Raw genomic sequence first — 57,671 nt, forward strand, 5'->3', positions numbered from 1 at the left:
TCACGAATCTGGACCTCCATCGCATCCAGCTTCAGCATCGCCTCTCCCTCACTTGCAGCCTTTGTGGAGACACGTACTGTAACTTCTCCCTCACTCGCATAAGGAGCAATCGTAGGGTCTGTCTGCGCGTCAATGAGATCCAGAAGTCGATCTTCCAGAGCAGATTCACCAATACCTGCGAATTTAAGCATTCGGGAATAGATCGGCATTTCTTCTGTAAGTACATGCTGGAACAACCAAGGCTTGACTTCCTGTTCAAACATTGGAATCAACTCTTTAGGTGGTCCAGGCATCACAATATAATATTTATCATTGTCAGAAATCGCATTTCCTGCGGCTAGACCGGTTTCATTGGCGAGAGGTGTCCCACCATCAATAACGATCGCTTGACGTCGGTTATTCTCTGTCATGTCCACATTACGATCTCTGAAAAAGCTCTCAATCTTGTCCATGGCCATTCGATCTATATGCAGTTTCCGGTTAAGAACGGCTGCCAGCGCATCCTTGGTCAGATCATCTTGGGTAGGCCCTATACCGCCGGAAAATAAAATAACATCTGCGCGGCCCTGCGCAATGCGAATGGCTTCACTGAGTCGATTCAGGTTATCACCAACTACCGTTTGGAAATATACATCGATCCCGATCGCAGCCAATTCACGAGATAGGTATCTGGCATTGGTATTGACGATTTGTCCGAGCAGCAGCTCTGTGCCAACTGCAATGATTTCTGCCTTCATTAAGTATCCTCCTGTGCACGTGTTGAGTGATCAAAGGGCAATAGGATATTTTCCTATTGCCCCTGACCCAAAGCTTCCTTCATGATTACCCAGTTTAACGCCAACTGTTATGCTTTCGTTAAATGAAGCAAATTTTTGTTTTTGATAAAGTAATCGATACCCGACCAGATGGTAATAAGCGCTGCTGCCCATACTGCGATAATATCGACGTGAATACCCGTGTATGAAAACGGGAAGTTGTTCAACAGCAACAACACAATCGCCACAATCTGCACTACAGTCTTCAGCTTGCCCCAATTACTGGCGGCGACAACTGAACCATCCAGCAACGCAATTTGACGCAAGCCGGTAACTGCAAATTCACGACTAATAATAACGACTGCAATCCAGGAATCCAGCTTGCCCATCTCTACAAGCGAAATCAAAACTGCAGTAACCAACAGCTTGTCTGCAAGTGGATCGAGCAGTTTTCCCAGATTGGTAACCATATTATTTTTCCGTGCAAGGTATCCGTCAATTCCATCTGTGCTTGCAGCGATGATAAAAATAACAGCAGCAATCAGTTGATTATATGGAAGCGAAAGGCTTCCAAGTTGCAACGGCTCTGGATAAAATGGGAAATCCACGAGCAGGAACACCATCAAAAAAGGGATTAAGCAAATTCGTGCAAGCGTAATCCGGTTGGGTAAATTCACAAGACGCCCTCCCTCATATCCTCATTACTCCAAACATTCATCTTAATCCCGTTATCATCATCCGGAACATGAAATGTACAATTTCAATGTCAATCCATATTAACATGATCCCACTATGTAGAAACGCAAAAAATAAAGTCAACCGCTCAAAAGCAAAACCGCTTTAAACGTTCCGGTGACTTCCAGAAGATGTACTGCTTTTCACAAAGTCAGCAAACGATGAGGACTGGACTTGATGCATGACTGCCAGCAATGCACACTTAGTATAATATACGCCCCAATACAGTGTCAAAAAACACTGCTACAAAAAGGCCCTATTACTTGAAATTTGTATATTGCAAATCCAGAGGCAAGTTAGCACCGTTTAGCAGCTGCATTACCGCTTGCAAATCATTTTTACTCTTACCTGTTACCCGGAGCTGGTCTCCCTGAATCTGACTCTTCACCTTGATCTTGGAGTCACGAATCAGGATATTGATTTTTTTGGCGATATCCTGGTCAATGCCCTGTTTGAAGTTCAAACGCTGGCGGACTGTTCCAGAAGAAGCCGGTTCTACTTTGGCGTAATCAATGTTCTTCAATGGTAGACCACGCTTTGCCATTTTGGATTGCAGCACATCAATGACAGCCTTGAGTTTGGTCTCATCATCAGATACGATCGTTAACGCATCCTTATCCAGTTTCAGACTGCTCTTGCTGCCCTTGAAGTCATAACGAGTGCCAATTTCCTTCTCGGTTTGTGTAACGGCATTTGTCAGTTCTTGCAAGTCCATTTTGGACACGATATCAAATGAATTTTCTGAACTCAAACCAGTCACCCTTTCAGTTAATCGTATGTTCTGTAACATTATAGAGGATACCTTAAGCAAAAGTCTAATTTCAAGAGGTTTTCTTCAAAGAAAAAAGCATTTTTGACCTCCACTTAAGTGGTTGCCAAAAATGCTTTATTCGTGCAGCTTCCAACTAGTAGCGGCTCCGGTTGGGCTGTCTGAACATATCGAGCACACCCAAAAGCACATGCGCAAGTCCAAAACCCAAAATTCCGTAACCCCAAGCACTTGGAGTCAAGTAATAACCCAGGAGGCTGACAATGATCCCTAAACCTGTTACGATCCAGCTGACTGTCACAGCCATCCACCCCACTTCACCAAAAGTTAACTGCAAGTTAAGACACTGTTATTGTCTCCTGCAGTAAACTCGGTTATTCGCTACCCGTGGTAATCCCTTAATTGGTACCTTCTGTACCATCCGTTGAACCATTTTCAACGTCTGTGGATGAAGCTGTACTACCACTGTCTTCGCCAAGTTTCAGACGGATCCGATTGGTGGCCTTGCCATCCGTTACAACTTGCCCACCAACCTCAATCGTGGTCGCTGCAGCGTAACCGGACTTAATATACATTCCCGCACTATCCAGCTCAAAGGTATAGCTGTCGCCATCGGCTGTATTGCCATACTCCAACTTCTCTCCACTGGAGTTCTCGCCCTTGTAAACTTCCAGCCAGCTATTGCCTGTTGCTTTAATCGTAACCGTTACAGGCTGGCCTGCACTTCCGTTAACTTTAAAGTTCGTAATATTTCCTGATTTTCCATCTTCTGCGACCGTTACAGTAGACGGTGAATTGTCGGCAGGTGGTTCTTCTTCAGTTCCATCTGTCTGTCCATCTGTCTGTCCATCCGTTTGACCGTCTGTCTGTCCTTCTGTGTCCGTACCGCCACCATTACCACCAGCGTCGCCTTCACCAGTACCTTCAGCGCCCGAGTCTGTCGCAGGCGGATTAGATGCCTGTCCGTTATCGGCAGGTTGATCCGGTTTATCCTCAGGCTGTTGTTGACTGTCTGTAATTTTAACCGAATCCAGCCCCTGATTATCCGCTTCATCACCATTGTTATACACCACGTATACATACAACAGAACTACGATTAAGACGGGGAATGTCCACATCAGTGCAACAGACATCCATCGATTACTACGTTCAACTGGGCGGCTGGAACGCTTCTGAATAACCGGTTCCATTGTTGCTTCCGCCTCTTCTGCCGGTACGTCTTTTTTGTGTCCCTCCAGCAGCTCATCAGGGTTCAGTCCCACGGTCTCCGCATAGGTTTTAATGAAAGCACGCACATAGAAGCTGCCCGGCAGCACTTTGTAGTCTCCTGCTTCTATGGCCTCCAGATACCTCTTGCGAATTTTTGTCATTTCCTGTACATCGTCAAGACTCATCCCTTTTTGCAGCCGGGCCTCTCTTAACTGCTGACCCAGTTCAGACATGCCATCTCCCCCTTATGTTTATCTCTTGAGTTGTTGCTAATCTATTCCATGATTCCGTACGGGTCCTTACAATTCGTCGGTGTAGCTCGCCGTAAACGTATCATAAATAATCTCTTCATTCGGATTGTTGCGAAGTTCAATAATAATATCAAAATTATTAAAATCATATTCGGATTCCTGTACAAAAATATCCGGATGTTCAATAACCTTGGTACTAGGCATGGTCATAATATCCTGCAATAAATTGTAATGCCGCTCACTGGAGCGAATGGTACTAACAATACCGTCGATAATGAACACATTGTTTGGGTTCAATTCGTCCTCGGAGAGTTGGCTCCTTATGGTCTGACGAAGAAGTGTGGAGGAAACAAATGTCCATCGCTTCATTGCACATACGCTACCCGCAATAATGGACTCCGTTTTGCCAACACGAGGCATTCCACGCAAACCGATGACCTGATTGCCTTCCCTCTTAAATACTTCACCCAAAAAGTCCACAAGTAACCCAAGTTCATCTCGTGTAAAACGAAATGTCTTGCGATCATCCGAGTCACGGTCAATATATCTGCCATGACGTACGGCCAGAATATCCACCAATTTAGGTTGACGCAAAGCCGATACGGTGATGCTGTTTACTTTGGCAAGCATTTCACCAAGCAAACGAATTTTCTCATCATCATCCGATTCAAGGAGCATGCCTCGGGTTTTGCCTTCCACACCGTTAATGGTCAATATATTCACTTCAAGCATCCCCAGCATAGAGGCAATATCGCCTAGCAAGCCGGGTCTGTTCTTATGTATTTTATATTCCATGTACCATTGTTTAGATTCCATTTCAACACCCCGTAATGCATTATTCCACATTATTCGACAGCAACAGAACGCGTCCACTGGACAACAATCTGAGACATCTTCTAAAAATGGGTCACGTTAATGATATATAAAATGAAAATGAATTACAAGAACAGCTCTGTAATCCGTTTGTAATCATTAGAGAAAAGCCCCCTTGCGGGAGCTCTTCATCTGTAATCTTATGCGTTTTGTTTGGCCAATTTGACCATCAGGGTCGCAATCGTACGACGCTCATCAGCATCGCCGACATCCCATAATTCTTTCAATGCCCGGTTGGAATGGTTCGCCGGATCGACTTTCTCATCGAGGAAATCGCCGATTTCATACGCAAGTTTGTTGATGGTATCTTCACTCATTCCCATCTTCTCTGCTTGCAGTACGCGGTCACCCAAGAACTTCTTCCATGTGTCAAAACTGGAGAGCACTGTTTTTTCTGTTGACATGATAAATCCTCCTTAGCTGTCGCATGAGATTTAAAATCAACCAGTTGTAATATGTGCTTTCGAGACATTTTATATACGAGCATTTTGAAAATAATCCAAAGACGGTTGCTTTTAGGCAATCTTCACCTGTTTCGTCCACAACCAGTCAAGTTTTCTTGCTGTTTTTACGTTAACCAACCGCCATTTGGACTAATAATCTGGCCATTGATATAACCCGATTCAGGGAGCGCCAGAAAATAAACCAGTGATGAGATTTCATCAGGTTGGGCAAGTCTACCTGCCGGAATTTCCTCTTCCAGCATTTTCAGTTCACTCTGATCCAGATGATTCAACATGGAGGTCTGAACTGCGCCGGGTGCCACAGCATTTACGGTTACTCCGGATGGCGCGAGTTCTTTCGCGAGCGCTTTGGTGAATGCATTCACCCCGCCCTTGGTTGTGGAATACAGCACCTCACAAGAGGCGCCTGACAATCCCCAAATCGACGACACATTAATAATTCGGCCATACCTTTGGGAGATCATGTGAGGCATCATTTCCTGTGTACACATAAATGTACCTTTCAAGTTAATGGCCATCACTTCGTCCCAGATCTCCTCTGTAACATCAGACAACATTCCATAGTGCGAGATCCCTGCGTTGTTCACAAGGATATCTGGCATGAGATTGTGTGACTCCAGCTTCTCACGCATACGCTCAATCTGTTCACGGCTGCGAAGATCCGCAGACACGGTCATGATCTTGCCACTGCCCTGTTCCATGCATCGTCTGGCCGCTTCATTCGCTGCTTCATGCGATTTCATATAGTGTATAACGACATTCATTCCCACTCTGGCGAAACGTTCTGCGATAGCTGCTCCAATGCCACCGCTTGCTCCAGTAACCAGTACAGTCATTTCCCCAATTGCCTTCAATTGTCCTGTTCCCCTCTCCATATCAAGGACTCACGACTAGCGATACAGCCAGTTGATCCCAGCGAATATGCTCTCTCAGTCTGAGATTCACATCTTCCAGTGTAATCAATTCATAGAGCGGGAGCATATTGAAGAAATCACCGCCACGGAATTGCTGACGTGTGAATTCATGTGCAATGTTCTCCGGAGAATTGAGCATGCGCAAATATCCACCTATTTTCTTTTTACGTGCACGCTCAAAGTCCGTGGATTCAAATCCTTTTTCCACAATAGCATCCACTTCTTCACGAATACGTGCGAGGAGTTGATCCGGGTCTTTCGTATCACCACCGATAGCCGAGAAGGCATATTGCGGCGAACTGTTATACTCATGTCCAAAGCTATCGGAGATCAGGTCCTCGTCATAAAGCTTCTGAAATAACCGTGTGCTTGAACCGAACAGAAGATCCATCATTAACTGTGTTGTCGTATCTCTTCGCAACAATTGTTCTCCGGTAAGTCCAACGTCCGTCTCTTTGAATCCAAACAGACATTTGGGCAGTGAAACAGCCAGTTTCGATTCCCGTCTGGCTTCTCCTACCTGCTCAGGCTCCTGTTCGAAGAAGCATTGAATACTTCCCTGTGGCTTATAATCCTTCTGTTTCTGGTTCGAACGAACCATATCAATGACTTCCTGTGGATCTACACCACCCACCACGAACAAGAGCATATTACTCGGGTGATAGAAGGAGTTATAGCACTCATATAACATCTCTTTCGTAATCGTACGGATGGACTCCACCGTTCCTGCAATATCGATATGCACCGGATGTTTCTGATACATGGCTTCGATTAATCCAAAATAAACACGCCAATCCGGATTATCAGCATACATGTCAATTTCCTGTCCGATGATGCCTTTTTCCTTTTCCACATTTTGATCCGTGAAGTAAGGATTTTGCACAAAATCGACTAATGTTTGTATATTTTCATTCACATGTTCAGTCGCTGAAAACAGATAAACCGTCTGATCAAAGCTCGTAAACGCGTTAGCTGAAGCACCATGAGATGCAAACGTGGCAAAAATATCGCCCGTTGGTTCTTCAAACATTTTATGCTCCAGGAAATGGGCAATCCCATCCGGGACCTTCACTTCTTCCTGCCCTTCAACCTGAAAATGATTATCCACTGACCCATACTTGGTTGCAAACGTAGCATACGTTTTCTGGAATCCCGGTTTAGGCAAAATATAGACATGCAGTCCGTTATCCATCACTTCGTAATATAGTGTTTCCTGCAGATGCTCATACCGAATGCTCTCCACCGATTATTCCTCCTTCTCGTCCCGCAAGAAATAAATCGTATCCAGACGGAATTGTTCTGCCGCCTCACGAACATCTTCCTTGCTGATATGTTCTACTTGAGCCAACAGTTCTTCAGCCGTTCTCTCTTTGCCAGACAACTGCCGATTGAAGTCATAAGCGATCATCTCAAAGGCAGAATCCTGCATTTCCTTAAGCAGGTTACGAATCATCGCTTTGGTTTGGGACATTTCGAGATCACTGATTGTTCCACTTTTCATTTCTTCCAGCTGTTGCTTGATGATGGTTACGGCCTTTTCATAGTTGGGGATTTCAATCCCGGATTGAATCGTCGCAATGCCTTTATGTCCGTCATAGCGCGAAGACGCGTAATACGCCAGGCTTTCTTTTTCACGAACATTCACAAATAGCTTGGAATGCGGATATCCGCCGAGAATCCCGTTGTACATTAATGCCGCTGCATATTGAGGATCTCCATAGGTAATCGATGTGCGTAGTCCCATATTGAGTTTTCCCTGACTCACGTTAAGTCGCTCAACAACGGTTTCCACTTCTTTATCTCCTCGTACTGCTGCCTGTGTCTTGTAATCGGAGGAGGATGTTCGATCTACGTTGAAATGACGCTGAACGAGGTTCTCAACCTCCTCCAATGTCGTGTCACCCACCACATACAGATCCATACTCGCCTGTTGCAGCCACTCCTGATAAGATGCAGTCAGTGTGTCAGGTTCAATCCCAGGCAGATCCTTTCGCTCACCCAGTGGATGAAGACGGTATGGTTCGTTCTTGCACATTTCCTCGATACTGCGTTCAGCGGCATAGCGCATTTTATCATTCACGATGGACTCCAGTTTTTTGCGAACCGTCTCTCGCTCTGCTTGTACATAAGACGTCCTGAAATGTCCATTTTCCTGTGCAGGTCGGGTAAGAACCTCTCCAAGGAAGGCAAATGAACGATCCAGTAGCTGCTCATCTCCACCAACAAAAGAATCATTAATGGTATCCATCCGGAACTGTACAATCTGGTAATCTCCGCGCTTATAGACGTCGAAACCAAAGCCCGCTCCATACAAATGCTCCAATTGCTCACGGAATTGCGTTGTTTCGGGATATGACTCCGTGCCACGCCGCAGAACAAAAGGTGTCAGTGCTACTTTGGTTACCGTATCTTCCCGCAAAGGAACTCCTGCATATAGCGATATCGCGAACGTTTTGAAACGTTTGGTCGGTAGCACATGTATACGAAACTCTCTCTTGCTGCCTCGTTCGAATCCTGATGTATTCAAATGTCAAAACCCCTTTACGGCGTCATTTATCGTGCACTGTGTTGAAGCTTAAACGTAACAACCATTTTAACCCAATCAAAAGGCAAGAAGCAACCGAAGTCACGCCTTCTGGTTGCTTCCAACATCATCACATACAAAAAATATGCTGCCCGATTGTTTTCACCTGTGGACGGGTCCAAATCCATTTCGATGTTGCTGTCTTCGGATTAAAATAATAGAGGCATCCACCGGATGGATCCCAACCATTCAATGCCTGTTCAACTGCCTTTTTGGCTTGTGCGTTCGGTTCCAGATAGATCTGTCCGTCTGCTACAGCCGTAAATGCACCTGGCTGAAAGATTACGCCAGAAGGCGTATTTGGAAAACTTGGTGAATTTACGCGATTCAGAATTACTGCTGCTACTGCGACTTGACCTTCAAACGGTTCCCCCCGAGCCTCACCATATACTGCGTTAGCCATAATTTTGAGTTCATTCTCCGAGAGACCGAGTGCATTGGCAGAACCCATATTATCTTGCTCTTTGTCTGCTGTGTTGTTGCTGCCGTCTCCCCCACCCCCACCTGCGGAATCCTTGTGCAATGGTGGTTCTGTTGGCGACCATTTGGTTGAAGCGTTATACAGCTTTAGCTTGGTTTCAGCACCAACCACACCGTCTGCTTTCATCCCAAACTCGGATTGAAACCATTTGACGGATTTCAACGTGCTGCTGCCAAAATTACTGTCGATTTTACCATTGTAAAATCCCAGGTACTTCAGACGACCCTGAAGCTCATATACATCCTGACCGTAACTACCATATTTCACTGTATTGCTGCTAAACGTAGGCAAGGCCTTTTCTTCTACCTGCGGTGTACGCTCGGCGGAACTTTCAGTTGCTGCATTCCCAGGAAGCAAATAACGAATTCCCAATGCGGATATCAGCAAAATAGCAGTGAAAAGCCAAAGATTCATTTTTCGCATCGATTGTGCTCTACCTTTCTCTTGTGGGATTAACAGAATCGCTAAGGTTATTATGACAAGCCTGCTTGCTTCCTATGCACCAAAACATCCGATCTTTGGAGTAGATGGCAAAACTTCAGTTCGGTGGGCAAGCAAAAAGCCCTCAACCAATAAGGTTGAGGGCTAAACGATCCATTGTATCTAGACCAAACTACGAGCTTATTTTATTTTGTTGATACTGTTCAAGTGACACCAGCACTTCCCGTGGTTTACTACCCTCGTAAGGACCAATTACACCCCGGGCTTCCATGGAGTCAATTAATCGCGCTGCCCGGGTATAACCCACCCGCATACGGCGTTGTAGCAGGGATACTGAAGCTTGTTTTGCCTCCAATATAATCTGTACAGCCTGCTCATATAACTCATCCTGTACTTCGTCTGCTGCCTGCACGGAGTCATCCACCTCAGGTACAATGGACTCATCATACTGCGCTTCACCTTGACCACGTACATAATTAACAATATTCTCGACTTCTTCATCGCTCATGAAGGCACCCTGTACACGCACCGGTTTTGATGCACCCATTGGCATGAACAGCATGTCTCCACGGCCCAACAGCTTCTCAGCCCCACCCATATCCAGAATCGTCCGGGAATCCACTTGAGAGGATACCCCGAAGGCAATTCGAGATGGAATGTTGGCCTTAATTACCCCGGTAATAACGTCAACAGATGGACGTTGTGTTGCAATAATCAGATGGATTCCGGCTGCACGAGCCATCTGGGCCAGTCGCGCAATGGCATCTTCCACATCTCCGGCTGCAACCATCATGAGATCTGCTAGCTCATCCACGATGACAACGATATAAGGAAGCACCGCTGCAGGATTATCTTTCATCAGATTATTATAACCTTCAACGTTCCGTGTGCCTGATTTGGAGAACAGTTCATATCTTTTCTCCATCTCGACTACGATCTTTTTGAGAGCAAGTGACGCTCGTTTAGGATCTGTTACTACCGGTGCCATCAGATGGGGAATTCCGTTATATACGTTTAACTCAACCATCTTGGGATCGACCATCAGAAACTTCACTTCATCTGGCTTCGCTTTGTACAATATGCTGGTAATAATTCCGTTAATACATACCGACTTACCGGAACCTGTAGCACCCGCAACCAGCAAATGGGGCATACGAGCCAAGTTACCAATGATCGTCTGTCCGGAGATATCACGGCCGAATGCAATGGTCACTTTAGATTCGGCATCCTGGAACGTTGCCGTCTCCATCACTTCACGCATTGTTACAACGGATACCTCGCCATTAGGCACTTCAATACCAATAGCGGACTTTCCGGGAATCGGTGCTTCCATCCGGATATCCTTTGCCGCAAGGGCCAACGCGATATCATCAGTCAGACTGACAATCCTGCTGACCTTGACACCAATATCGGGTTGAATTTCGTACCTGGTAACGGCAGGGCCCCGAACCACTTCAAGCACTTTGGCGCGAACACCAAAGCTCTCCAGTGTGGCTTCCAGCTTGCGTGCTGTCTGCATATAATCCTTCTGGTCACCCGCCTTGCCACCATTGTTCGGCTTAGCAAGGAGACGGAATGACGGCAGCTTGTACGGCTTCGGTGGTGGAGGCGGTGGTTTGATTGGTTGTGCGTCCTGTCCCTCAGGAACTGGACTATCTGTCCCAAGCGTTGCATCGCTTGGGACTACTTCTCCACTCTGAATGTTATCCACAGCATTCGGCACATTCGTGCCCGCATCGGATGCAGACCACTCCGTCTCAACCAGTTCATCCGTTATTTTAATAGCACGCTCGCCCTCTTGAGCTGAGTTGGAATCAGTGAGATCATCCGGAAACGGATATGCATCGTCCAGATCATCTTCGATACTCGCATCTTCCGCTCTGACATGCTCGAAGAAGTCTCGAATGATCGGTGCAGAGTTAGGTTTAGCTTGTACAGGAACAGGCGGTGAGGCAATGTGGTTCGCTACGTCTCCTGTTTCTTCTTGCCATGCTTCCGAATCGTGATTCTGAACGGCCCGGTAAACAATCTGTTCCGCGTCCTCTGAATCCACCTGATTCAGTTCACGTTCTGACTTCGCACGTTCGCGATCAGCTCCCCATTTTCCAAACAGTTGGAAAAATATTGGTGCTTTTCGTTTTGGCAGATGCTGTTCCTCTAATTCATCCTCATATTCGTCTTCATCATCTTCAACAGGAACAGGTACCACTTTACGAGCATTCCCTTTCTTCCTGCCATCAACGGCTGAAGCAGAACGTGCAGTTGGCCTGGACTCCAGCTTCTTGTACATGGTACTCCCCGCATCCCATATCTTGGTTCTGAATATTCGAATCAGATCCACATAAGAAAGACTCGTAATCAGCATAAAGCTGATTACAAACATTACGATCATGATGAGTCTTGCCCCAAGGCTGCCGAATAGCCACAAGAACAGAGCAAATTGCCCCGCTCCAATATAACCACCGCTGATATCCTTGTTAAGCATGGAGTCCCTCTCACCTGGCGTAGCAGGAGTTAGCAACTCGGTTTGCATATCATTATGTACCTGTGTAATAACAGCACCAGGCTCAAGCGCACCAACCGGAATGAGCTTCTGGTGCATCGCAGAGACGGTGCTCATCAAGGTTAAGGCAAAAACCAGCAGTACCAGTCCTGTCTTGCGTGTGGTCCAACCACTAGGCCATTTCCGATGAATCATCACCATAAGGCCATAATATATACCGACAAGTGGAATCGCAAAATAAAACTTACCAAGCATCAGTCCGAACATCTTGGAAAGCGAACGTCCAACGGTGGCTTCACCCGATAATGCAATCACAGCAAGGGTTATAAGCACAATCCCGTATATCTCATATTTTAAAACGCCACTAAAACCAGCGCCCTTTTTTTTCCTCTTTTTTCTTCTGGCCAAAATCAGGTCACCCCCAGAAGAATATTATACCATACAAATATAATCCGTACATATGTTCTTTTTCTGCTCAATTTGTCTGAATTCGTCGTGTTATGCTGAACCCGAGTTACCGGAAAGCGGGATGGTTGAACCCGGCATATTGGCAGGATTGAGATAGGCTTCAAGTGGACAATCCAGCAATCGTACAATAACAGCTTCATTATCATTCACTGGTCTCACCTGCATTAATAATCCATTCATCTTGATCTCTCTCGTATCTTCACTCTCTTTCCACATACCTGACCATAGTTGTTCAGGGGGCATCACGGTGTATAGTGTCATTGGGTATAACCTCCCGCTTGCAGGGTCTGTCTGTTGTCGCCTATGAGCTGATTTAACTGCGCAATTGCCTGACCAATGCCGCCAACTGCATCCATTAGTCCATATTTCACTGCATCTGCGCTTCCTACAGCTGTACCAATATCCCGGTTCAACTCACCGGTCTTAAACATCAGTTCCTTGAACATCTCTTCAGATATATTTGAATGTGAAGTGACGAAACGAACAACCCGTTCCTGCATTTTCTCCATGTACTCAAATGTCTGAGGTACACCAATGACAAGACCGTTCATACGAATGGGATGGATCGTCATCGTGGCACTTCCAGCAATGAGAGAATACGTTGAAGCTACAGCGATCGGAACTCCAATGCTATGCCCGCCTCCAATGACCACAGTAACCGTAGGTTTGCTCAGAGAAGCAATCATCTCTGCAATAGCCAGACCCGCCTCTACATCTCCACCTACCGTGTTCAGAATGATCAGAATACCTTCAATACGCTGATTCTGCTCTGCAGCGACAAGCTGTGGAATAATATGCTCGTACTTTGTTGTTTTATTTTGTGGTGGCAAAATTAAATGCCCTTCCACCTGTCCAATAATGGTCATACAGAAGATGTTCGATTCGCCTGCTGGCGACTGTGTCTGCCCAAATTGCTGAATAGCCTCCGTCACGGGAGAGATGTCCTTCTCCTCCCTGATCGGCATTTCCGGTGCTTCAACCTCCGGCTGATTGGATTTTGACGCCTGCTTGTCATTCATACGTTCATTCATTTCATTAATCCCCTTCTCCAGAAACATTTAATGTATTTCCTTAGTATGGGGAATTTTCCAACCGCCTTATACCCGCAACCTTAAATTGCTTCACATTGTGGCGATCTCCTTGAAAAACGCAAAAAAGCCCCTTCTCTACGAGGAACCGTCCAATATTACTCGTAGAGAAGGGGCGACTGTGTGCCTGAATATATGTTTTTTGTTTAGCCTATTTTAAACTTCCATAATGATTGGCAAAATCATCGGTCTGCGACGAGTTTGCTCATACAGGAAGCGTCCCAGTGCATCTTTGACATTCGTTTTGAGTGAAGCCCACTCGTTAACGTTCTCACTCATCAACTTCTGCAATGTGCTGCTTACGATCCGGTTAGCCTCATCCAGTAGGCCTTCCGATTCGCGTACATACACAAATCCGCGGGAGATGATGTCAGGACCGGAAACAATTTTTCCATCCTGTTTGCTCAGTGTTACTACGACAACAAGAATACCATCTTGTGACAACAATTTGCGATCACGAAGTACAATGTTACCTACGTCACCTACACCCAAGCCGTCGATCAACACGTTACCTGCAGTAACTTTACCTGCTCTACGAGCTGCTCCACCTTGAATTTCAATCACTTCACCAATATCCGTGATGAAAATATTTTCCGGCTCAACACCCACAGATTCAGCAAGAACTGCGTGACGGCGCTGCATACGGAATTCACCGTGAATTGGCAAGAAGAATTTCGGTTTCATCAGGTTGAGCATCAGTTTCAGCTCTTCCTGGCTACCGTGACCAGATACGTGAACGCCACTGTTAGCACCGCTGTAATGCACGTTAGCACCCAGACGGAACAGTTCATCAATCGTACGGCCTACATATTTTTCATTACCTGGAACTGGTGTTGCTGCGATAATTACGGTGTCGCCTGGCAGGATGTCCACTTTACGGTGCGTGGAACGAGCCATGCGTGTCAATGCTGACATTGGCTCGCCTTGGCTTCCTGTACAGAGAATCACGACACGATCAGCAGCCATCTTGCCTACTTCTTCAGGTTCAATGATCATGCCATCCGGAATCTCAAGGTAACCCAGCTCAGAAGCAATACCGACCACATTAACCATGCTGCGTCCGATAACTGCAACTTTACGTCCAGTTACTTCTGCTGCGTTGATCACCTGTTGGATACGGTGTACGTTGGAAGCAAATGTTGCTACAACAACGCGTTGGCTTGCTTTACGGAAAATATCTTCCAGAACGATACCCACATTTTTCTCCGATGGTGTGAATCCAGGTTTCTCAGCGTTCGTACTATCGGACAAAAGCGCAAGCACGCCATTGGTTCCGATCTGCGCCATACGCTGAAGATCTGCATATTGACCATTGACTGGAGTGTGGTCAAATTTGAAGTCACCTGTATGAACTACTGCACCTTCCGGTGTTTCGACACATACACCAACGGAATCCGGAATACTATGGTTAGTAGCGAAGAACGATGCTTTCAGAACAGATCCAAGTTGGATCTCGGAATCAGCATCAATCAGAATACGTTTTGTTTCACCCAGCAAGTTCGCTTCTTTCAACTTGTTTTCTACAAGTCCAAGCGTAAGTCTTGTTCCGTATACAGGAACATTCAGATGTTTGAGAACATATGGCAGACCACCAATGTGATCCTCATGTCCGTGAGTAAGGATAATTCCTCTTACTTTATCACGGTTCTCAGTTAGGTAAGAAATGTCAGGAATGACAATATCAATACCAAGCATATCTTCTTCAGGGAATTTAAGACCAGCATCTACGACTACAATGTCGTTAGCGTATTGGATGACGTACATGTTTTTACCAATCTCGCCTACGCCGCCCAAAGCAAAAATCATCAGTTTATCGTTATTATTTTTCTTAGACAAATGAATCTAAACCTCCTATGGTAGTTGGACGTCGTACCTTATTATTTATTGTAAGTTAAGAAAAGTAGTCCATACATTACATGCCCACCTATCGGGATGAATGCAAAAGAACACCTTTATTCACGATATCTGGAAGAAGTTCTTCGAAGTTATTCCCTTATACCAACAAGTTGGATTGAAATGCCCTCTTAGCCGTTCCTTCCTTTTTCACCGCAAAGCCACACCACGAAACGATGTCGCTTTCAATTTCAAAAAAATACCGCACCCAGTCACTTGACATCATTATACATGATTAAAAACAAAAAAAACAAGTCACTCTCTCGTTAACCTGTAGGTTTCCCCTTAGCAATGAAAAAGAAACCTCACATTACGCATCAAAAAAAGAACCGCAACCTCGACTAAGAGGAGCGGTTCTTTTGCTGATCTGATGGATATCCCATAATTAATAAAATAGTTCCATATGCAACTACTGATTACAAATTAAGCAGACCTTTGATATATACCTGCTCCTCTTCCGTTGGAGGAATAAGAGGCAAACGTACAGACCCGACATTCAAACCACGCAATGTCAGCGCATATTTCACCGCTACGGGGTTCGGTAATGGTTGTGGACACTCAAACAGACCTTTGAATACCGGAAACAGCTGCTGATGAATCTGAGCAGCTTGAAGGGGCGCCCCACCGTAGAAGGCATCAATCATTTTCTTCATCTCTGCACCTACGACATGACTCGCTACACTGACGATCCCATGAGCACCAACCGAGATCGCTGGTAAGCCTGAAGCATCATCACCGGAATAAACTCTGAAATGCTCCGGAGCACTTGCTGCGATTAACGTCACCTGCTCCATAGACGCACATTCCTTCGTAGCGACAATGTTAGGAATCTGTGCAAGACGAAGCGTTGTTGCAGCTGACAGGCTGGTTACTGTGCGCCCTGGCACGTTGTAAAGCATAATAGGCAGCTTGGTAGAGCCCGCAATCGCTTCAAAATGTTTGAACAAACCTTCCTGGCTCGGTTTGTTGTAATACGGAACAACCAGTAATATGCCATCCACTCCGGCACGTTCAGCTTCCTGTGTTAAATGGATGGAATGTGCTGTGTTGTTGCTTCCCGTACCGGCTATAATTTTGCACCGACCGGCCGCATGTTTCACTGCAAATTCGAATAATTGAACTTTCTCAGTATCACTAAGTGTTGGAGACTCCCCTGTTGTTCCAGAAACGACGAGCGTCTCCGACTTTTGATCTACAATCAGATAGTCGATGAGACGTGCCGTTTCTTCCCAATGAATCTCTCCTTGTTCATTGAACGGAGTGACCATTGCTGTAATCAATCTTCCAAAGTCCAATTCGATTCCTCCTTCAAAACAGGTTTGGCTCCTCTAACTTCAGTTACTTACAAATGAAGTTCGAACGAGGCGTGAAGTGCCCTCAGGGCCTGAACCATATCTTCTTTTTTTACGAGTACCCAGATTGTTGTATTCGAATCCGCTGATTGCAGGATCTGAATGTCTGCCAGTGTTAAGGACTCCACAATACGAGCCATGATTCCAGGTACACCATTAATGCCTCCGCCTATGACGGAAACTTTGGCACAACCGGACAAGCTTTGTGGCTTAAGACCAATCTCCTGCAATACATGTATGGCTTTCTCAGAATCACTGTCAAAAACCGTATAGACAACTCCCGAGGGGGTAACATTAATAAAATCAACGCTGATCGAATTCTCAGCCATGGTTTTGAACACTTTCAGTTGCAATCGATCTGCACCACCAGGCACATCCACCGTAATTTGCGTTACATTGCTTACATAGGCGATACCTGTTACATAACGGTCAACAATGCCTGTCTGCACATCCTGGAATCCTTCCGGATGCGTGACCAGCGTTCCTTCCGTATCCGCAAAAGTAGATCTTACCCGCACTGGAATCTGTGATTGCATGGCAATCTCAACCGCACGTGGATGGATTACCTTGGCACCGTGGTGGGCCATGTTACAGATCTCTGCATAACTCACAACAGTCAGTGGGCGCGCATCCTCAACAATCCGTGGATCAGCAGTGAGTATCCCGTTTACATCCGTGTAGATATCTACCATTTCGGCACGTAATGCTGCACCAAGAGCTGTTGCCGACGTATCACTTCCCCCACGACCCAATGTCGTGAAGTCTCCATTCTCCGTCTGGCCTTGGAATCCGGTTACAATAACGACGCGTCCAAGCTGAAGCTGCTCCAACACACGAACAGGACGGACATCCAATATTCGGGCATTCCCGAAATTGTCGTCCGTCACAAAACCCGCTTGTGCACCGGTCAGCACTGTAGTTGGAATGCCTTCATGTTCGAGCAAACTGCTCAACGTTGTTGCAGATATGATTTCACCACAGCACAGCAGTAAATCCTTTTCGCGTGCGGATAGTGCGTTTCCGTTCTGAGCAGCCCAGTCCAGCAACGTATCAGTCGCATATGGCTCGCCGCGGCGCCCCATCGCAGACACCACGATGACCAGACTCAATCCTGCCTCAAGTTCACGTTTAACGTGACGGAGCACATGCTCTCTCGCCTGAACAGTGGAGAGAGACGTGCCTCCGAATTTCTGTACCATGATACGCATCTTTATTCCTCCATTTGTGTACGCAAGAAGACTGGACACGGGTCAAATCAACAAATGGATCACCCTAGGGAGCGTTCTGATGCGATAATTTCAGCAATTTATACGGCATTCCATGCCGCTCCTTGTTATTTTGTAATTGTCTGGGACAATCGCAAATCAAAGGTCGCGGTTGTTATCGAGATCATGACGCATTCATTCACACTAGACCTCTCCCGCTTGCTTAACCTTGATACCGGCAAGCAGGAATGCCCTTATAGGCAGGAACGTGGACACAAGTAGCTGATCAAGCCAGCATATCGTCCCCCATGATTTTCTTTGTCTCTCAAACCCCTTATTCATTTCTCCAAGCGCATAAACGTTGTCACCCTGTCATTGTTCCATCAAGCCTGTAAAGAACGCTGCACAATCATCGGCTGTAGCTGTTTGCCCTCAAGCGCACTCCAGCAAGCCTCTGGAATCAATTCCATTTTGGCGACTAACGAGTTTGGTTTTTTCACTGGATCGTCTTGCCCAAATGGCACAAAATACAAATATTTGGCCACGAGCAGTTTGGCTATATTCGCAGCATTCAAGCCCAGACCGTCATTCGTGGAAATAGCGAGCACAAGCGGACGCTGATTACGCATCTGTGCTTTGGCTGCCATTAGCACTGGACTGTCGGTCATCGCATTAGCCAGTTTGCTTGTTGTATTGCCTGTGCAGGGAGCAATGACCAGCACATCAAGCAGTTTGGAAGGCCCTAATGGCTCCGCTTCAACAATTGTAGAAATGATATCATTACCTGTTATATCTTTCAACTGTTTTTGCCAATTTTGCGCCGTGCCGAAGCGTGTATCCGTCGTCAGAACCGAATTCGAAATAATCGGAATGACATTGGCACCTTCAGCCACGAAGCGGCTAATTACCGGCATAACCTCTTCAAACGTACAATGAGAACCCGTAATTGCATAACCTACCGTTTTTCCCTGCCAGTTCATGATTTAACCTCCCGTGCGTTCTGTTCTTCCAAAAGCAAACGGATCAACGCGTCGGCAATAATGCCGCCAGCCGTTTTGGGAGCAACAATGCCGGGGAGGCCAGGTGCAAGTAGCGCTTTGATACCGCGTTTGTCGGCATACCTGAAATCACAGCCGCCAGGAGCGGATGCGAGGTCAATAATGACAGCCTTTTGCGGCATTCTGGACAGGATTTGTGCTGTGATTATCATAGTCGGTATCGTATTAAAAAGCAAGTCAACTTCCCCGGTTTGAGCGGCCAAATCCGTTGTCATGAAAGGCTTCCAGCCCATTATTGTAGCGCGGGCAACATCCTCTTTCCGCCTGATTCCTACCCGTACATTTGCTCCAAGTCCCTGCAGTGTTTTGGCCATAGTGAACCCTGTTCGACCGATACCAAGCACGATGCATTCCGAACCATGGATTGTGAAGTCCGTCTCCCGAATAGCTATGGCGATGGCTCCCTCAGCCGTTGGAATAGAGTTGTAAAGTGCAATATCATCACGATCAAGTACTTCGACAAGTCGCAACCCGTTATCTAGACAAAGTTCACGCAAGAATGGTTTTGCCATACCCGTGAACACAATGCAATGCTCCGGCAATGCTGCGACATGTTCCTTTTTCAAATAGATCGGTGTGTCACTGAACGAAGTACTTACTTTCCCCTGATCATCACAACCGACGACAGGTAGCACCAGTACATCTGCCGAAGCAAACACTTCGTCCTCCAGTTCCTGGTGTTCGATACCTGGAATGGAACGCTCCAGTTTGTCGAAACCCACCACACTTACCGTTGCATCCAGCTCAGCGCACTTTTGAATGACTTCAAGCTGCCGCGCATCTCCGCCCAGGACTACAATCCGGACTCCGGTCAGCATCGGGACGTCACTCCTTTCACCACATGTATGCCTTATCGTATGCAGAGGCCCACAGGGGGGTGAAAACAATAATGCATTCGACTACCGCATCTTGAACGTAAAAAAGAGCCGCCCCTGTCAGGGACGACTCCAAAGAATGGGAGCACTCACGCTATTTATTTCCCGGTATGACCAAATCCGCCTTCGCCACGTACCGTTTCCGAAAGTTCATCTACTTCCGTCAATTCAACTGTAGGTACAGTCTGGAAGACGATCTGTGCGATACGCTCTCCTCTTACAATCGTGAACGGTTCCTGACCCAGATTAATCAACAGCACTTTAACTTCTCCGCGATAATCCGCATCGATGGTACCCGGTGTGTTGAGGCAGGTAATTCCATGTTTGAAAGCCAGTCCGCTCCTAGGACGGATCTGTGCTTCTAAGCCAGCAGGCATTGCCATCGCAAGCCCCGTTGGAATCAATGTACGCTGTCCCGGTTGCAGAACAACCTCTTCCTGCAGTGCAGCTACTACATCAAAACCGGATGCCAGTTCCGACATTTTTTGTGGCAATTTAATATCTTCATTGCCCGGCAGTTTCTGTATTTGAACGTAATGCAACAAAATCATCCCTTCTCAATCCAGCGATCGTCTTATCTGAAGCACCAACCATGGCAAGTGCAAACGGCTCGGCGAACATCAGATCGAGTACCGCGTTAATATCATCCATTGTAACTTGCTCAATTTTAGTGATCATCTCATCCAGCGTATGGTGTCTGCCCAGCATCAGCTCATTTTTGCCCAGACGATTCATGCGACTGCCTGTGCTTTCCAAGCTAAGAATCAGACTGCCCTTCAGTTGCTCTTTTCCTTTACGAAGTTCATCTTCGGACAAGCCGTTTACAGCCAGGTCACGCAAAACCTCTTTGGTTAGATCGAGCACTTCTTTTGTCTGTTTCGGTGCTGTACCCGCGTATATTGTGAAAAGCCCACTGTCCGCATGAGAGCTATGATAGGAATACACGGAGTACGCAAGACCCCGTTTCTCACGAATTTCCTGGAACAATCTGGAGCTCATGCCTCCACCAATAGCGTTATTCAGAACAACCATAGCGAATTGCAGTGGATCTCCGATTTTACAACCCGGGAACGAGATACAGATATGGTTCTGTTCCGTTTTCTTTTTGTGGAAAAGCTGTCCGCTCTGGAATGCCGGCATCGTGACTGCTTCCGTTACTCCATTTACATCAAAAGCACCAAAATGTTTCTCCATCAGATCGATTACACTATCATCAATATTACCCGCGATACTAATGACCGTGTTCTCAATTGTGTAGTGCTCCTTCATATATGCACGCAGATGGCTGGAATCCATCGCTTTAAGACGTTCTTCCGTACCCAGAATAGGGTAAGCTAGCGGGTGCTCACCATATGCGGCCAAGGCCATCAGATCATGAACCATATCATCCGGCGTATCTTCATACATTGAGATTTCTTCCAGAATGACGTTTTTCTCCTTGATCAACTCACCATCATCCATTTTGGAGCGGAAAAACATATCAGACAACACATCAACCGCAATCGGCAAATGTTCATCCAATACTTTAGCGTAATAACATGTGTATTCTTTGGAAGTGAACGCGTTCACATTACCACCAATAGCATCAAATTGCTCCGCAATCGCCTTGGCATCATAACGATCTGTTCCTTTGAACAACATGTGTTCAATAAAATGTGATACTCCGTTACTTGCAGGTTGCTCATTGCGCGAACCTGTCTTGACCCATATTCCGAAAGACACAGAACGGCAGGTCGGTATCTGTTCCATGACAACTCTGAGGCCATTGCCCAGCTGAATTTTTTTCATGGTTGGCCCTCCTACATCTCTATAATTGCCTTGATCTCAATTAAAATTGAAATCGACATTTGGTTCCAACTTTTTGATATTAACAAAAAAAACACGTTCACTCAACCGCAGACGTATTTACACGTTCCGAAGACAACGTCTCACTTACTGTTCCGAGCACCAGACCTTTGGCCCGTATGGATTGAATCATGCCCTTTAAAGCTCCCGAAGAAGCAGCTGTAGGGTGCATTAGAATTAACGTGCCTGCCTCGGTATTTTTTGCAATTTTAGCAACAACGGCATCCGGGCTTGGCTTACGCCAATCCACAGTATCTACTGTCCATAACACGGTTTGCAGTCCCATGGATGAAGCAATGTCAACGGTCTTCTGATTAAAGTCACCGGAAGGCGGAGCAAACCAACGATTCTCTACACCCAGTGTTTTATGGAGCAGATCCTGGGTTTTGCTAATTTCCAGCTTGGCCCGTTCTGCGCTCAATCGACTCATATTAGGGTGAGAATACGCATGATTGGATAACTCATGCCCACGCTTCTGAATCTCCTTGGCTAGCTCAACGTTTTTGCTTAACCAGCTTCCATCCAGAAAAAAAGTGGCCTTCACTTTCTCGGCATCAAGCGTAGCCAGCATCGGTATAATATATTCGTTCCCCCAGGCCACATTAATCATAAAAGAAACCATCGGCTTGCTCGCATTCCCCCGATAGATCGGATGTGCGCCCAAATCCTTAAGCTGAATCTCCGGCTGAATCTGACGATAGACATACGCTATCTTAGTATTCAACGTTCCACTCAATGCCTTACGGTATGTCGCTTCCACATCAATCTCCATGCCATTATAGCCAGGAATGGCTTTCCATACCCGATCCACTCTGGCATTCACCGGAGCAATTCTCGTTTCGGCCGCTTTATCCCGAATTGCCGACAACAGGGCATCTTCTCCGGTCGCTTCTTTGAACATATCAAAAGCATTCTGCGTACCTGGCCCATCACGGATTTCCGTAATGTATGTACGTACACTGCCAACTTGTCCGATCAATATGACCGCAGTCACACCCGCCAGAACAGCCGCCAGTTTTTTGGATTGGTTTCCCACAGCTCCATCCTCCCGCCGTCTTTGTCCCCATCATATGAGGACAAGGGCAAGAATATGATTACAAAGCCATGGTTTATCCTTACTTAACATATTTATGCGTTAAAAAAAGAGCCAGAAAATTCACATTCTGTCTCTTCATTCAATCTATCCATTTATAGCCTGCCGCTTCGGTATCCTAAGATTGAGCCGGAGCTTCAGCCGTCAAAACTGCTTTACGGGACAAGTTGATTCGACCTTGTGGGTCAATTTCCGTTACTTTCACCGTAATGGAATCTCCAATGGCTACAACATCTTCAACTTTGGCAACACGTTCAGTTGATAGTTGTGAGATGTGTACCAGACCTTCTTTATTTGGAAGCACTTCTACGAATGCACCGAATTTCTCAACGCGTTTTACTTTACCGACATAGATCTCGCCGACCAATACTTCGCGCACAATACCTTCGATAATCGCTTTGGCTTTATCATTCATCTCCTGGTTGGAAGAAGCAATAAAGACACGTCCATCCTGTTCAATATCAATTTTAACACCGGTTTCTTCGATGATTTTATTGATAATTTTACCACCTGCACCGATAACATCACGGATTTTGTCCGGATTGATATGCATAGTCGTAATTTTAGGCGCATATTGTGATAACTGCTCACGTGGAGTATTCATCACTTCAGTCATTTTGCTCAAGATGTGCAAACGACCTTCTTTGGCTTGAGCCAATGCTTCAGACAAAATTTGACGATCGATCCCATCAATTTTGATGTCCATTTGGATTGCAGTTACACCTTCAGGTGTTCCGGCTACTTTGAAGTCCATGTCACCCAAGTGATCTTCCATACCTTGAATATCACTCAGAATGGATACATGATCTCCATCTTTAATCAGACCCATAGCTACACCCGCAACTGGAGCTTTGATTGGTACACCTGCATCCATCATAGCTAGTGTGCTGGCACAGATACTTGCCTGGGAAGTTGAACCGTTGGATTCCAGAACTTCGGATACCAGACGAATCGTGTATGGGAAGTCTGTTTCGGAAGGGATTACTTTGGAAAGCGCACGCTCACCCAGAGCACCATGTCCGATTTCGCGACGGCCTGGAGCACGCAATGGACGAGCTTCACCTACGCTGAATGGTGGGAAGTTATAGTGATGCATGAAACGTTTCGTTTCTTCAAGGCTGATTCCGTCCAAAATCTGAACATCGCCCAATGCACCAAGTGTACAGATACTAAGTGCTTGTGTTTGACCACGTGTGAACAAACCTGAACCATGCGTACGTGGCAGCAGGGAAGTATCACATTCGATTGGACGAATCTCAGCAAGTCCACGTCCATCCGGACGAACTTTGTCATGTGTGATCAGACGACGCACTTCTTCTTTAACGATATCGTGCAGGACTTCCTTCACGTCTTTGAGCAATTCAGGACTTTCAATATATTTCTCTTCAAAGTGAGCAACGGTTTCGTCATTCACTAGATCGATTGCATCTTGACGAGCATGCTTCTCAGCAATTTTAACCGCTTCAACCAGACGAGCGCTTGCAAAATCACGTACACTGCTGTTGACTTCAGCATTAACGGCATGCAACTTAACAGCCATTTTTTCTTTGCCGGCAACTTGTACGAGTTGTTCGATTACCGCAACAATGTTTTTGATCTCGTCATGTCCGAACATGATTGCTTCAAGCATTACTTCTTCCGGTAATTCGTTAGCTTCAGCCTCAACCATCATGATGGCATCTTTAGTTCCTGCAACCACCAACTCAAGTTCACTGACTTCAAGCTGTGCAATCGTTGGATTAATGATGAACTCACCATTAATACGTCCAACTTTCACGCCACCAATAGGTCCGCTGAATGGAACATCCGAGATGCTCAGTGCAGCTGATGTACCGATCATTGCAGCGATTTGCGGTTCACAGTCTTGATCCACACTCATAACGATATTCAGAACTTGTACATCATTCCGGAAGCCTTCCGGGAACAATGGACGAATTGGACGGTCTGTCAGACGGCTTGAAAGAATGGCTTTCTCACTCGGTCTGCCTTCACGTTTAATAAATCCACCCGGAATTTTACCTACGGCGTACAATCTTTCTTCATAGTTCACCGTTAATGGGAAAAAGTCCAAATCTTTCGGCTCACTTGATGCTGTCACGGTACACAATACAACGGTATCCCCGTATGTTACCTTAACGGCAGCATTAGCCTGCTTGGCCAAACGCCCGGTTTCAAACGTAAGCTTTCTTCCGCCAAGCTGCATTTCAACACGCTGTTCCATGAAATTCCTCCTTTTATTCGTCCTAACTCAATGGATTCTGCATATTCACAGTATTTCCTGCTTGTCCTGCATTCATTAGCTATGTAAGATCTTAAAACATGCTAATCTGCACAACAAAAGCTCCTCACGGAGCCCCATCTACAAATATATGGCAACATGTTCATCTACAAAACAACCCGGCTGTAAGTTCCGCTTGTCCTTTTAGACAAAAGAATGACGGATAACAGCCAGGTTGGTTTTGAAAACATGTACGATAATTAACGACGCAATCCGAGTTTTTCGATCAGTGCGCTGTAACGTTTAACATCTTTGTTTTTCACGTAAGCCAAAAGCTTACGACGTTGACCTACCATTTTCAAAAGTCCACGACGTGAGTGGTGGTCTTTCTTATGCGTACGCAAGTGGTCTGTCAAACTTCTGATGTTTTCCGTAAGGATAGCAACTTGCACCTCTGGAGATCCTGTATCGGACTCGTGAGTTTTGTGCTCGTCGATCAGTTGTTGTTTACGTTCTTGAGTCAATGCCATCCTGTTCACCTCCTTCAATATAATCGCCATTAGCCTCGTCACCGCCGGTGAGAGCAAGTAACCAAGCCAAGGTTATTGTTGTCCTAAACGACAACGTAGTACAGTATATCATAATTGCCCAGTCAAAGTAAATGTAAACATGCATTGATTCCTGAACCTTAAGATAACAGGCGACCAGCAGTTAATGCATCTTCCCGAATCTGACTAATCAATGCATCAATGGAGTCAAACTTTCGTTCTGCGCGGATATAGTGAACAAGCTCAACTTTTAATTCCTGATCATACAATTGTCCATCAAAATCCAGCAAGTGCACTTCAAACGTAGGTTTCATGCCACTTTCGTGAAACGTAGGTTTCACACCGAGATTCATCACACCATGCAGTTCCTGTTCGCCATACTGTACCCGAACAGCGTAAACACCCTTTGACGGTGTGACGTAATGATCCGTGAGTTCAAGGTTCGCTGTTGGAAATCCAATGGTTCGTCCACGCTTCTCCCCGTGAATGACAGTTCCTCTGATGCTATAAGGTCGACCAAGCCACTGACTGGCCTCATCCATCTCCCCGCGCTTCAACAGACCACGAATGAGAGAACTGCTCACTTTTTGACCATTTAACAGAAAGGCAGGAACGGTCTCCACCGTCATTTGTCCTTCTCCCAATGTACGAAGAAGCTGTTCATCCCCTGCTCCCTTGTGACCAAAACGGAAGTCAAAACCGACCACGGCTGTTCGTGTCTGAAGAGGGATCAACAGATCATGAACGAACTGTTGAGGTGTCAGCTGTGAGAATTCTTCATTGAATTCCACCACATAGAGCACATCAACGCCCATTCCTGCTAAGATGTCTTTTTTATCTCTCAAGGGAGTTAAACTACCCTCGTAATCCCCTTTGCGCATAACTTCCTTCGGATGTGGATGAAAGGTCATGACCGCTGCCTGCATGCCCGTTTCGCGCGCAATGCGGACAGCTGACAAAATGACACTTGCATGTCCGAGATGCAGTCCGTCGAATTGACCGATCGCGAGCACTTGGGGAAGTGGGCTCAGCTCAGTCGAATGTAACGTCTGCGGATAGGTTAGCATTACGGTTTTCACAATCATTCACCTGCATTTCACTTGATAGGCCAAACTTGATCATCACCATGACTCCAAGCCCGAGACCTCTTTATTCCGGCAAAAAGACTTTAACTGCCCTCACCGTTGGTTTTAGTTCATCCCGTTCAAATATCCCCAGAAACGTACCATCCTGAGTGTACAACCGTAGTAAACCAGGTTGCTCTACAGGCGGTTCCAGAAGACGTGCAGCCAGTTTCTGACCTTGGAGTGCTCCTTTGGTCTGTTCTTCTCCAACCTTGTGGGCTGGAATAGAAGCAATTGCCTCGTCAACTGGAATCAGCGCATCTGCCAAAGTTCCGTCGGCCATAAGTTGTTCCACTTCTTCAATTCGAAGACAACGATCTGCAGAGATACCCGCTGATATCGTACGCTCCAGTCGAACCATGGTCGATGGATACCCGAGTTGTCGGCCGATGTCTACACACAACGTCCGGATATAGGTACCTTTTGAACATAAGGCCCGGAAGGATATATCGATGGTATCGCCCTGAGTCTCAATCCCTGTAAGCTCAAGCTCATAGATTGTGACCTCACGGCTCTTACGCTCTACCGTTTTCCCTTCACGAGCAAGTTCATAGAGACGTTTGCCATCTACTTTTACCGCAGAATACATGGGTGGGACCTGAGAGATCGTGCCCAGGAACTGCTCAAGTACCTGTTGAACCTGTTCCTCTGTTACTTCTACAGTCGTTTCAGACCGTTCAATAACTTCCCCAGTCATGTCCTCTGTGTCTGTAGACAGACCCAATCTGAGCGTTGCCAGGTATTCCTTCGGGAGCTCCTGCATGTACTCAACGACGCGTGTTGCCCTTCCGAGACAGAGCGGCAGAACACCAGTAACCTGCGGGTCCAGTGTGCCTGTATGACCAATGCGTTTCATTTTGAGAATACGACGCATTTTGGCCACGACATCATGAGACGTAAATCCTGCCGGTTTATACACCGGAAGTATACCTTCAAATGGTTTTACCATTGTGAATTCACCTGCTTCAGCACTTTAGCCACAATATCTTCAAGATTGCCTTCCAGGCGACATCCGGCTGCGAGAACATGCCCGCCTCCACCAAAGGTCTGTGCTAACGCAGCAACATCAATTTTGCCAGCCGAACGAAGAGAAACCTTCACGGCATTATCATTGATGACTTTGAAAAAGATACCAACTTCCACGCCTTGAATATTGCGGGGATAGTTCACTACTCCTTCAAGATCTTCATTAGCTGCTCCGCAAGCCACCATATCATCTGGTGTAATAACGACCCAGGCTATCTTGCCATCATCTGTCATCTTCAGGCTTGATAGTGCTTGATTCAAAATCCGAACTTGTGGAAGAGTCACCTGCTCCAGCAAGGTCTGGGCGAGATAAGGTCCATCCACGCCATGTTCTAGCAGTCTGGAAGCGGTTGTCATTACATTTGGACTGGTATTGGCATAGCGGAACCCACCTGTATCCGTAAGCAATCCGGTATAAACTGCCGTGGCAACATCTTTATCCCATGCCACTTGGAACAGATTAAGAAAATCGAACAAAATTTCAGCCGTTGCAGCAGCATCGGACTTAATAATGTTGACTGTACCATAAGCGTCATTCGTAGGGTGATGATCAATATTCAAAATAACAGCATCTTCTTCGAAATAATGACGCGTCAAGCCTACTCTGGCAAAGTCTGCACAATCCACACAGATCACAGCTTTATATTTTCGCTGCGGTGGTTGTTCGGTCATGTTCACAATGTTGCCGGCTTCCCACAAAAAATGCATGCGCTGCGGGATTTCACCTTCATTAATCATCGTGAATGTCTTGCCCAGACATGACAGCAGCCAGCCCACCGTTACCGTCGAGCTGACTGCGTCACCGTCCGGCTGTACATGCGACACGACCAGGTAATCATCATGCTCCAGCAGAAATTGCTTTCCGGCCTGGAGCGCCTGTTCATAAGTGTGCATTGCCGTCTCCTCTATTCTGTTACTGGGATTCGTTCTTGTCGGAACCAATATCGCCAAGCAGCTTCTCAATTCGGCTACCATAAGCGATCGATTCGTCGATCTTGAATATCAACTCGGGAACATGACGAAATCGAATACGTTTGCCCAGCTCGGAACGCAAAAATCCATTTGCCTTTGCCAGTGCTTTGAGCGAGTTATCTTTTTGTTCCTGTTCACCGAAGACACTCAGATAAACTTTGGCTTGCGACAAGTCTCCTGTCACTTCGACTCCCGTTACGGTAATAAAGCCGATACGTGGATCTTTCAGTTCAGACTGGATGAGCAGACTCAATTCTTTCTTGATCTGCTCGCCCACTCTACCTGTACGAATCTTAGCCATTGTTGTTCACCTCATGCTTCCTTGCTTATCGTTGTACTGTCTCCATAATGAAGGCTTCAATAACGTCGCCCTCTTTGAGATCATTATATTTATCCAGCGTGATACCACACTCGTAACCTTGGGCTACTTCTTTAGCATCATCTTTGTAACGTTTCAGGGAATCCAGCTTGCCTTCGTAAAGGACGATGCCATCACGAATCAGGCGTGCTTCCGCAGAACGCGTAATTTTACCCGAGGTAACCATACATCCAGCAATGGTACCGACTTTACTGATCGAGAACGTGCTCCGAACTTCAGCATGACCGATAACTTTTTCTTTGTAGATCGGATCAAGCATACCTTTCATCGCTTGTTCAATTTCTTCGATAACACTGTAGATTACGCGATGCAGACGAATATCAACTTGCTCCTGATCTGCTGTTGCTTTCGCTTGGTTTTCAGGACGTACGTTGAAACCAATGACGATGGCATTGGATGCTGCAGCCAAAATGATGTCGGACTCGGTGATTGCACCAGCGCCGCTATGAATGATTTTCACGCGTACACCTTCAACTTCGATCTTCGCAAGGGAACCTTTCAATGCTTCAACCGAACCTTGTACGTCACCTTTGATGATTACGTTCAGATCTTTGATCTCGCCATCTTTGATGTGCTGGAACAGATCATCCAATGTTACACGAGTATGCGTACCCAGATCGGATTCACGTTGCGTAATCGCACGTTTGTCAGCGATGGAACGCGCTTTGCGCTCATCTTCAAATACCATGAATGGATCTCCCGCACCTGGAACTTCAGTCAGACCTGTGATTTCTACAGGTGTCGAAGGTCCAGCTTCTTTCAGACGGCGACCTTTGTCATTGACCATCGCGCGAACACGACCGAAGCAGTTACCTGCTACGAAAGCATCTCCGACTTTCAATGTACCGTGCTGTACGAGGATACGGGCAACTGGGCCACGTCCTTTATCCAGCTCAGCTTCAATCACTGTACCACGGGCACGTTTGTCCGGGTTCGCTTTGTATTCGTTCACTTCTGCAACGAGCAAAATCATTTCAAGCAGACCTTCCAGACCCATTCTTTGTTTCGCTGATACGTTAACAAAGATGGTATCTCCGCCCCACTCTTCCGGAACGAGTTCATAGTTGGTCAATTCTTGTTTCACTTTATCCGGATCGGCACCCGGTTTGTCAATTTTATTGACAGCAACGATAATTGGAAGTCCAGCAGCTTTGGCATGGTTAATGGCCTCAATGGTTTGTGGCATAACACCGTCATCTGCTGCTACGACAATAATCGTCATATCCGTAACCTGTGCACCACGCGCACGCATCGCTGTAAACGCTTCGTGACCCGGAGTATCCAAGAACGTGATCTTTTTGCTGTTGATCTCGACTTGGTATGCACCGATATGTTGCGTGATACCGCCTGCTTCGCCGCCTGTTACATTCGTGGAACGAATAGCATCCAGCAAAGTCGTTTTACCATGGTCAACGTGACCCATGATCGTAACTACTGGTGGACGAGCCTGCAAGTCAGCAGCATCATCATTCTCTTCCAGCGTCTCGAAACGGTCATCTTCAAGCACAATCTTCACTTCGACCTCAACACCGAATTCACCTGAAAGCAGAAGGATCGTTTCGATATCAAGCTCTTGGTTGATTGTTGCCATAACACCCATAGCGATGAGCTTTTTGATAACTTCGGAAGCATCCTTATGGAGCAACTTCGCCGTTTCGCCTACAGTCATATCACCACGAACGATGATTTTCTTAGGTGTGTTATCAATTTTCTCGCGTTGTTGGTACTGTTGTTGATTTCTGTTGCGGTTGTTCTTACCACCACGGTTACCACGGAAGTTACCGCCACGATTGTCATCATAACGACGTCCACCGCCACCGCTGTTAGAACGGTTGCCACTATTATTGTTGTTGCCAGTTGTGCCACCTGGGCCGCTTCTACGTTGGCCTTGTCCTTGGCTCTGACCTTGGCTACCGCTACGGTTGCCGCCAGTACCTGTATTGCCACCACTGTTAGGTCCTGAAGGTCTTACTTGGCCGCCACCGCTGTTAGCCGGACGTTGACCCGATCCTTGCGGACGGGATGCAGTACTGCTTTGTCCACCTTGAGCTGGTCTAGGACGGTTAGTTGATTGTCCTCCTTGGCTTGAGCCTTGGGAAGAGTTCGTTCTGTTGCGGCTGTCTTGGCCGCTGGGTCTTTGGGTGCCATTGTTATTGTTGGAATTTGGTCTATTGTTCATACCTACCTGCTTTTCCTGTTGTATTTTTGTTTGTACGGGACTACCGGATGTGTTACTGCTATTCGGCGTGTTCACTCCGCCGGCCGGCTTGTTGCTGTCCACTGTTTTGTCACTGCGTACTGCCGAAGTAGCAACTGGTTTTGCTTCGTTGCCTTGTTTGGAAGCAGCAGTGGATTTTATATCTTTAAAAAATTGTTCCACCTTACCGACTGATCCATTCTCCATGACACTCATATGATTGTTTACGGGAATTTCCAGCTTTTTAAGAATGGTTATAATTTCTTTACTACTCATATTAAGGGACTTCGCATATTCATAAACTCGCAATTTATCCTTGTTTTCCTGTTTACTCAATATACTCCACCTCCGACATTATACCGACTTGCTTGGAGATCATTTTTGCAAACCCTCGATCCGTTACTGCAAGAACAACACGCGTGTCTTTACCGATACTTGAACCTAAACTATCCCGGTCAAATCCGATTAACAGAGGAACCTTATAAGTTCCACATTTATCGCGAAATTTCTTTTGTGTATTGGCTGAGGCGTCACCCGCAACAATAACCATCTTAGCTTCGGAAGAACGGATCGCTTTAAGTACAATTTCTTCACCTGTTACAAGTTTACCTGCACGCATAGCGAGTCCCAGATAAGACAGCGTTTTAATATTAGTCATGTTCACGCTCCTGTGCTGCTATGAATTCATCCTCAACTGCGATGAAATCAGCTGCTAATTGCTCGTAAATTTCAGGTGAGACTTTGCCTTTTAACGCCCGATCCAAAGCCCGGTTTTTGAGTGCGAGCTTAAAACAGGACTCTTTGCCGCATAAATAGGCACCACGTCCGGATTTTTTGCCAGTCAAATCGATCAGCACTTCATCCTCTGGCGTTTTAACGATGCGGATCAGCTGCTTTTTGGGCATCATTTCCTGGCATGCCACACATTTGCGCAGCGGCACTTTTTTTGGTTTCATACGTCAGCGCCCCCCGTACTTTACTTTAGTCGACGGAGACGGAATCCTGATGCATTTCAGAAGAAGAATCTTTTTCTCTGCCGAATTCCTGTTCCGCCTGGCTCTCGCTCTTAATGTCGATTTTCCAGCCGGTTAATTTGGCTGCCAATCTGGCATTTTGGCCTTTGATACCAATTGCGAGCGACAGTTGATAGTCCGGAACGATAACCCGAGCCATCTTTTCTTCCTCAAATACATGAACTTCCAATACTTTGGAAGGACTCAGTGCATTAGCAACATATTCGTCTACCTGATCGGAGAAACGAACGATGTCGATTTTTTCACCGCGCAGCTCACCCACAATGGTCTGCACGCGCATTCCCTTAGGACCTACACAAGATCCAACTGGATCAACTTCCTCGTTGCGGGAATGAACGGCAATCTTGGAGCGGAACCCTGCTTCGCGAGCGACGGAGCGAATCTCAACTACACCGTCGAAGATCTCAGGCACTTCCAGTTCAAAGAGACGTTTCAAGAGGCCCGGATGAGTACGGGACAATATGATTTGCGGCCCTTTAGTCGTATTCTCGACCTTGGTGATATACGCCTTAATACGGTCACCATGAACAAACTTCTCGTTCGGCATCAATTCGGTCAGCGGTAAAGCCGCTTCGATTTTGCCCAGATCGATGTAGATATTGCGCAAATCCTGACGCTGCACCACTCCCGTAACGATATCCTCTTCCTTGTCTACGAAAGCGTTGTAGATCAGGCCGCGTTCGGCTTCACGAATCCGCTGGGTCACCACCTGTTTGGCAGTTTGTGCGGCGATACGTCCGAAATCACGCGGCGTAACTTCAATCTCCGCAATATCTTCCAGCTGGAAGTGAGGGTTGATTTCTCGTGCAGCAGGCAATGAAATTTCAGTACGTGAATCCAGGACTTCTTCCACGATCAATTTACGGGCATACACCCGGATAACTCCCGTATTACGGTTCATGTCAACACGCACATTCTGGGCTGTGTTGAAATTCCGCTTGTAGCTGGAAATTAGTGCAGCCTCGATCGCTTCAAACAGCACATCCTTGCTGATCCCTTTTTCCCGTTCCAATTCATTCATTGCTTCAATAAAATCCATACTCATGAATGTTGATCCCCCTTTCAAACATGGCATCTCATACGTAAAACGGCGAAAGGCTCTGAACTCGTGAGCACCTTGCCGTTATCGTGAGATGTGTCTTTTTCATTAATAAAGTGAACAAGGCACTTAAAACAAAATAGCTAGGCGCGCACTGGCAACCTTATCATAAGAAATGGCATGCTGTTTCTTGCCTGCCTCGATCACGAGTTCCCCGTCATCAAAAGAAAGCAACTTGCCTTCAAATTCCTTCAATCCGTTCACCGGCTCGTAGGTTGTAACAAAAACATTTTTTCCTACAGCTTTGGTAACGTCCTCAGGTTTTTTCAGTGGACGCTCCGCACCGGGAGAAGACACTTCAAGGAAATAGATGGTTGGAATCGGATCGTTCTCATCCAGCTTGGCGCTCAGCTTTTCGCTGATCAAGACGCAATCGTCGATGTCGATGCCACCCTCTTTGTCGACATACACCCGCAAAAACCAGTTGCTGCCTTCTTTGACGTATTCGATGTCAACCAGCTCGAAGCCTTGTTCGTTCAAGTAGGGTTGGATCATTTCTTCCACGGTAGATTTAATGTTCGTTGTGCTCAAAACCAATAACCTCCAACTTAGGTTACACCAGCAAAAAAGCACTGGCAGATTATTAAATACCCAAGATTCTTGTATACCAAAGACTAAAGAGTGGGTTTCCCCACTCTTTAGAAATTCGTACTATCTCGTTCACTTCAAAAATTATAACATAGTCTGGTAATAGTGACAAGTAAGCGATGATTCAGACAGTTTACTTACTAATGAAGGAAAAATTACGCATCCCCCGCCAAACACTTGTCCATGATTCAAATCTAATCCTAGAACAGGGAAAGTTGGTTGCTCTCTGGTAAACCGCGGAAACACCCCATAGTCGACAGGAGTTCAACAATCGTCTTACTCGCTTTCGACTTCTGCTGGAAATCTTCCACTGACAGGAATTCACCATGTTCTCTTGCCGCAGCAATATTACGTGCAGCATTGTCTCCGATTCCTGCCAACGCGGAGAACGGAGGGATTAATGTTTTCCCGTCAACGATAAATTTCGTAGCTTCCGAACGATATAAGTCAATTGGTTTAAGTGAGAATCCGCGCGCTGCCATTTCCAAACCCATTTCAAGGACAGGTAACATGTTTTTCTCTTTCGGTGGTGCCTGGAAACCTAATTGCTCGATCTCTACAATTTTGCGATAGATCGCTTCATATCCCTGACACATGAGTTCAATATCAATCTCATCCGCCCGAACGGTAAAGTAAGTTGCGTAATATTCAATGGGATGATACAGCTTGAAGAACGCAGTACGTACTGCCGAAATAACATAAGCGGCCGCGTGGGCCTTCGGGAACATGTACTGGATTTTGAGACATGAATCGATGTACCATTGAGGCACTTTACAATTCTTCATCTCATCGATCCATTCCTGAGGCAGACCACGCCCTTTACGAACACTCTCCGTAATTTTGAAAGCCAGACTCGCGTCCATACCTGCCTTATAAATCAGGAACAACATGATGTCATCCCGACAGCCAATTACCGTCTTGATGTTACATGTTCCATTCTTTATCAGATCCTGAGCATTCCCAAGCCATACACCTGTACCATGGGACAATCCCGAAATCTGAAGTAAATCGGCAAAAGATGTCGGCTGGGATTCGATAAGCATCTGACGAACGAATTTCGTCCCCATCTCCGGCACCCCAAACGTCGCAACAGGGGAGCGAATCTGTTCAGGTGTAACACCCAGAGCCTCGGTTGAGTTAAACATGCTCATAACTTTGGGATCATTCATCGGAATGCTTGTAGGATCAACACCTGTCAAATCCTGCAACATCCGCATCATAGTCGGATCATCGTGCCCAAGAATATCAAGTTTCAGCAAGTTTTCCTCAAAAGCATGATAATCAAAGTGTGTTGTTTTCCACTCCGCATTAACGTCATCTGCCGGGAACTGAACAGGTGTGACATCTTCGACCTCAATATAATCAGGTACCACGACAATACCGCCGGGATGCTGTCCCGTGCTCCGTTTTACCCCAGTACACCCAGAAGCCAAACGATTCAATTCGGCTCCACGCCATTTCTTGTGATGTTCTTCCTCATACTTCTTGGCAAAACCAAATGCTGTTTTCTCAGCCACCGTACCAATGGTCCCCGCACGAAAAACACTTTTTTCACTAAACAGTACTTTCGTATAGTTATGCGCATGAGGCTGATAATCACCAGAGAAGTTCAAGTCAATATCGGGAACTTTATCTCCTTTAAATCCAAGGAAGGTCTCAAACGGAATATCCTGGCCTTCTCCTTTAAGTGTGCCACCACAATCTGGGCATTCTTTCTCGGGAAGGTCAAATCCACTCCGAACACTACCGTCTAGGAACCACTCACTGTGCTTGCATTCTGAATTCACACAAATATAGTGAGCGGGCAATGGATTAACTTCGGATATACCTAGGAATGTAGCCACGACAGAGGAGCCGACCGATCCCCGCGAACCTACAAGATAACCATCCTGATTCGATTTTTTAACCAACCGTTCCGAGATCAGATAGTTGGCAGAGAAACCATATTTAATAATTGGAATCAGTTCTTTCTCTAATCGTGCCACGATAACTTCAGGCAATTCCTCACCATAGATGGACTTGGCAGTGTCATAGCAGGTATTACGAATTTCATCGTCGGCACCTTCCAGAATCGGAGTAAACAGTTTGTCCGGAAACAGCTTGATTTCTTCAAATCGGTCAGACAATTCCACCGTATTCGTAACCACGACTTCGTAAGCTTTATCTTGGCCCAGGAACTGGAACTCTTCCAGCATTTCCTCCGTCGTTCTGAAATGTGCATCCGGTTTCCGTTGATCTTTCAGTGGACTAAATCCTGTAATGCCGTGAATGGTGATATCCCGATATAGTTTGTCACGGGGTTCCAAATAGTGCACATTGCCTGTCGCTATAACCGGCTTACCCAATTTCGACCCGATATCAATGACTTTACGGATCGCTGTTTTGATTTCTTCAGGTGTAGCCACCAACCCTTTATCCACCAAATGCATATACATTGTAAGTGGTTGGATCTCCAATATGTCATAGAACTCGGCGATCTCTTCCGCTTCTTCGAGCGATTTGTTAAGCACCGCTTCAAAGAACTCACCTTTTTCACAACCCGATATAATAACGAGTCCTTCACGCAAATTAATCAGTTTCGACTTGGGAATGCAAGGTACCCGCTTGAAATGTTCCGTATGAGAGAGAGATACCAGTTTATAGAGATTTTTCTTGCCGACTTCATTCAGTGCATAGATTCCGCAATGGAAAGGTCTTGTATTCGACAAGTCGACACCTACATAATCGTTCAGGCGATCAAGCCTCGTTATTCCTTTCATCTGGGCAGCATCATTTAGTAATCCGATCAGTATACCTGCAAGAGCAACCGTATCATCAATGGCCCGGTGATGACTTTCAAGTCCAACTTTATATTTATCCGCCATCGTATTCAGACGGTGGTTCTTATTTTTTGGAAATAATAATCGTGCCAGTTCCAACGTGTCAAGGACAGGGTTAGGAAGCTCTGGCATTCCAATCTGCTTCAGGGAAGCTTGAATAAAGCCCATATCAAAACGTGCATTATGCGCAACAAGTACACCATCTCCGGCAAACTGTACAAACTCTCGGATCACTGGCTCCAATTCAGGCGCGTCTTTTACCATGTCATCATTAATATTAGTCAATTGCTGAATATTGTAAGGAATGCGTTCATGCGGGTTCACAAAAGTCGCATACCGGTCGATTTCTTTACCATCTTGCATCTTCACAGCGGCGATCTCAATAATTTTGTTCTGTGTAACTGAAAGACCTGTAGTCTCGATATCAAATACGATGTATGTCGCTGTTTGGAGATCCAATGGCTGTGGAGCCATTACGACTGCAACGGAGTCATTCACTACATTGGCCTCAAGGCCGTAGATCATTTTAATCCCATTTTTCTTGGCAGCCTTGGAAGCCTCAGGATATACCTGTACACCACCATGATCACTGACAGCAATCGCCTTGTGTCCCCACTCCGCTGCCATTTTCACGTATTTGTCGATCGAAGTTACAGCATCCATCGTGCTCATCGTAGAATGCAAATGGAACTCTACCCGTTTCTCTGGTGCATTATCCTTGCGAGACGGCGGTGCTTTGACTTCTATCAGATCTGAAGGGATCATGGCGAGTTCAGGAATCTGCATAAACCGGTCATACTCTACACGGCCACGCACTTTCACCCATTTACCGTTAGCCAGCAAACTGAGAATTTTAACATCCTCTTTTGTTTTGGCAAACATCTTCATTTGCATGGAGTCCGTAAAGTCGGTCAGGTAGAAGGTAAACAACGTATTTCCGTTTCGCAATTCTTTGCGATCCAGACCAAATACAGAACCTTGCAGCGTGACCTTTTTCTCTTCATCCTGGATTTCCTGCATGGGCACTGGTGGCTCCTTAATATCGTAACCCATCTGCAAACGCAGATCGCCCTGCTCCTCATCCACCGGGATTTCTGTGTCCACTTCACTCATCATCTTCTCGATGACCTCAAGTTCCTCTACACGTTTTTGGGCCTGGAACTGTTCCATGGCCTCTTTATTGCTTGCCACTTCGCCCACTTGCATCTTGATGCGAAGAGGGAGATGGAAGTACTTGTCATAGAATTTCGTAATAGCCTGATCAATCTGTTTCTTACGAGCCAATTCCATCGACGTTGCATCACTCATTGTCAGTTGCAGGAGATCCTCTTCACATTCAAAGGTTGTCCGGTTCATCCAACCATTTACAGATGGAATCTCACGGGTAACCCACTCCAGAAACAGATTCCAATATTCACTGACGATATCGCCATTTTGTACTTGGTCCGTATATTTGAAGCCAAATGAGATCTTGGCGATATGATTCATCTTCTCCTGAATATGCAGACAAAATGTGCGATAAATTGGAGCGGGTACCAATGTATCCTTCGCAATCAGGATATTCCACTCCCGATTACTGCGGTTAGTCTCTACTTGTTCAATCCATCCATCCAAAAAATAGGGCTCTAACAGACCAGCTGGAAGCTCTGCCTGTTTCATCAACAACTCAAACCGTTTTCTCTTCTCTTCGAATCCGCTCATCGTGTTCCTCCTTGTACCCCCTTAAAGCATGAAAAGCCCCTGCATTCAAAAATGTCACCGATCCGAACTCGCACCGACTCATTTTATCCGACAGAAGCTCTCCATTCATTACTCAACCGGTGAATAAGTGCTTTTCGTCAAGTTAACCTGACTTAATACGCTCTTGCAAACACAACCGTGTGTTTTGCCTGTTCACCACAAGCCAGGCACGTATGCTTTTCTTCCGCAGGCTGGAACGGGATGTTCCGGCTTGTTGCACCTGTAACTTCTCTTACTTTATCTTCGCAAGTTTCTGAACCGCACCAGCCAGCCAGTGTAAACCCGCGTTTATTTTCCATTAGTTCTTTCATCTCATCAAGTGTATCCACAGAGTAGAAGTTATCCGACATAAATGTCCGAGCACGTTCCAGCATATCTACCTGTATCTGTGTCAACATAGACTGAATTTCTTCTACCAAGTTCGCTTGTTCTACCACTTTCTTCTCACCTGTGATGCGTGATACGAGCACACAAACGCCATTTTCCATATCACGTGGACCGATTTCCAGACGGATCGGAACACCGCGCATCTCGTATTCATTGAATTTCCAACCTGGGCGAACATCGCTGCGGTCATCCATTTTCACACGGACGCCAGCTTTTTTCAACTCAGTGAACAACTCATCTGCACGTCCAACAACAGCATCACGCGTTTTCGGAGGTCCAATTGGAATCATAACCACTTGCGTCGGTGCTACTTTTGGCGGAAGCACGAGACCACGGTCATCTCCGTGAACCATAATTAACGCACCAATCAAACGTGTGCTTACCCCCCATGAAGTGGTGTAAGCCAGTTCCAGCACATTGTTTCGGCTAAGATACTGAATTTCAAATGCTTTTGCGAAGTTCGTTCCCATGTAGTGTGATGTACCTGCTTGTACAGCACGTCCATCTTTCATCATGGCTTCGATCGAGTACGTATCCACTGCACCCGCAAACTTCTCGGATTTGGTTTTCTGACCCACAATTACAGGGATAGCCAAATACTCTTCAACCACTTCACGATAAATTTCAAGCATTTTCATCGTTTCTTCACGCGCTTCTTCTTCAGTCTCATGTGCAGTGTGACCTTCTTGCCACAGGAACTCACTTGTGCGAAGGAAAGGCAACGTTCTTTTTTCCCAACGGACCACGTTAGCCCACTGATTGATCAGTACCGGTAGATCCCGATAAGACTGAATCCACTTGGAATACATGTGACCAATAATCGTTTCAGATGTAGGACGGATCGCCAGACGTTCTTCCAGCTTCTCTCCGCCAGCTTCCGTAACCCATGGTAGTTCAGGGTTAAAGCCTTCCACATGCTCTTTTTCCTTTTGGAAGAAACTCTCAGGGATGAACATTGGGAAATACGCATTGCGATGACCCGTTTCCCGGAAACGACGATCTAACTCATCTTTGATATGCTCCCAGATTTCAAATCCGTCTGGTTTGAACACAATACAACCGCGTACGGGTGCATAATCCATGAGATCCGCTTTTTTGATAACATCAATATACCAGCGCGAGAAATCCTCACCCTGTGGTGTAATTTCAGTCACGAATTGTTTATCATTTTCCTTTGACATAAGACTCCAGCGTCCTCCCATAACGACTAGCTCTGAATGCTCAGATCATAGTCCAACCGTAATTATCCGTTAATTAAACGTAAGATATCATTGTATGTTACTGCCAGCATCAAGACAAACAACATCGCAAATCCGATGAAATGTACCATGCCTTCGCGATTTGGATCAACAGGTCTGCCTCTCAGCGCTTCAATCCCCAAAAATACAAGACGGCTACCGTCAAGTGCAGGTATTGGCAACAGGTTGAAAATTCCAAGATACAGACTCAAAATGGCTGCCCATCTCGTTAACTGCTCAATTCCTTGTTTTGCAATCTGTCCTGTCACTTCAAATGTACGAACCGGACCACCAATATCGTCCATGTTAAATTGATTGATTAAATGTTTGAAACCTTCAAATATCACTTTGGTTGTATCAACCATTGCTACGCCGGATACTGTAAATGTTTCTACAAATCCAACAGATCGGGTAGGTAACGTAGGCACAATTCCCACTTTCCCGCCCTCTTGTCCTTCTACGGTACGTGGAGTAATCGTAATATTAAACGTTTCACTGCCTCGTCGCAGCGTCCACTCCATCGGCTTGTCTTTGGAATCAGCAATCATTGTCACCATTTTTTGTGAATCCGTACCAATAGCAGTACCATTGATGGTTTCAATAATATCACCCTTTTGCAGGTTCGCCTGATCGGCTGCCCCACCTTCAAGCACTTCACCAATCTCAAGATTTTTCGGGTTTTCCACCGGAACTCCTGCCATCTGTGCATATACAGCAAACAGCACAAAGGCCAAGATAAAGTTCATCAGGGGTCCCGCAAAAATAGCCAATGCTCGCTGCCCAACGGTTTTGCTGCCGAATTGGCGATCTTTCGGTGCAATCTGTGTTTGTTTGCCACGACTCACCAACATGGCTTGAGGATGTATGCGATACTCCTGAATCTCACCATCTACATCCAGTTGAAGCTTCAGGGCCCTCTCCATATCAATGGAGATGACTTCACCACGTATTACATTTTTACGGTTATCCAACTGATCCAGATAAATCATTTTCACCTGGTCGTCTGCAGATCTTACCACAATGGTCTGACCTTCCTGGATCTCTACCAGTTCCGGGTCTTCCCCTGCCATCCGTGCATATCCGCCAAAAGGCAACAAACGCAATGTAAACTGGGTCTCGTTTCTTTTATATGAGAACAATTTGGGACCAAAACCGATCGCAAATTCCCGTACAAGAATACCGGCGCGTTTGGCAAAGTAATAATGCCCCCATTCATGAACCGTCACGATGACAAAGAACATGAGCACCGTTAGAAATACCACTTGTATGGTTTCCAATCCCTATCCATCCTCCTTCACGGCACATACCGCAGTCTGTCCCTCTAGATTATCATTATTCTCTGATGTCGCACAAGAGAATCACTTCTTCCATTTTGTTATGAAAAAAGAGATTACAGACTGGATGCAAGCTTACGGCTCTCCAGATCACATTGGGCGATCTCCTGCATGTCAGGCTCGTCCACATTGTGGTGCGCTTCCAGCACAGAAGCAATAATATCTTCTATTTTAAGGAACGAAATCTCTTTACGCAAGAAACGGGCTACAGCAACCTCGTTGGCAGCATTAAACGCCGTTGTTGCGGTTCCTCCCATTTTACCACACTCATAAGCCATTCTTAAACATGGGAAGCGTTCCATATCCATCTCACGGAAATGTAATTTTCCCGCCTGAGCAAGAGACAAACGCTCAGCTGGTGATGGCAGACGGTCAGGGTAAGTCAGTGCATATTGAATAGGAACTCGCATATCTGGATTCCCTAGTTGAGCGATGATGCTGGTATCATCAAATTCCACATACGAATGAATAACACTCTCCGGGTGAAGCAATACGTTAATCTGATCATATTGAAGACCAAATAACCAGTGTGCTTCAATGACCTCAAGTCCTTTGTTCACCATCGTTGCGGAATCTATCGTGATTTTGGAGCCCATTGACCAATTTGGATGCTTGAGCGCATCCTCTATAGTAACGTTTTTCAACTGTTCACGGGTAAGATCACGAAATGATCCACCTGAAGCCGTGAGCGTAATGCCTGTCAGGCGCTCTCTGTTTTCACCATTTAAACATTGGAATATAGCAGAGTGCTCACTATCAACGGGCAGTAAAGAGACTCCTTTGGCAGACGCTCTTGTAGTGACAATATGCCCCGCCGTAACCAATGTTTCCTTATTAGCCAGTCCAATCTGTTTGCCTGCGTCTATGGCAGCAAGCGTTGACTCCAATCCAACACTCCCCACTACCGCTGTAACAACCGTATGCGCATCGGTTCCTGCTGCAACTTCTACGAGTCCCTCGTTGCCGTAAAACAGTTGCGTTCCTGCAGGCAAATGTGGAGCTACCTTCTCTGCCAATTCTTTGGATCCCACCGATACTTTCTTCGGTCGGTAACGTTTGGTTTGCTCAATCAGCAGGTCTGTATTGCCTCCGGCAGCCAATCCCTCCACTTGAAAAAGTTCTGGATGCATATCTACTACATCAAGTGTCTGAGTTCCAATGGAACCAGTCGACCCGAGAATCGCAATTTTTTTCATGCTGCACCTCATCTTTTATTATCCAATGCTACAGTGAACAATGCTGTTATCTCAGACCATGTTCTTTTTTAGTAGGGCAGTAGCATTAGTATATGTACGAATGGAAAAACAACAATCCAGCTGTCGCACCGATCAAGAATGCCGCCATGCCCCGGGAGAAGACTGCCTGAATCCTTGATATTATATACACGTTTGTAAGCAGACTGGACCAAGTCGCCCATCTGTCCTACAACTGCGCAGGCAATTCCGATCACGATCGCTCTCTGCCAAGAAAGCAAACCATCTGACACTAATGCAAAAACAACAGAAGTTATAATTGCAATCACTATGCCACCCAATGCACCCTCTACAGTCTTGTTTGGACTGATGGAAGGCCACAGTTTGTTTTTACCAATCCATTTCCCTACAAAATAAGCCCCTGCATCACTTGCCCATATAGAGCCAAGCAAGAGGAACGTCCAGAACAATCCATGATGCAGGTGTCTGGATTCTGCAATGTAATAGAAACCAATCCCTATATACAGTACGCCAAGGAAAAGCATGGCTACTGTATTCACGGGAACCTTATTCTTAGTGACAACCGAAGCTGTCATTAGTACAAGCATTACAATCCAGATGACCTGAAATAAGGATAGCGGTCTTGCTTCCCAAAGCATTTCCCAAGGAAACACTATGGCAAAAACACCCGCATACCCAATCAGGGCCACACCTGAAAAAGGCATCACCCCGGTCATTTTTACAAATTCATAATAACCGATGAGAGCCATAAGCAATACCAAACCATGGTACCAGGGTCCGCCCAGCATGCAAAAACCTAAAAACAACACACCTGCTATGATTCCTGTCGTTAATCGCTGTTTCAACGGCTTCATCCTCCATCTATTTCAAACCGCCGTAACGCCTTGTTCTGCGCTGATATTCGGCTACTGCTTCAAGCAAATGCTTTTTGCCAAATTCGGGCCAGTATATATCCGTAAACCATAATTCACTATATGCAAGTTGCCAGAGCATGAAGTTACTCAATCTCAACTCCCCACTCGTCCGGATTAGCAGATCCGGATCAGGCATGTCAACCGTCAACATATGTCTATCAATGAGTTCAGGTGTTATGTCCTCTGCCGATAGTTCCCCCGATTTCACCTGCAGAGCGATCTGTTTAACACAGTCTGTCATTTCTCGACGACTTCCATAATTCATTGCAAAGTTCAAAACGAGACCAGTATTATGTTCCGTAAGACGAATGGCTTCCCGCAAGGCATTGATGGTATGAGAAGGTAAATGTTCTTCTTGGCCCATCATGCGAATGCGCACATTTTTTTCTATAAGTTCATCCAGCTCAATGGCCAGAAATTCTTGCGGAAGTCGCATCAGAAAATCCACTTCTTCTTTTGGACGCGTCCAGTTTTCTGTCGAAAAAGCGTACATCGTCAGATATTTGATGCCCAGTTCATCCGCCGCGATGGTCGCACGTTTGACCGCCTTCATGCCATTTTGGTGTCCGGCTATACGCGGGAGTCCCAAACGTTTGGCCCATCGTCCATTGCCGTCCATGATGATGGCGACGTGCTGCGGGATATTGTCCTCGGATATAGTCAGCGTTTCCTGCTTGTCAGCCCCATTCCACCACGACCGAACCCGTTTGATCATTCCTGTTCCTCCAAAATCCCTGAAGTTTCTTTATCTGAAGCTTGGAAAAAGAGACAAAACCCCACCGTATTGGAGGGGCTGCGCTTGTCTTACACTTCCATGATTTCTTTTTCTTTGGCAGCAAGTACCTTATCGACTTCAGCAATAAACTTGTCGGTCGATTTTTGGATATCGTCCTGATGTCTCCGGGATTCATCCTCGGAAATGTCTGACTTCTCCATTTTCTTGATGTCATCATTCGCGTCACGGCGAATGTTACGAATCGCTACTTTACCTTCTTCACCGAACTTCTTCGTCAGCTTCACAAGTTCCGCTCTGCGTTCTTCCGTCAATGCCGGAATAGACAGACGGATCATGCTACCATCATTCGCTGGAGTAAGACCCAGGTCCGATTTCATGATGGCACGCTCGATATCACCCATGGAAGATTTGTCCCACGGCTGAATCATCAGTGTACGGGAATCCGGAGTACTGATATTAGCTAGTTGGTTCAATGGCGTCATTGCTCCATAATACTCTACCTGAATTCGGTCCAAAAGAGCTGGAGTTGCACGGCCTGCACGCAAAGTAGCCAGGTCACGACGCAATGCTTGAATTGCTTTTTCCATACGCTCTTCGGCATGTTGTTTAACCGCTTGTGGCATTAATCTACACTCCCTTTAACGATTGTTCCGATACGTTCGCCCAGAACAACACGTTTGATGTTACCTTGTTCCGTAATGGCAAATACGATCAACGGGATGTTGTTGTCCTTACAAAGCGAGGATGCCGTCGAATCCATTACACCAAGGTCTTTGTTAAGAATATCCATGTAAGTCAACTGATCAAATTTCACAGCTGTACTGTCCTTAAACGGATCTGCTGAGTATACACCATCGACTTTATTCTTGGCCATCAAGATAACTTCTGCTTCAATCTCCGCTGCGCGTAGTGCTGCTGTTGTATCAGTGGAAAAGAACGGGTTACCTGTACCTGCTGCAAAAATAACGACCCGGCCTTTCTCCAGATGACGAATAGCTCTACGACGAATATAAGGCTCTGCAATTTGCTGCATTGCAATAGATGTCTGTACACGTGTAGGTACTTCAATCTGTTCCAAAGCATCCTGCAGTGCCAGCGAGTTCATTACCGTCGCCAGCATACCCATATAATCGGCAGTTGCACGATCGATGCCGTTTTCGCTACCAGCTATTCCACGCCAGATGTTTCCGCCGCCACATACAATAGCAACCTGTACACCAAGTGCAACAACCTCTTTTACCTGTTGGGCAATCGACGAGATCGTGTCTGCATCAATACCGTAGCCGTTTTGACCGGAAAGAGACTCTCCGCTGACCTTTAAGACAACACGTTTAAATACTGGCTGTTCCAATTATTCACCCTCCACTTTGAATTGAACACGCTCGGTGTTCAACCAACAAAACTTCTCGCGCATGGCCTCCTGCTTAAAAAGAAAGGAACACAGTTGTGTTCCGCTCTTTTAGGAAAAACGTTCAACCGGTAAGGCAATGTTTTCCTGAGATATAAGGGAGTTTACGCTTCGAAGTTTCATCATTCTTATATCTTCGAAAATCAATCTTGCTTGCCGGTTTAGAAAACCGTCTTATTTGTTTACTTGGGACATTACTTCTTCTACGAAGTTGTCTACTTTTTTCTCAAGACCTTCACCCAGTTCGTAACGAACGAAACGACGGATGGAGATGTTTTCACCGATTTGGCTGATTTTTTCATTCAACAATTGGGAAATCGTTTTGTCTGGATCTTTAACGAAAGTTTGTTCCATCAGGCAGTATTCTTCGTAGTATTTACCGATACGGCCTTCAACCATTTTTTCAATGATTTTCTCTGGTTTGCCTTCGTTAAGAGCTTGAGCTTTCAGAATTTCTTTTTCTTTTTCCAGCTCTTCTGTAGGAACTTCTTCGCGTGTAACGAATTTAGGGTTAGCTGCAGCGATTTGCATAGCTACATCTTTAACGAAATCCTTAAATTGATCTGTTTTACCAACGAAGTCTGTTTCACAGTTAACTTCAACCAGAACGCCAATACGTCCACCAGCGTGGATGTAAGATTCTACAACGCCTTCAGTTGCTGCACGGCCCGCTTTGCTTGCTGCTGCAGAAAGACCTTTCTCACGCAACAATTCAGCTGCTTTCGTTACATCACCGTTTGCTTCTTCCAGTGCTTTTTTGCAATCGAGCATACCAGCGCCCGTTCTTTCGCGAAGTTCTTTTACCGCACTCGCATTAACTGCCATTATAAATTCCCTCCAAAATTAAGTATTGTACGTACACTCTAAAAAAAGGGCAGTGAGAGGTTATCCACCTGCCAACCACCCTTTTCATTTAGTTTGTTGCATATGTTCGAATCTATTAAGCGGAAGTTTCTTCGCCTTGGTTAGCTTCGATTACAGCATCAGCCATTTTACCTGTCAGCAATTTAACAGCGCGGATCGCGTCGTCATTACCCGGAATAACATAATCGATCTCGTCCGGATCGCAGTTAGTATCAACGATACCTACAATTGGGATACCCAATTTGCGAGCTTCCGCAACAGCGATACGCTCTTTGCGTGGATCGATGATGAACAGGGCGCTTGGCAGGCCTTTCATATTTTTAATACCGCCCAAGAATTTCTCAAGACGATCTTTTTCTTTGCGAAGCAAGATTACTTCTTTTTTAGGCAATACAGCGAATGTACCGTCTTCTTCCCAAGCTTCCAATTGTTTCAAACGATCAATACGTTTTTGAATCGTTTGGAAGTTAGTCAGGGTACCGCCGAGCCAGCGTTGGTTAATGTAGAATTGACCAGCACGTTCAGCTTCTTCTTTAACGGAATCTTGAGCTTGTTTCTTAGTACCCACGAAAAGAATTTTACCATTCTCTCCTGCGATTCCTTTAACGAAGTTGTAAGCCTCTTCGACTTTTTTCACCGTTTTTTGCAAATCGATGATGTAAATTCCGTTTCTTTCAGTGAAGATATAACGATCCATTTTTGGGTTCCAACGACGAGTTTGGTGACCGAAGTGTACCCCAGCTTCGAGAAGCTGCTTCATGGAGATTACTGCCATCTTCACACACCTCCTAATATGGTTTTTATTGTGTCCTCCGCCGGCATCATTTTTCGCCAAGACTCTCCATAAGGAAAGCACCCTCAACAAAATTAGCACATGCGTGTGTTTTAACACCGTTATCTAATATAGCATAACTGACTGCCTGATGCAACAGTCTTTGAAACTAAAATCTCTTTTATACTTTTTGCTTCTAACGGAGCAATTCAACCGTGTTCTGGTACTCATAACTATTTATTAATGAAGCTTTCAAAAAACACGATTAAATACACAAAAACCGTCCTGTCCGAGCACGCTCAGCTTGACGGTTCTTTCGTAATTTTTGCGATAATGGATTTGAAACTTTCACCTTTTTCAAGTGCATAGGTACCTACTTGAATTTTGGTGTTGATTCGCTCAACCTTACCAGCCTTGATGAACGCTTGAGCATCATCAACGATTCCAGCTGTTTTCAGGTTTCCTGCAACGATTGCCAGACTATTGCCTGAACGTACTTTGAATGAAACTGTCGCGCCTTTCGGATTACTCGGCGTTGCAGGTTCAGTGGTCTTCGGCTCAGTTATATCTTTCTGCTCTTCACTTTCACTTGTAGAAGGCTCATCTGGCTTCTCAGGTTCGGCAGGTGTTTCTGTAGTGGTTGCTGTCTCAGGCGCGGTTGCTGTATCTCCCTGCATTTCACTGCTCTCCTGTTTTTTCTTCTCCACCCACTCTGCTTCTGTGTAAAGTTCCTCCTCAGAATCTATCAACTTCATGTCCAGACTTCTCGCGGCTGTTTCAAGTTGTTCTTTGGTCATATTGGCGGTCTTCTCGGGGTCAAGGTTACTATCCGATAGTGCATTCTGTCCCACTGTTGCCAGTTGAAGCAAAACTGCTCCAATGATCATACCGCTCCCCAATCCAATCCATAAGGATCGCTTGTCCATGACTCAGCTCTCCTCCCGTTCGGCAAGTTGCAGTATTAATTGTACTTCCCCACGTTGAATGCCTGTTTGCTTGGAGATGGCATCCATTGACTTACCCTCTGCATGTAAACTAAAAAGTTCCGCATATCGAACTTTAATCGATTCACGTTGAGGAACTGATTCTGTCTTGCTACTCTGAAGGTCTGCCTCTTGCGCCTGCTGGGCTGCCTCTGCTTGCACACTTTTCACCAGCGCTTGTGCTTGCAATCCTCCGGAAGCTTGTACCGGCATATTACCTGGATGTTGAACTGGTGATGCAACGGGTTCGTTCATTTTGCTCTGTTCCAGCTGATCCAACCGCTGCTGTAATTCCTGAAGTTGCGATTGCATACGTTGATCGGCTGCTGTCGCTTCTCCTTTCAATTCAGCTACACGCCGAATGAGAGCATCATTATCATTTTCAATTTCTGTCATGTAATGTTCAAGCGTAGATTCCATCTCTTGCACCAGTTGATGCCCTGGCTCCTGCGCCTTGTTTTTCCGGGGCATGATATATGCGTAGGCAATGGCGCAGGCCCCTAATATGACAATAATGATCCATGGTGACAAATTCGGTTCTCTCCTTCTGATTCAACCATCGGTGCGTTAAACGGCATGTCCATCCAATCATCTATTACAGAGACAGATCAATGTGTTTTCCTTTATAGGGGTGCTCGGCAGGTTTGACGTTTTCCTGATCTTGAACCGTTTCCTGTACACCGGAGCCACTCTGCTGATTTCCATCATTCTTATGACCATCACGCACCGAAGTTTGTGAAGTTTCATCCATTGCTTCACTACGTTGCCTTGCTTCATTTGCTTCCTTAGACGTTTGCTCTGCCAAAAGATTCTGATCCGTAATCGGTCTTTGCTGGGCTTCACTTTGATAGCGTCCCGCCTCGCTTGTTCGTGGTACCGCAATCTGCAACTCCACTGCTTTGAAACTCATACGCTCACCTCACGGTTTCGAATGGATTTCTTCATGTGCCTGAATGCTGTACTTAAACGTATGGAACCATCGTAATATCGCCATCGTGATAATAAAATGAAATTCGACTGACTGGATCTTTAATAAATTTCGTGTATCTGCCGATAACTATTTTAGAGCCTCCAAAAATCATCTTAAGAATATCAACACGAGCCTTGCCTGTATCTTCAAGTGCCTTCTCAATTTCAAAGATGCGCATTTTCGTTTCTTCACTTACACGAAGAGCAGATTTCTGCGTAGCACTTAGCTTGATTCGCATCGACATCTTATCCGGAGTTAATTGTCCTGCGGCAGCTAACTGATCCAGCAATGTCAGAGCTTTCTTCGTTTTGTCCAAGGAATCCATCTGCTCTCTGACTTCCTTGCGCAGATCATTAAGTTCGTTACGGAGCCTCGGTAGCACACCAACTTCAATAGCTGTGACCGTGGACATACTGTTGCCTACAACACGCGCTGAGACGTTCTGACCAGCCTGGATTGATCCTCCAACGATAAGACCTTTGGTTCCTGCACAGATGACACCATGGCCAGCACGAATATTGGAATGCATAATGCTTTGGGAAACCAGAACATCTTCACCGGCATCCACATTGCCTTCTTGAATAAACGTACATTTAACATTATGGCCTGCTTGTACCAGTCCTTTGTTATAACCAATAATGCCACCGGTAATTTCGATTGAGCCGCCTGCTTCCAGTTCCGCTCCTTCGACACCTCCGACGACACGAATATCACCTGCTGCTTTTACTTTGAATCCGGTAAGTACGTTTCCTCGTATGACAACCGTACCTACAAAGTCGATATTGCCATTATTATAGTCAACGTCTCCATTAACCTCAAAAACTGGAAATACATTTAGTTTGTTACCGTCTGTTTTAGTAACCAGGCCATCCAACGCTGCATACATAGCCGATCCATCCGGGTTAATCACTACGTTTTTCCCAACTTTAAACCGAGCTTCTTTACCAGGACGATAAGGAATTTCCTCACCTGTTACTGCCCTGCCTGGTATGCCATCGACAGGAGCAATTCGCTCTGCAATGATCTGACCACTACGCACATTGTTTAACCGGGTCACTTCTTTGTAATCGACAGTTCCATCTTCCGATTCGAGCGGTCGCCGTTCATTCGTATCGTCCATCCCTACCAGGACCTTGATGAAGCCATCTGTTCCTTGAATGGGAGCGACACCTTCGGCAATCTTATATTTATCTTTCAAATAGATTTCAGGGTTACTCACCAAAAGTAATAATGCTTCTCGCAAAACACCTTGTTTGATGCCCTTGTTGGCCACAAATTGTTCAAGTTCATCAATCGTGCAGGCAAAGCCTTCTTCCTCTTTGGAAAATTCAAGGTAGGCTGTGCATTTGTCGTCCGATAAAACAATGTTTAAACATTGTTCCAAAGCAGTCCGCTGTGTCACCGCAATTCTTCCTCCTTTTAGACTTTCCACTCCCCAAACTCCAATGTATTCCTTTTCTCTATTAATCCTTACGCATCAACAAATCTTTCTGTTTGTCCAACGTGCCACGTAGTCGTAATATTGCCTTGGAATGTAACTGGGATATACGAGACGGAGAAAGAGACATAACCTCCGCAATTTCACTAAGAGACAGATCTTCGTAATACAAGAGTGAAACGACTGTTCGCTCTTTTACCGTCAACTTGTCAAGCCCTTGCACCAATGCTTCCTTCAAATAAAACTCATTCACTTTATAATCCGGATTTTTGGCTTTCTCATCTACCATCAAAGACAGACGTGTCTCAGACTCTTCTTCACGAATCGGGTCTTCCAATGAGCATAGTGACATGACTGCCACTTCCTGAAGCATATGTTGAAAATCTTTGGTCGACACATCCAGATACTGACTCATTTCCTCATCACTAACGGATCTGAGATAGCTTTGTTCCAGCTGTTGGTAGGCGTCCTCAATCCGCTTGGCCTTCTCCCTAACAGAACGCGGAACCCAATCACCTTGACGCAGACCGTCAAGTATAGCTCCGCGGACCCTCCATGAAGCATAGGTTTCAAATTGCAGACCACGTTCATAGTCGAACTTCTCCAATGCATCAATCAACCCCATAACTCCATTACTCTCCAAATCATCTTTGGGAACATTTTTGGGCAGACCGACAGCCAGGCGACCTGACACATAATTTACAATATGGAGATACTTTTCAATCAAATTTTTCTTGGCTTCAAGATCTCCATGTTCTTTCCACTTTTCCCATAGATCAGAATGGTTCAAATGTGAAGCTTTACGCTCGTTCAATTGCTTTCACCCTCCTTATTTGTCTGTCAGGTGACGAACGGCCTGCGCCAATTCCTCCGGATCCTTGGTCCGGACAAGTTTAGGCGGATCCAAAGGGGCGAATCCCGTTGGAGCTTTCGTCTCAGATGGCGGAATATTATCCCCAGAGGAGGCGTTCTGTCCACTCTTGAGCAAGTCATTCAGCTCTTGTCCATCATCTTCGAGTTTGATGTCCACCTGTGAACCTCTTTGATCTTGAGCACTTGGTGAATCATAACCATACCCATTTCCCTCGGCCTGAGGGTTCAATAACAATCCCAATCCCCAGCGTAAGCCATATGCAAGGACAAACCAGGCTACGAATCCAATCAATCCGCGAATTAAACTGGTCATCAACACATTGCTGCTGAATGCTACAAAAAAAGTAAGAATAAATCCAACGATGCCTGCTCCAAGATTAATGCGGTAGTTTCCTATCATAGTCTTATAGTTCCTTTACACCCATTTGGACACTGCGAATAGTCAAAAGTCCAGTTTCACAATCCATTTCAATCGTTCGTCCGTAATTACCACCCGTATCTTCTGCCAGAAGTGGGATCTTGAGTTTCTGCAGCCACTCTCGACAAGAATCTGCGTTTCTTGGGCCAATCCGCATCGTATCCCCGGCACCAGCAAAGGCAAACATCTGAGAGCCTCCGGCCATTTTAGAAACGATACGTGAGTGAGAAGCGCCTAGTTTTATCATTCTTTCCAAAAGCTCAGGCAACGCCGTATCCGCATATTTGGCTGTGTTCAGTTTCCCTTCTCGGGCAATCTCTGAAGTAGGAAGCATAACATGCGCCATTCCAGCCAGCTTCAAATGTGGGTCATACATTGTTAATCCCACACACGAGCCCAAGCCAGTTGTACGGATTACACCAGGAAGATGAGCGATGTTTAAATCCGCCATACCGACTTTAACGACGCTTTTGTCCTCAATCATGGCTCAGTGGCACCCCTAGCGATTCAAATATCTTTGCAAATGATGGTGGATCCGGAATCAGGAAAAACTGACCTTCAACCTGATCTTCACCTTCAAAGAAAGAGGTGTCAATCAACAATGCATCATCACCCATCTCGCCAAATTGCAGCAAGCCATAGCTCAAAATGGCACCTGCCATATCAATGGCAAGTCCAGGAACGGTTGGGTACATGGACAACTTCGTGAAATCTGCCAGAGAAGAAAGATATGAGCCAGCCAAGATATTTCCAATTTCGGAAAGCGCTGATTGCTCCATATCCGTGAAAGCAAGTCCTTCTTTCAGATCAAACCCGGCAAGTCTATTCAACAACATTTTAGCAGCCTCGGGGGTCATCATAAAGAAAAGATTTCCCGGTGCTTCCCCTTCTACACGAAGAAATACGGTAACAACGATGCGTTCATCTCCGCCCACTTTTTCAGCGACTTCTTCAAAAGGGAGCATTTGTACTGTAGGTACACCCATGTCAATCGGTCTGTTGAGGAGTTGAGACAACGCCGTTGCGGCGTTGCCTGCTCCAATGTTACCGACCTCTTTGAGCACATCCATCTGGAATACCTCAAATCGGTTGAACATCTCCACGGTACTAGCCCTCAACACTTTCCAGCTGTACAATCTCGCTTTTGTTTAATACTTCGTTCAAGTTGAGCATGATCAGCAAGCGTGAATCCTCCAATTTGGCCACACCACGCAGGTATCTAGCTTTGACGCCGCCAACCACTTCTGGTGGGCTATCGATGGCACTGCTCTTGATATCAATAACATCATTGGCAGAATCTACGATAAAGCCAACTTGCATGTCATCTACACCTACGATAACAATACGAGTCTGATCCGTGTACTCCGATTCCGGAAGGGAGAAACGACCGCGTAAATCAATGACCGGAATTACAACACCGCGTAGATTAATTACTCCTTTTACAAAAGAAAGTGTTTTGGGAACACGGGTAATTGGCATCATGCGCTCGATCGTCTGAACCTTGTCTACCTCAATACCATACTCTTCGGAACCCAATTTAAAGACGATGACTTTCAACTCTTCTTCCATGTAAAAAACCTCCCTATTAAATGTAAGACTTAGCTATATGCTTATTTAATAAATGCATTAGGATCAAGAATCAGGGCTACTTGTCCATCTCCGAGAATGGTTGCTCCAGAGATTCCTTCAATAGCAGGAAGATAGGTTCCCATTGATTTGAGAACAATCTCACTCTGTCCAATAAATTCCTCAACAGCTACCGCTGCAAGACGGTCACCTTTGCGAATCACGACAATTTCGGTTTCCTGCTCATCAGCATCATTGAAATCCGGTACAGAGAAAACTTCGCTCAAGGACAAGTATGGAATAAGTGATTCACGGAATGTGATCATTTTATTGCCATGGATATTACGAACCTGTCCACGCTGTACAATTGCTGTCTCTACAATGGAGGACAATGGAACAGCGTATTTCTCTGAACCGAGTCGAACAAGCATTGCAGCAATAATGGAAAGAGTCAACGGAAGCTGAACAGAGAAATTCGTACCCTTACCTGGAGTCGAATGAATCGTTACATTACCGCCAAGCGATGTGATTTTAGATTTTACTACATCCAGACCTACGCCCCGACCAGAGATATCAGAGATAACATCGGCAGTACTAAAACCAGGTGCGAACAACAGTTGATTCACTTCATCGTCGCTCATCTTGGCACCTTGTTCTTCGGTTACAACGCCACGTTTGATCGCGGTTTGCAAAAGCTTGTCGCGATAGATGCCTTTACCATCATCTTCAATCTCGATAAATACGTGATTTCCACTATGGAAAGCGCGCAGGTTTACTGTACCCATCTCTGGTTTTCCTGCTGCTACACGCTCTGCAATGGATTCCACACCATGGTCAACCGCGTTACGCAGCAAATGCACGAGTGGATCACCAATCTCATCGATTACCGTACGATCGAGTTCCGTCTCAGCACCAGTAATCACCAGATCAATTTTTTTATCAAGTGTCTTAGCCAGATCACGGATCATGCGCGGGAATCGATTAAATACGGTATCTACTGGAACCATCCGCAATTTCAATACAATGTTTTGCAAATCTGTGCTAACTCTACTTAAATGCGCTACCGTATCAGATAAATCATTGTTGCCTGTCTCACTGGCCAATTGCTCCAGACGTGAACGGTCGATCAACAATTCACTGAACAGGTTCATCAATACGTCGAGACGTTCAATATCCACACGAATGGTACGTGAAGGTGCAGCAGCTTGCTTCGGTGCAGCTGTTTTAGCTGGTGCCGTTGTGGCTTCTTCTTTCGGTACAGAATTCTTATCCGGCGAAGCAACCTCAGCTACAGCTGTTGGTGCGGGTGGCGCTTCAACTGTAGCTGCGACCTGATTGGCCATCTGCTGAAGAGTCTCCTGATCCAGTTGAATGAGCTTCGCACTTTCAATTTCGGAGATACTCATGATGCCTTCTTCCAGTTCGTGCGCCTCTTTAGTTGTTATGTAATACAACGAGAAACTGCGCTCAAACTTCTCCTGCTCAATATCCTGAACGGATGGGTAAGCCTTAACGACTTCACCTGAACGTTCCAGCATATCAAAGACCATATAAGCCCGTACACCTTTTAACTGGCTATGTTCGCTAACAAGCACATCCACGTAGAACACACGATGACCTTCGGCGATCGACTGATCCAGCACTGAATATTGGAATTCATCCAGCTCCACAGCCGAAGAGATTGAAGCGTTAGCCGGCTTGTTTGTTTCTGTAGCAGGTCCGTCTCCGTTTGTCATTTCACCATTTTCAATGGCCTGAAGTGAAGCTACGATTGCCGAAACATCTGCTTTACCTTGTCCACCCTCGGTAATATCCTGAACCATGGTTTCCAAAGCGTCCAGACTCTTGAACATGGTATCAAAAATGTAATCCTGCATTTTCAACTTCTCATTACGAACCAGATCCAACACATTTTCCATTTTATGTGTCAGTGATGCCAAATCTTCAAAGCCCATAGTTGCTGCCATACCCTTCAAGGTATGAGCAGAGCGGAATATAACCTGAACTATGCCCAGGTCTTCCGGATTGCCTTCAAGTTGAAGCATGTTTTCGTTAAGGGATTGCAGATGATCATTAGACTCATCAATAAACATGGATAAATATTGGTTCATGTCCATTGTGAGGCACCTCCTCCGTGAGTTACACTCCGTTATTTCACTGCTTGAACAAGTTTAGACGCAATCTCCTGCAATGGCAGAAGATGACGAACGCATTGCAGCTCTACAGCAGAACGCGGCATACCATATACAACACATGTTTCTTCATTCTCGGCAAAGGTTGATGTAACTCCAGCTTCGTATAATCTCTTCATCATACGTGCTCCATCACTTCCCATTCCCGTGAGCAAAACAAGATGCCTTTGTAAAGATGTAAACGGCAGAAGTGACTCAAACATCGTATCCACTGAAGGTCTATGGCCATTCACTGGTTGATCTTCAGTCAGCTTCACGATAAACTTCCCGTCTGCTGTTTTGTTAACTTTCACATGGAATCCGCCGGGTGCTATATAGGCGGTTCCTTTTTTCAGAACCATGCCCTCTTCAGCTTCAACCACATGCAGTGGACTGAATGTATTTAATCGTTGAGCCAGAGAACGTGTGAAGTTGGGCGGCATATGCTGCACAATAATAACCGGTGCAGGCAAATCAGCAGGCAACTGCTCAAGCAATGTTTTGAGAGCCCTCGGTCCACCCGTAGAACAACCTATTGCCACAAGTTTGTTGAATGGTCCTTCCAGCCCCCCTCCACCTTTGGGGACAGGATTAGGCTTGATTACATCCTTGGCTTTTGCAGAGGCAGAAGTTGCCGCTATTTGATCGGCTGCCACTCTAGCTGCATTAGGTAGTCGAACTTCCTTTGGAGTCTGTACCGGATTAGCTGACCTCACTGCTTTTTCTGCCTTCGTCCCCAAATTACGCTCAGCCTTCGGCAAAGGCTCTGGTTTGTTCTCTACGCGACTTGGTTTTGAAGGTGACAATGGTTCAATTGGTTTCTTTGATTTGTCCTGAAAAGCTTCAGTCCGCTCTCGAAGAGAGTGTTGAATCGTCTGGACAGGTTCGATCGTTTTTTTCACAGGTTCCGCTCGATCCCTAGCCGGCAGTTCTTTCTGCACTGGCTGAGTTGGGGGAGCAACCGCTCCTCGCAACATGTCTCTATTTTTCATGGATAACTCACGATCAGCTTTTCTTTTGATCTCATTCATCGCAGCACGCATGCGCTCAACCAAGGCTTTACCGACTTGAGCAATATCCTGGTCATGTGAAATAGATGGTTTGCGAATGAAGTCAAATGCCCCTGCTTCAAGCGCCATAATGGTTTCTTTCATGCCCTGTTCATTGATACCAGAGAGCATAATCACAGGAACGAAGGAATCCTTCATAATTGATTTTAATGCATCCAACCCATTCATTTCGGGCATCTCAACGTCCATTGTGATAATATCGGGTTTCAATTCTAGCGATTTTTGAATCGCTTCTCTACCGTTTGATGCCGTTGCTGTAACCTTGAATTCCGGATCCGCCTGGATCAAATCCGTAACAATCTTACGCATAAAAGCGGAATCATCGACAACCAAAACTTGATACGCCGCCATGTTGTGTCACCCCTGTTTCCTTTATTCAGAAATCATGTTGTCCGTTTAAGCCACTTATTCATAAATCCCCTGATTCCTGTCAAGGTTCCGGATCCCGGAGTTGCAGGTACAGCCAGATAACGAAGAGCAAGTTTCTCTATATCTTTGGAGGCTTTGGCATTCGGATAAGCCAGACTATAGGGCATTTGCCTTTTAACCGCCTTGACTACCTGGGCGTCTTCTGAAATATACCCAAGCAGCGGAATATCCGTCTGCAAAAACCGCCTCGCCACTCCAGCTATTTTATCTGCCACCCGTTCCGCTTCTCGTTCGTCTTCCACCCGGTTAACGATCATCCGAAAGGGCGTAGCATTTTCCTGGCCGT

The 57,671-nt window shown here is 45.9% G+C and carries 55 protein-coding genes (2 of these 55 cut by a window edge); all 55 read right to left on the reverse strand.

What is annotated here, in order from left to right; translation table 11 throughout:
* On the reverse strand, window positions 1-737 hold the 5' portion of the coding sequence (locus tag WFI24_RS25975) for a competence/damage-inducible protein A (RefSeq protein WP_336764902.1). Its footprint begins 520 nt before the window's first position; 737 of the gene's 1,257 nt are visible here — the first part of the coding sequence; the start codon lies at window positions 735-737; its stop codon lies beyond the left edge, outside the window.
* Between the two features lie 107 nt (window positions 738-844).
* A complete protein-coding gene (pgsA, locus tag WFI24_RS25980; protein ID WP_145318782.1) occupies window positions 845-1,432 on the reverse strand; it encodes a CDP-diacylglycerol--glycerol-3-phosphate 3-phosphatidyltransferase in 588 nt (195 codons plus the stop codon).
* Window positions 1,433-1,749: 317 nt separating this feature from the next.
* Window positions 1,750-2,241, reverse strand: a complete 492-nt coding sequence (locus tag WFI24_RS25985) for a YajQ family cyclic di-GMP-binding protein (RefSeq protein WP_163760874.1) — start codon at window positions 2,239-2,241, stop codon at window positions 1,750-1,752.
* Window positions 2,242-2,395: 154 nt separating this feature from the next.
* Window positions 2,396-2,566, reverse strand: a complete 171-nt coding sequence (locus tag WFI24_RS25990; protein ID WP_017689116.1) for a hypothetical protein — start codon at window positions 2,564-2,566, stop codon at window positions 2,396-2,398.
* Window positions 2,567-2,657: 91 nt separating this feature from the next.
* Window positions 2,658-3,701, reverse strand: coding sequence for a helix-turn-helix domain-containing protein (locus WFI24_RS25995; protein WP_336764903.1), 1,044 nt, complete (start codon window positions 3,699-3,701; stop codon window positions 2,658-2,660).
* A gap of 66 nt (window positions 3,702-3,767) precedes the next feature.
* Window positions 3,768-4,535, reverse strand: coding sequence for a DUF3388 domain-containing protein (locus WFI24_RS26000; RefSeq protein ID WP_145318788.1), 768 nt, complete (start codon window positions 4,533-4,535; stop codon window positions 3,768-3,770).
* Between the two features lie 197 nt (window positions 4,536-4,732).
* Window positions 4,733-4,996, reverse strand: a complete 264-nt coding sequence (locus tag WFI24_RS26005) for a DUF3243 domain-containing protein (protein WP_145318791.1) — start codon at window positions 4,994-4,996, stop codon at window positions 4,733-4,735.
* Between the two features lie 164 nt (window positions 4,997-5,160).
* Entirely contained in the window at window positions 5,161-5,931 is a 771-nt protein-coding gene (ymfI, locus tag WFI24_RS26010) for an elongation factor P 5-aminopentanone reductase (RefSeq protein ID WP_026081137.1), read from the reverse strand.
* A gap of 1 nt (window position 5,932) precedes the next feature.
* Window positions 5,933-7,213 (reverse strand): EF-P 5-aminopentanol modification-associated protein YfmH, encoded by a 1,281-nt coding sequence (yfmH, locus tag WFI24_RS26015; protein ID WP_336764904.1) that lies wholly within the window; start codon window positions 7,211-7,213, stop codon window positions 5,933-5,935.
* A gap of 3 nt (window positions 7,214-7,216) precedes the next feature.
* Window positions 7,217-8,497, reverse strand: coding sequence for an EF-P 5-aminopentanol modification-associated protein YfmF (yfmF, locus tag WFI24_RS26020; RefSeq protein ID WP_253433892.1), 1,281 nt, complete (start codon window positions 8,495-8,497; stop codon window positions 7,217-7,219).
* Between the two features lie 127 nt (window positions 8,498-8,624).
* On the reverse strand, window positions 8,625-9,458 hold the full coding sequence (sleB, locus tag WFI24_RS26025) for a spore cortex-lytic enzyme (RefSeq protein WP_336764905.1): 834 nt from the start codon (window positions 9,456-9,458) through the stop codon (window positions 8,625-8,627).
* A 190-nt stretch (window positions 9,459-9,648) separates the two neighbouring features.
* Window positions 9,649-12,387: an FtsK/SpoIIIE family DNA translocase gene (locus WFI24_RS26030; RefSeq protein ID WP_336764906.1), complete on the reverse strand. Its 2,739-nt coding sequence runs from the start codon at window positions 12,385-12,387 to the stop codon at window positions 9,649-9,651.
* A gap of 90 nt (window positions 12,388-12,477) precedes the next feature.
* Window positions 12,478-12,708 carry a YlzJ-like family protein gene (locus tag WFI24_RS26035; protein ID WP_336764907.1) on the reverse strand — a complete coding sequence of 77 codons (231 nt, stop codon included), beginning with the start codon at window positions 12,706-12,708 and terminating at the stop codon, window positions 12,478-12,480.
* On the reverse strand, window positions 12,705-13,412 hold the full coding sequence (locus WFI24_RS26040; protein WP_145321357.1) for a ClpP family protease: 708 nt from the start codon (window positions 13,410-13,412) through the stop codon (window positions 12,705-12,707). The genes WFI24_RS26035 and WFI24_RS26040 overlap by 4 nt, the downstream gene beginning before the upstream one ends.
* Before the next feature lie 279 nt (window positions 13,413-13,691).
* The gene (locus tag WFI24_RS26045) at window positions 13,692-15,371 is read right to left on the reverse strand and encodes a ribonuclease J (RefSeq protein WP_076208870.1); all 1,680 of its coding nucleotides are present in this window, start codon (window positions 15,369-15,371) and stop codon (window positions 13,692-13,694) included.
* Between the two features lie 473 nt (window positions 15,372-15,844).
* The gene (gene dapA, locus WFI24_RS26050) at window positions 15,845-16,723 is read right to left on the reverse strand and encodes a 4-hydroxy-tetrahydrodipicolinate synthase (protein WP_336764908.1); all 879 of its coding nucleotides are present in this window, start codon (window positions 16,721-16,723) and stop codon (window positions 15,845-15,847) included.
* A gap of 47 nt (window positions 16,724-16,770) precedes the next feature.
* Window positions 16,771-17,988: an aspartate kinase gene (gene dapG / locus WFI24_RS26055; RefSeq protein ID WP_062833837.1), complete on the reverse strand. Its 1,218-nt coding sequence runs from the start codon at window positions 17,986-17,988 to the stop codon at window positions 16,771-16,773.
* 380 nt (window positions 17,989-18,368) lie between these two features.
* Entirely contained in the window at window positions 18,369-18,965 is a 597-nt protein-coding gene (locus WFI24_RS26060; protein WP_336764909.1) for a dipicolinate synthase subunit B, read from the reverse strand.
* On the reverse strand, window positions 18,962-19,861 hold the full coding sequence (gene dpsA, locus WFI24_RS26065; protein WP_145318818.1) for a dipicolinate synthase subunit DpsA: 900 nt from the start codon (window positions 19,859-19,861) through the stop codon (window positions 18,962-18,964). Before dpsA ends, WFI24_RS26060 begins: the two co-directional genes overlap by 4 nt.
* Window positions 19,862-20,016: 155 nt before the next feature.
* Window positions 20,017-20,463, reverse strand: a complete 447-nt coding sequence (gene dut, locus WFI24_RS26070; RefSeq protein WP_186327706.1) for a dUTP diphosphatase — start codon at window positions 20,461-20,463, stop codon at window positions 20,017-20,019.
* On the reverse strand, window positions 20,423-21,706 hold the full coding sequence (locus tag WFI24_RS26075; RefSeq protein ID WP_062833834.1) for a M16 family metallopeptidase: 1,284 nt from the start codon (window positions 21,704-21,706) through the stop codon (window positions 20,423-20,425). Before WFI24_RS26075 ends, dut begins: the two co-directional genes overlap by 41 nt.
* Window positions 21,707-21,803: 97 nt before the next feature.
* Window positions 21,804-22,799 carry a polysaccharide deacetylase family protein gene (locus WFI24_RS26080; RefSeq protein WP_336764910.1) on the reverse strand — a complete coding sequence of 332 codons (996 nt, stop codon included), beginning with the start codon at window positions 22,797-22,799 and terminating at the stop codon, window positions 21,804-21,806.
* A gap of 175 nt (window positions 22,800-22,974) precedes the next feature.
* A complete protein-coding gene (pnp, locus tag WFI24_RS26085) occupies window positions 22,975-25,077 on the reverse strand; it encodes a polyribonucleotide nucleotidyltransferase (RefSeq protein ID WP_307537653.1) in 2,103 nt (700 codons plus the stop codon).
* Window positions 25,078-25,334: 257 nt separating this feature from the next.
* Entirely contained in the window at window positions 25,335-25,604 is a 270-nt protein-coding gene (gene rpsO, locus WFI24_RS26090) for a 30S ribosomal protein S15 (RefSeq protein WP_056700672.1), read from the reverse strand.
* Between the two features lie 158 nt (window positions 25,605-25,762).
* Window positions 25,763-26,701, reverse strand: coding sequence for a bifunctional riboflavin kinase/FAD synthetase (locus WFI24_RS26095; RefSeq protein WP_442956268.1), 939 nt, complete (start codon window positions 26,699-26,701; stop codon window positions 25,763-25,765).
* A 70-nt stretch (window positions 26,702-26,771) separates the two neighbouring features.
* Window positions 26,772-27,695, reverse strand: a complete 924-nt coding sequence (gene truB / locus WFI24_RS26100) for a tRNA pseudouridine(55) synthase TruB (protein ID WP_336764911.1) — start codon at window positions 27,693-27,695, stop codon at window positions 26,772-26,774.
* Window positions 27,689-28,666: a DHH family phosphoesterase gene (locus WFI24_RS26105; protein WP_336764912.1), complete on the reverse strand. Its 978-nt coding sequence runs from the start codon at window positions 28,664-28,666 to the stop codon at window positions 27,689-27,691. Before WFI24_RS26105 ends, truB begins: the two co-directional genes overlap by 7 nt.
* A gap of 19 nt (window positions 28,667-28,685) precedes the next feature.
* Entirely contained in the window at window positions 28,686-29,045 is a 360-nt protein-coding gene (gene rbfA, locus WFI24_RS26110) for a 30S ribosome-binding factor RbfA (protein ID WP_062833829.1), read from the reverse strand.
* A 25-nt stretch (window positions 29,046-29,070) separates the two neighbouring features.
* Window positions 29,071-31,656 carry a translation initiation factor IF-2 gene (gene infB / locus WFI24_RS26115; protein WP_336764913.1) on the reverse strand — a complete coding sequence of 862 codons (2,586 nt, stop codon included), beginning with the start codon at window positions 31,654-31,656 and terminating at the stop codon, window positions 29,071-29,073.
* Window positions 31,649-31,978, reverse strand: a complete 330-nt coding sequence (locus tag WFI24_RS26120) for a YlxQ family RNA-binding protein (RefSeq protein ID WP_336764914.1) — start codon at window positions 31,976-31,978, stop codon at window positions 31,649-31,651. The genes infB and WFI24_RS26120 overlap by 8 nt, the downstream gene beginning before the upstream one ends.
* A complete protein-coding gene (rnpM, locus tag WFI24_RS26125; RefSeq protein ID WP_036609307.1) occupies window positions 31,971-32,276 on the reverse strand; it encodes an RNase P modulator RnpM in 306 nt (101 codons plus the stop codon). The genes WFI24_RS26120 and rnpM overlap by 8 nt, the downstream gene beginning before the upstream one ends.
* A gap of 25 nt (window positions 32,277-32,301) precedes the next feature.
* Entirely contained in the window at window positions 32,302-33,399 is a 1,098-nt protein-coding gene (gene nusA, locus WFI24_RS26130; RefSeq protein WP_062833827.1) for a transcription termination factor NusA, read from the reverse strand.
* Between the two features lie 123 nt (window positions 33,400-33,522).
* Entirely contained in the window at window positions 33,523-33,984 is a 462-nt protein-coding gene (gene rimP / locus WFI24_RS26135; protein WP_062833826.1) for a ribosome maturation factor RimP, read from the reverse strand.
* Window positions 33,985-34,241: 257 nt separating this feature from the next.
* The gene (locus WFI24_RS26140) at window positions 34,242-38,561 is read right to left on the reverse strand and encodes a PolC-type DNA polymerase III (protein WP_336764915.1); all 4,320 of its coding nucleotides are present in this window, start codon (window positions 38,559-38,561) and stop codon (window positions 34,242-34,244) included.
* 152 nt (window positions 38,562-38,713) lie between these two features.
* The gene (gene proS / locus WFI24_RS26145; protein ID WP_145318843.1) at window positions 38,714-40,168 is read right to left on the reverse strand and encodes a proline--tRNA ligase; all 1,455 of its coding nucleotides are present in this window, start codon (window positions 40,166-40,168) and stop codon (window positions 38,714-38,716) included.
* A 62-nt stretch (window positions 40,169-40,230) separates the two neighbouring features.
* Complete coding sequence (gene rseP / locus WFI24_RS26150) at window positions 40,231-41,502, reverse strand: RIP metalloprotease RseP (protein WP_336764916.1); 1,272 nt, start codon at window positions 41,500-41,502, stop codon at window positions 40,231-40,233.
* A 113-nt stretch (window positions 41,503-41,615) separates the two neighbouring features.
* Window positions 41,616-42,755, reverse strand: a complete 1,140-nt coding sequence (locus tag WFI24_RS26155; protein WP_336764917.1) for a 1-deoxy-D-xylulose-5-phosphate reductoisomerase — start codon at window positions 42,753-42,755, stop codon at window positions 41,616-41,618.
* A gap of 68 nt (window positions 42,756-42,823) precedes the next feature.
* Window positions 42,824-43,618, reverse strand: a complete 795-nt coding sequence (locus WFI24_RS26160) for a phosphatidate cytidylyltransferase (protein WP_145318849.1) — start codon at window positions 43,616-43,618, stop codon at window positions 42,824-42,826.
* A gap of 16 nt (window positions 43,619-43,634) precedes the next feature.
* Window positions 43,635-44,402, reverse strand: coding sequence for an isoprenyl transferase (locus WFI24_RS26165; protein WP_017689151.1), 768 nt, complete (start codon window positions 44,400-44,402; stop codon window positions 43,635-43,637).
* 89 nt (window positions 44,403-44,491) lie between these two features.
* Window positions 44,492-45,046, reverse strand: coding sequence for a ribosome recycling factor (gene frr, locus WFI24_RS26170; RefSeq protein WP_017689152.1), 555 nt, complete (start codon window positions 45,044-45,046; stop codon window positions 44,492-44,494).
* Window positions 45,046-45,774, reverse strand: a complete 729-nt coding sequence (pyrH, locus tag WFI24_RS26175; protein WP_017689153.1) for a UMP kinase — start codon at window positions 45,772-45,774, stop codon at window positions 45,046-45,048. The genes frr and pyrH overlap by 1 nt, the downstream gene beginning before the upstream one ends.
* Before the next feature lie 231 nt (window positions 45,775-46,005).
* Window positions 46,006-46,656 (reverse strand): translation elongation factor Ts, encoded by a 651-nt coding sequence (gene tsf / locus WFI24_RS26180; protein ID WP_062833819.1) that lies wholly within the window; start codon window positions 46,654-46,656, stop codon window positions 46,006-46,008.
* A 115-nt stretch (window positions 46,657-46,771) separates the two neighbouring features.
* On the reverse strand, window positions 46,772-47,470 hold the full coding sequence (rpsB, locus tag WFI24_RS26185; RefSeq protein WP_017689155.1) for a 30S ribosomal protein S2: 699 nt from the start codon (window positions 47,468-47,470) through the stop codon (window positions 46,772-46,774).
* 296 nt (window positions 47,471-47,766) lie between these two features.
* On the reverse strand, window positions 47,767-48,393 hold the full coding sequence (locus tag WFI24_RS26190) for a hypothetical protein (RefSeq protein WP_336764918.1): 627 nt from the start codon (window positions 48,391-48,393) through the stop codon (window positions 47,767-47,769).
* 3 nt (window positions 48,394-48,396) lie between these two features.
* Complete coding sequence (locus tag WFI24_RS26195; RefSeq protein WP_336764919.1) at window positions 48,397-48,981, reverse strand: hypothetical protein; 585 nt, start codon at window positions 48,979-48,981, stop codon at window positions 48,397-48,399.
* Window positions 48,982-49,045: 64 nt separating this feature from the next.
* The gene (locus tag WFI24_RS26200) at window positions 49,046-49,360 is read right to left on the reverse strand and encodes a hypothetical protein (RefSeq protein ID WP_336764920.1); all 315 of its coding nucleotides are present in this window, start codon (window positions 49,358-49,360) and stop codon (window positions 49,046-49,048) included.
* Between the two features lie 52 nt (window positions 49,361-49,412).
* Window positions 49,413-50,822, reverse strand: coding sequence for a DUF342 domain-containing protein (locus WFI24_RS26205; RefSeq protein ID WP_336764921.1), 1,410 nt, complete (start codon window positions 50,820-50,822; stop codon window positions 49,413-49,415).
* Window positions 50,823-50,883: 61 nt separating this feature from the next.
* The gene (locus WFI24_RS26210) at window positions 50,884-51,672 is read right to left on the reverse strand and encodes a FliA/WhiG family RNA polymerase sigma factor (protein WP_145318858.1); all 789 of its coding nucleotides are present in this window, start codon (window positions 51,670-51,672) and stop codon (window positions 50,884-50,886) included.
* Between the two features lie 15 nt (window positions 51,673-51,687).
* Window positions 51,688-52,131 carry a hypothetical protein gene (locus tag WFI24_RS26215; protein ID WP_336764922.1) on the reverse strand — a complete coding sequence of 148 codons (444 nt, stop codon included), beginning with the start codon at window positions 52,129-52,131 and terminating at the stop codon, window positions 51,688-51,690.
* A gap of 4 nt (window positions 52,132-52,135) precedes the next feature.
* Entirely contained in the window at window positions 52,136-52,633 is a 498-nt protein-coding gene (locus WFI24_RS26220; RefSeq protein ID WP_145318862.1) for a chemotaxis protein CheD, read from the reverse strand.
* Complete coding sequence (locus tag WFI24_RS26225; protein WP_139331862.1) at window positions 52,626-53,246, reverse strand: chemotaxis protein CheC; 621 nt, start codon at window positions 53,244-53,246, stop codon at window positions 52,626-52,628. Before WFI24_RS26225 ends, WFI24_RS26220 begins: the two co-directional genes overlap by 8 nt.
* A 10-nt stretch (window positions 53,247-53,256) precedes the next feature.
* A complete protein-coding gene (locus tag WFI24_RS26230) occupies window positions 53,257-53,718 on the reverse strand; it encodes a chemotaxis protein CheW (protein ID WP_145318865.1) in 462 nt (153 codons plus the stop codon).
* Between the two features lie 41 nt (window positions 53,719-53,759).
* Complete coding sequence (locus tag WFI24_RS26235; RefSeq protein ID WP_336764923.1) at window positions 53,760-55,832, reverse strand: chemotaxis protein CheA; 2,073 nt, start codon at window positions 55,830-55,832, stop codon at window positions 53,760-53,762.
* A 32-nt stretch (window positions 55,833-55,864) separates the two neighbouring features.
* On the reverse strand, window positions 55,865-57,307 hold the full coding sequence (cheB, locus tag WFI24_RS26240) for a chemotaxis-specific protein-glutamate methyltransferase CheB (protein ID WP_336764924.1): 1,443 nt from the start codon (window positions 57,305-57,307) through the stop codon (window positions 55,865-55,867).
* A gap of 32 nt (window positions 57,308-57,339) precedes the next feature.
* On the reverse strand, window positions 57,340-57,671 hold the 3' portion of the coding sequence (locus WFI24_RS26245) for a MinD/ParA family protein (RefSeq protein ID WP_076208891.1). 556 nt of this gene lie beyond the right edge of the window; the window shows 332 of its 888 coding nt (coding positions 557-888); its start codon lies off the right edge, out of view; its stop codon occupies window positions 57,340-57,342.

It is taken from the genome of Paenibacillus sp. USHLN196, assembly GCF_037144955.1.
Taxonomy (GTDB): domain Bacteria; phylum Bacillota; class Bacilli; order Paenibacillales; family Paenibacillaceae; genus Paenibacillus; species Paenibacillus xylanexedens_C.

Excerpts from the sequence above, each read along its gene's own strand:
- WFI24_RS25990 (WP_017689116.1), bottom strand. The coding sequence starts at position 2,566 with ATGGCTGTGACAGTCAGCTGGATCGTAACAGGTTTAGGGATCATTGTC.
- WFI24_RS25995 (WP_336764903.1), bottom strand. The coding sequence starts at position 3,701 with ATGTCTGAACTGGGTCAGCAGTTAAGAGAGGCCCGGCTGCAAAAAGGG.
- WFI24_RS26000 (WP_145318788.1), bottom strand. The coding sequence starts at position 4,535 with ATGGAATCTAAACAATGGTACATGGAATATAAAATACATAAGAACAGA.
- WFI24_RS26005 (WP_145318791.1), bottom strand. The coding sequence starts at position 4,996 with ATGTCAACAGAAAAAACAGTGCTCTCCAGTTTTGACACATGGAAGAAG.
- ymfI (WP_026081137.1), bottom strand. The coding sequence starts at position 5,931 with ATGGAGAGGGGAACAGGACAATTGAAGGCAATTGGGGAAATGACTGTA.
- sleB (WP_336764905.1), bottom strand. The coding sequence starts at position 9,458 with ATGCGAAAAATGAATCTTTGGCTTTTCACTGCTATTTTGCTGATATCC.
- WFI24_RS26035 (WP_336764907.1), bottom strand. The coding sequence starts at position 12,708 with ATGACACTATACACCGTGATGCCCCCTGAACAACTATGGTCAGGTATG.
- WFI24_RS26040 (WP_145321357.1), bottom strand. The coding sequence starts at position 13,412 with ATGCCGATCAGGGAGGAGAAGGACATCTCTCCCGTGACGGAGGCTATT.
- dapG (WP_062833837.1), bottom strand. The coding sequence starts at position 17,988 with ATGCGTATCATGGTACAGAAATTCGGAGGCACGTCTCTCTCCACTGTT.
- WFI24_RS26060 (WP_336764909.1), bottom strand. The coding sequence starts at position 18,965 with ATGAACTGGCAGGGAAAAACGGTAGGTTATGCAATTACGGGTTCTCAT.
- dpsA (WP_145318818.1), bottom strand. The coding sequence starts at position 19,861 with ATGCTGACCGGAGTCCGGATTGTAGTCCTGGGCGGAGATGCGCGGCAG.
- WFI24_RS26075 (WP_062833834.1), bottom strand. The coding sequence starts at position 21,706 with ATGAAAAAAATTCAGCTGGGCAATGGCCTCAGAGTTGTCATGGAACAG.
- pnp (WP_307537653.1), bottom strand. The coding sequence starts at position 25,077 with ATGGAACAGCGTGTTGAAATGCAGCTTGGCGGAAGAAAGCTTACGTTT.
- rpsO (WP_056700672.1), bottom strand. The coding sequence starts at position 25,604 with ATGGCATTGACTCAAGAACGTAAACAACAACTGATCGACGAGCACAAA.
- truB (WP_336764911.1), bottom strand. The coding sequence starts at position 27,695 with ATGGTAAAACCATTTGAAGGTATACTTCCGGTGTATAAACCGGCAGGA.
- WFI24_RS26105 (WP_336764912.1), bottom strand. The coding sequence starts at position 28,666 with ATGCACACTTATGAACAGGCGCTCCAGGCCGGAAAGCAATTTCTGCTG.
- rbfA (WP_062833829.1), bottom strand. The coding sequence starts at position 29,045 with ATGGCTAAGATTCGTACAGGTAGAGTGGGCGAGCAGATCAAGAAAGAA.
- WFI24_RS26120 (WP_336764914.1), bottom strand. The coding sequence starts at position 31,978 with ATGACTAATATTAAAACGCTGTCTTATCTGGGACTCGCTATGCGTGCA.
- rnpM (WP_036609307.1), bottom strand. The coding sequence starts at position 32,276 with ATGAAACCAAAAAAAGTGCCGCTGCGCAAATGTGTGGCATGCCAGGAA.
- nusA (WP_062833827.1), bottom strand. The coding sequence starts at position 33,399 with ATGAGTATGGATTTTATTGAAGCAATGAATGAATTGGAACGGGAAAAA.
- WFI24_RS26140 (WP_336764915.1), bottom strand. The coding sequence starts at position 38,561 with ATGAGCGGATTCGAAGAGAAGAGAAAACGGTTTGAGTTGTTGATGAAA.
- proS (WP_145318843.1), bottom strand. The coding sequence starts at position 40,168 with ATGTCAAAGGAAAATGATAAACAATTCGTGACTGAAATTACACCACAG.
- WFI24_RS26155 (WP_336764917.1), bottom strand. The coding sequence starts at position 42,755 with ATGAAAAAAATTGCGATTCTCGGGTCGACTGGTTCCATTGGAACTCAG.
- WFI24_RS26165 (WP_017689151.1), bottom strand. The coding sequence starts at position 44,402 with ATGATCAAACGGGTTCGGTCGTGGTGGAATGGGGCTGACAAGCAGGAA.
- frr (WP_017689152.1), bottom strand. The coding sequence starts at position 45,046 with ATGCCACAAGCGGTTAAACAACATGCCGAAGAGCGTATGGAAAAAGCA.
- tsf (WP_062833819.1), bottom strand. The coding sequence starts at position 46,656 with ATGGCAGTTAATGCGAGTGCGGTAAAAGAACTTCGCGAAAGAACGGGC.
- rpsB (WP_017689155.1), bottom strand. The coding sequence starts at position 47,470 with ATGGCAGTAATCTCCATGAAGCAGCTTCTCGAAGCTGGGGTACACTTC.
- WFI24_RS26190 (WP_336764918.1), bottom strand. The coding sequence starts at position 48,393 with ATGGACAAGCGATCCTTATGGATTGGATTGGGGAGCGGTATGATCATT.
- WFI24_RS26200 (WP_336764920.1), bottom strand. The coding sequence starts at position 49,360 with ATGAGTTTCAAAGCAGTGGAGTTGCAGATTGCGGTACCACGAACAAGC.
- WFI24_RS26215 (WP_336764922.1), bottom strand. The coding sequence starts at position 52,131 with ATGATAGGAAACTACCGCATTAATCTTGGAGCAGGCATCGTTGGATTT.
- WFI24_RS26220 (WP_145318862.1), bottom strand. The coding sequence starts at position 52,633 with ATGATTGAGGACAAAAGCGTCGTTAAAGTCGGTATGGCGGATTTAAAC.
- WFI24_RS26225 (WP_139331862.1), bottom strand. The coding sequence starts at position 53,246 with ATGTTCAACCGATTTGAGGTATTCCAGATGGATGTGCTCAAAGAGGTC.
- WFI24_RS26230 (WP_145318865.1), bottom strand. The coding sequence starts at position 53,718 with ATGGAAGAAGAGTTGAAAGTCATCGTCTTTAAATTGGGTTCCGAAGAG.
- WFI24_RS26235 (WP_336764923.1), bottom strand. The coding sequence starts at position 55,832 with ATGGACATGAACCAATATTTATCCATGTTTATTGATGAGTCTAATGAT.
- cheB (WP_336764924.1), bottom strand. The coding sequence starts at position 57,307 with ATGGCGGCGTATCAAGTTTTGGTTGTCGATGATTCCGCTTTTATGCGT.